The following is a 57,671-nucleotide window of genomic DNA, read 5'->3' as shown; positions in this document are numbered from 1 at the left end:
CACCTGCGTGATCTGCTCGTCGATCTCTTCCAGGTGCGCACGCGTCAGGTCGTCGAGCTTGGCTGGGCTACCGACGGTATTCTTGATCCGTTCGCCAAGCCGCTTGAGATGCAGGCGGGCCAGGCTGCGCGCATCGGGTGGCGCCGGCGATTCAAAGTAGTAGAGCATTCCGCCGTAGAAGTCGCCGAACGAGCTCTTGGGCCCCAGGACCATCGTCCCCAGCTTGCGAATGTGGGCGCGTTGCAAGTCGCGACGCAAGGCCGCGATGTTGACGGCCTGCTCGGCAGCGGGAGCTTCGGCAGGCAAATCGCTCCACACGGCCTGATCGATGGCGTCGAATACCTCGGGCAAGCGCAGGATTTCCTGGTCGGGTGCCGCGTGATTTTCGACTTCCTGTACCGTCGTCAGCACGTAACCGTCGAGCATCCGGGTGACGATGCGGCTCTGGATTCTGGACAGCACATAGCGCAGCTCGACGCTCGGCTCGGCGCCGCCGTATTCGCCCCAATGCGACCAGAACTCTGGAGCCAGACGGCGTAGCAAGTCGGGCGAGAACGCCTTGGCATCGACGTTCAGCACGTGCTCCTGCAGAAACTTGATCGCCTCGCGTTGTTTCGCCACGGGAATCGGCTCGAACGGCGTGCGGCCGTTCGGATCGCCCCGATGGTCGCGGTTGGTGTATTCGCCACCGATGTAGGACGACGCAAGATAGCCGGCGCTGGAGAGCTCGCTCAGCAGCATGTACACCGCCTGGCGGGCGCGTTGCCAACCTTCGCCCTCGGCCACGACGCGCTCGGCCAATCCCTTGAGCCGCTCTTCGACCAACTGCACGCGCTGCTGGGCATAGTCGAGCGGATCGCCCAGGTCGAACAGGTTGATCCGCGGATCGGGGCTGGCGAAATCGTCGTCGGTGGCAAAGGTCAGGTCTTCCTCGGCCACCCGCGAGGCGATCTTCTTCAGCTCGGCCGCTTCGTCGCCGCTGATCGGCTTGTAGGCGTACTCGATCGCCCAGTAGTCGTACGGACCGATCGTCGGCGAGAAGTAATGGCCTTGCTTCTGGCCGCCAACGGCGAAATTGGCCGGTAGATAGTCCATCACCGAACCGCCCAGGCCCTTGGCCGAAGTGAGCTCGGTGTTGTGGGCGTCGGCCAGCTTGACGATCGAGCTGGCCTTGAAGTTGTGGCGCAAGCCGAGCGTGTGCCCGACCTCGTGCATGGTCACTTCCTTGATCGCCTGGCCGATATATTCCAGCGGTACTTTGCCGCCCGGCTCGATCTGGCCTTCGGCCATCAACACGGCGGCCAACAGGCTCAACTGGCGGTGCATGCCCTGGCCCAGCCGGCAGCGCTCGTCGGCGCTGCAGCAGCCCGCCACGCTACGCGGCGCCGGCAGCCCGAGCTGATTGCGGGCCAGCAGCGCGTCCATCGCCGACTTGTCCTGGGCCAACTTGGCCAATTGGGGTTCGGCGAGGATGACCCACGGCAGATCGCCCGCGTGTTGCCGGTACCAGGCCCGCGGGTTCGCGCCGCGCAGGGCCGCCAGGCCCGCCGGCAGCCCGACGGTGGTCAGGTATTCGCTGCGCCAGTAGCGCACCATCGATTCGTCGAAGATGATGTCGGCATCGAGAATCTGCCCGGTGTGGGGATTGGTCCGCGACGGCCCCATGGCGAACCCGGCGCCGGTGGCGATCCAGCGGAAGGCGTTGTAGCGAATGTCTTCAGGCTGGAAATCGTCGTTCGACTGCTGATCGCGGACCTGGATGGCGTCGACAAAGCCGATCTTCTCGAAGGCCTTGTTCCACTCGAGGATGCCCGACTGGACGTAGGGGCGATACTCGCGCGGCACCGTCCGCTCGATCCAGAAGATGATTGGCGTCTTGGGCGGCGACTTGTCGGCGCTGGGATCGCTCTTTTCGAGCTGCCAGCGCGTGACGTACCGCACAAAGGGCGTGTCATTGACGTCCTTCGAGAAGTCCTTGATCACGCTCAGGAAGTGGCCCACCCGATCGTCGGCGACGCGCGGCTGGTAGCCCTTGTCTTCCGGCACCATCGACATGCCGTAGTGCATCACGACCTGCACGCCGCGCGCATCAGGCACGTCGTCGAAGCCGAAGAAAAAGCCGAAGAAGCCAAAAAAGCCCAGGCTGAACACCGAGCTGACTTCGATCTCGACGTTGTCCGGAAACACCTTGACGTTGTACCAGGTGCTCCGCGAACGGTCCGGTTGAAAGCCCATATCGGCCAGGTCGGTCATCAACAAGTCGGCCAGGTCGATGAGGACGGGACCGCCGGGCGAACGCTGCGACTTGATCGGCAATGCCGAGATGACGCTGTCGTTGTAGCTCACCTTGACGGCGTCGGCCTGCGGGCTGCCGCCGGCGGCGCGGTATTGCACGTTGCGCCGTACGACGAGAATCCGCTCGGCGGCACGGCGGAACGCCAGCACCCACTGGTTGCCGAAATTGAGCGTATCGCCGCCGAGCACCAGCGATCCGGCACCGCGGGCCACTGAAATCGGGAACAGGATGTCCTTGTCGAGCTGGTCGGGCCGCAACTCGAGCAGCAGCGACTGCTCGTCGGCGTTGTAATACAGCGTGAACAGGCCTTCGAGCTTCTTATGATCCTTGGTGACGGTGTCCCACTTGGGGAACTTGTCGGGGGTCTCTGCCGGCTTGGCCTCTTCGGCCGGCTTGTCTTTCTCCTCGGTCTTCTTGGCTTCTTCGTCGGCCCGGGTCGCGGCGACTGGCCCTCCGAGCAGAACCGTCGCCACAACGAGCCAGGCGAGCGCGTGCCATGAGTGCGGTCGGATGCGCATAAACTGCTCCCTCGAGAAAACGGAGTGACGAGAGCCCACCGGGTTCCGCGCCGGCGGCCACTCAACTTGGCATAACCGCTTCACCTTGTTCAGCTTGCCATGCCTAAGGTTACGTTGTACCAGCCGGCAATGCGGAATGCGCGTTTTTCCGGGCAAAAGGCCGGTACCTTGGGAAAGAAACAGGGCAGCCGGCCGCTCCGGGGTGGGTTCGGAACAGCCGGCTGCCCAAGGCCAGCGGCGTCGTGGACGAACTTGGACAGCTACGTGCGGTTCAGGCCCGGACCCCGCACGATTCGAGCAAAAAATCCGAGTCGCAAAGGTCGAGCAGCGAGTCGACGACGATATCGGGGCGATAGGCGAAGCGAGCCAGGTCCTCGAGTCGGGTGCCGCCCGAGAGCACGAGCACTGTGCGATAGCCCATCTGCACGCCGCCCAGGATGTCGGTTTCCATCGTGTCGCCGACGATGGTCGTTTCGGCGGTGGCGAGCCCCAGCTCCTTGCGCGCGGCGCGCATCATCACCGGGTTGGGCTTGCCCACGCCAAACGCCTTCAGGCCCGTGGCCGTTTCGAGCATCGCGACGATGGCACCACAGCCGGGGCGCAGCCCGTGTTGCGTGGGGCAATTCGGATCGAGGTTCGTGGCGATCAGCTTGGCGCCGTCTTGGATCATCCGCACCGCGGCCTCGACCATCTCGAAATTGAACGTGCGCCCTTCGCCCACGACGACGTAGTCGGGATCGTGGTCGACGATGGCGTAGCCGTTGCTGTGCAGCGCGTTCAGCAGGCCGCCTTCACCGATGACGAAGGCCGTGCCGCCGGGCTTCTGCTGGGCCAGGAATCGGGCAGTCGCCATGGCGCAGGTGAAGATGTGCTGCTCGGCCACGTGGATTCCCATGCGGCCCAGCTTGATCACCACATCGCGCCGAGTGCGCTGGCTGTTGTTCGTCAGAAACGTAAAGGGGATATCGAGCTCGAGGAGCTTGGCGACGAAGCGATCGGCGCCGGGGATGATCTGATTACCCCGGTAGACTACGCCATCCATGTCAATCAAAAAGCCGTGATTCATGATCTCTTTCTGCTCTGCGAAAAACGTTGGCATCAACCAGCCCCGACGCGCGTGCGTCCTGCGGCGCGCCGGCACTCACCTTCGCAAATGTCGCGCCAGCCGAAGCACCGTTGTCGCGGGCAAATCTCCCACGCGGGCGCAAGGTGCGTCCATCAAGTTAGTTGCGGCTCCGCGTTTTTTGTGCGGCCGTCCGGCTGCTAGCGGCATTCCGAGTTCGCGGTCGAACCATCTACGATGGTTGAGTCTCCGCTGGTGCCGCGCCGTTAGGCACGGCCCGGGCCACACGTAGCGCAAACATTTGTTTGCCCGGCGGGAGTGTAGCCGGCTGAGATTAGTCGCCCATTGGCAGTCGATCAGTTCTTGCGCAGAGCTTCGACAAAGGCCACGAGGTGACGCAGGTTGTCGCAATAAGCGGCATACTCGATCTGGTTGCGTAACTGCGGCGTGAGTTCGCGTCCCCCGATAACGACGGCCGCGCCGTGCAGGCGCGCGCATTGAAAGAGGCGCCGGTACCGGGCCACAAAGTCTTGATCGGAGACCACGCCGGAAACGCTGATCCAGACCAGTTTTGGACGGACTTTTTCGATGGCCGCGGCGATCGTCTCCAGCGGCAACTCGACGCCGTACGATTCCGCCTGCCAGCCGGCTTCGCGCAGCGCGATCTCGACGACGGCTGTCGGCAGCCGATAAGTATCGCCCTCGAGCGTTCCGCCGATCGCGCGCGGCGCGTCCTCGGCCACGCGCGGCAGCATCCCGCGCAGTTCGTACAACACCCGCTGGCAGATTTCGCACGCGCGCCGCTCTTCGTAGACGTGCAGCTGTCCGTGTTCCCAGCCGTCGCCGATGGCTCGAAAAGCCGGGGCAATGACCGAGTCGCAAATCTCGTAGGCCAGGCTCTCGCCCAGGTAAAGGTCGAAGACGATCCGTCGGGCCTGGTCTTCGTCTCCGGCGAGCAGGGCCGCCTGAAATTGCTCGACGGCTCGTGAAATGACGAGCTTCCCCTGCCCGGTCTGCGAGGGGAGGCCGAGCAGCTCGGGTCGCACGAGCGGCTCCTTCGCCGTGCGCAGGAACTGCACGACATCGGCCATCGGGATGCGGCGATGGCCCCCCGCGGTGCGAGTGGTCGGCAGCAACCCCTTGTCGCACCAGCGTTTGAGCGAAGACTCGCTGACACCGATCGCCTGGGCAACCTGTTTGGGAGTGAGCAGAGATTTCATGTCGAAAGTGCCGGCAGGTGAACGTTTTGATTGATTTTAGGTCGCGGACGGCAAACGTCCAATCGGGCCGGAAGTTTTGGTATTCCGGAGAATTATTGTCAGATTCTGCAACCACCCGCGACTTTCATGCGAATGTTTTGAACGAATCCGGTTGACGCGGCCCGAGCGGGACGCAACAATCGGGTCTGAACGATTTGAACGAATTTTTGTGTCGAGCGAGGTGAAATATGGCCGTCGCAGTTCTCGGCAAATCGGGGACGAACCACGCAACTCCACGCAGGCGGCCGGTCGAGAATCCCGCCCCGTCCGTACGCAATCCGCGGCGAACCAGGCGGCCCAAGGCTCCGGTCCAAACGGCGCCGCTGGCCGTGTCGCTCGAACAAGAATCGCAAATCCGCCTGCGGCTGCGCCGCGTGCTGGCCCTGCCGATCGACTACATCGCGAACTCCGAGTTCGAACGGCTCGTCCATGATCCACTGGCCAGCGATCGACAGCTCGCGAATCCGTGCGGCGATCTCACGCCTGACCGAGACGAGCCAGTCTGCGCCGCAGACGAGGTCGCCGACACGGAAGTGTCGCCGGCAGGTGTTCCCGCCTACTTGGTTCCGCTCTACGGCTCGAAGTTGCTCGCGCCGGCCGAGGAGCGCGAGCTGTTCCGCCGGTTGAACTTCTGGAAGTACCTCGCGGCGCAGCTCCGTGGGCGCCTCGATCCGGAACAGGCCGACGAAGGGCTGTTGGCGCGCGTCGAGCGCTTGCTGGCTGCGGCCACCACGGTGCGCAATCACCTGGTGCGATCGAATCTGCGCCTGGTGGTTTCGATTGCCAAGCGGTTCGTCGACCTCGACAACGTGCTGCCCGACCTGGTGAGCGACGGGAACCTGTCGCTGATTATGGCGATCGAGAAATTCGACTATGCCCGGGGGTATCGCTTCAGCACGTACGCGACGTGGGCTATCCGCTACAACTTTGCCCGCGGGGTCGCGGTTCGCCGGCGCCGGCGCAGCAAGCAACTCTTGGCCGAGGAAGGCGTGCTCGAACAGGCTGAGGATTCTCGCACGGATGCGCGGGTAGCGCTCGAACGCCAGTCCCGGCTGGAAGCCGTCATGGGGGGATTGCTCGAACGGCTCGATCCGCGCGAACGCGAGATTCTCGCGGCCCGATTCGGCATGCATCCGACCGAGGGGCCGAACACCTTGCAGGAGATCGCCCGCCGGCTGGGCGTCTGCAAGGAACGGGTGCGGCAACTGGAGATGCGGGCCCTCAACAAGCTGCGCGCGTACGCCGCAGAAGGGCGATTGGCCCAATTCGCGGAGTGAATCATGGTGACCGCGGCGAGCCTGCTCTGGTTTCGTCACGACCTGCGGCTCGCCGATAACCCGGCGCTGAACGCGGCGCTGGCTCGAGGCAGGGGTCTGGTGCCGGTGTTCATCTGGCAGCCCGAGGAAGAAGGCGCCTGGCCACCGGGCGCGGCGAGTCGGTGGTGGCTGCATCAGTCGCTCGCGGCGCTCGATCGCGAGCTCCGCGCGCGCGGTTCCCGGTTGATCATTCGCCGCGGTCCGAGCGGCGACGCTCTCGAGCGCCTGTTACGCGAGACGGGCGCCAAACATGTGTTTTGGAACCGGCGCTACGAGCCGGCTGTCGTGGCGCGTGATGCTTCGATCAAGGCGTCGCTCAGCGGCGCTGGGATCGCGGTCTCCAGCTTCAATGCCTCACTTCTCCGCGAGCCTTGGGAAAACACGAAGGCGTCCGGCGAACCGTACCGAGTGTTCACGCCGTTTTGGCGGGCGCTCTTGAAGCGGGGCGAGTTTGGCGAGCCGGAGCCAGCGCCCACCAGGCTGCCCAGCGTCGATCGGGCACTGGCGAGCATCGCTCTCGAAGACCTGCAGTTGGAGCCGCGCATCGACTGGGCCGCCGGCATGCGAAGTACCTGGTCGCCGGGCGAGGCCGGCGCGCAACGCAGGCTTGAGGACTTTCTCTCGCAAGCGACCCAGTATGCGGACATGCGCGACCGACCGGATCGTGACGGCGTATCGCAGCTTTCGCCGCATCTGCACTTTGGCGAGATTGGTCCAAGGCAGATTTGGCATCGCGTCGAGGCGGTCGCCGGCAACAAGCCGGGCGCGCGCGACGCGGTGGTCGAGGGCTATTTGCGCCAACTCGTCTGGCGCGATTTCGCCCACCATCTCCTGTATTACTTTCCCCAAACCGCCGAAGAGCCGCTGCGCCTGGAGTTTGCCGAATTTCCCTGGTTGGCCGATGCCCCCGAGCTGCGGGCCTGGCAGCGCGGCCGCACGGGTTACCCCCTGGTCGACGCGGGGATGCGGCAGCTTTGGCACACCGGTTGGATGCACAATCGGGTCCGGATGGTCGTCGCCTCGTTCCTGGTCAAGCACCTGCTGATTACCTGGCGACAAGGTGCACGCTGGTTCTGGGACACGCTCGTCGACGCCGACCTGGCGAACAACACGCTCGGCTGGCAATGGACGGCCGGTTGTGGGGCCGATGCCGCGCCCTACTTCCGGATCTTCAACCCGACCGCACAAGGTGAAAAATTCGATCCACAGGGTGGCTACGTGCGCCGCTGGGTGCCCGAGCTTGCGCGGCTTCCGGCCGAGTGGATTCACCGTCCCCACGAGGCTCCGGACGAGGTGTTACAGTCCGCCGGCATCGAGTTGGGGCGCGATTATCCGCGGCCGCTGGTGGATCATGCGGTGGCCCGAGGACGAGCACTGGACGCGTTGGGCTCGTTGAAGGCGCCACAGCGCTGAGGTGCTGCTTGCGACCGCCACGCTGGTCTACTTTCCCGGGTGGCAGCGCGGAGGGAAATCGCCGGCCGCGATCATTCTTCGCACGCGGCTGCGATCGCGGTCGCGTTGCTTGATGTCGCGCACCTGGCACAGGCGGCAGGGCAAGTACACCATACCCCCGCAGCGCGGGCAGCGGCGCGGGGGGCCTGTCGGGCGCAAGGGTTCGTCCTCGCGCGGCAATCTGGGGGCATAATCGGGGCGTTTGCCACTGGCGATCGCCCCGACCGTGGCCCTGCTGACACCAAGTTGCTTCGCGATTTTTCGTTGCGACAACCGGCCCTCGGCAAGCAGGCGCCGGATTTCTAATACCAATTCGGGCGACAACATAAGACGGTACTCCCTCAACACCTCAAACTTGAGCCATCGACCGGCCAAGCGGCCCCTTGTGGCCCCAACTCCGTCGCCCACGGAGATGAACGCGCGCGATCTGCCCGAAGTCGCGACGCGAGCCACAAGAAAGGGCAATAACGGAAGTCAAACGCTCATCCAAGTCGTGAAATCAGCCACGGGCGGCGAGGATATCGAAATAGTGTACATATGTCAATCATTTGTTTGCCCCGAATTTGTTTTTGAAGCCGATAAAGACCAGTGTTTTTGTCGTGTTTTCAAGCCATATACGCACTTTTGTTGCGCGCAACGTCGGTGGCGGCGCGCACCTCGCCACCGACGGTTGAGTTGAGCGACTAGGGGCTATGGCGCGAATGAATCTCTCAAGTGCAGCAGGCAAAACGAACGTCAGTTCGCTCGCTGCGCGCGCCGATTGCCTTCAATGCTGGAGTATGTGGCCGGACGCTTGCTTCGGCCCTCGATACCGGCGCCACGTAAGGAAACGCTGCCATGCCGGTTCATCTGATCCACCTCGTGTTGAGCCTGGCTGTGCTCACGGTGTTGGCCTTGTGCAGTGATATCCTCGTCAAAGACGGGTATCAGCGCGACCACTAGGCCCGCGTCTTGTTCGCTGCCGCGGCAGTGAACGGCCTGCAGAAGCACCGCCCGCGCCAGGCCCGGGCAGGGCGCGCGATGGCCCTCGAGGTGGCTGCGCTCAGTCACACCCGGTGCTGACGAGCAGCTCTTGGCGGCTCTATTCGGCCGCGGAAACTGCGGCCGGTTTGTTGGCTGCCTCGATGCGGTAGAGCCGCTGATCGGTCCGCAGGTAAATCTCGCGGCCGACGATTGCCGGCGACGCCAGCAGCTTGCCTTGAAGCTGGTTCTTGCCCAGCAGCTCGAAGCGATCGCCCGGGGCGAGCACGTGCGTTTCGCCCTCCTCGCTGCAGAAAAAGAGCTTGCCGTCGGCATAGACGGGCGAGGCACTGAAGTTGCCGCCGAGGCGGTGTTTCCAGACCTCGGTGCCGCTCCGAGCGTCGAGGCAGGTCGCGACCCCCTGATCGCTCACCATGTAAATGCGCTCGCCGACCAGCACCGGCGAAGGATTCGCCGGCACCTGCCTGGTCGTCTTCCAGGCCACGTGGGTTTCGGTCACGTCGCCGGCGCCGTCGGGCCGCACGGCCCACAGTTCGGGCTTCATGTACCCGGTGCAGAAGAACACCAGGTCCAGGCCATACAACGGCCGCGGCACGTTGGAAAACCCCTTGTAGCCGACCTGCCAGAGAATCTTGCCCGTGGCCGGATCGAGCGACAGCAAGTGATCCGCGCCGGGGGTCAAAAGCTGCGTGCGCCCGGCCGATTCGATGATCAGCGGCGTGCAATAGGCCTTGCGGAGATCGGGATTTTCGTCGAAGGGGCCCGGCCGATCGAGCTTCCACGCGATCCGCCCGGTGTGCTTGTCGAGCGCCACGATGAACTGCACGTCGATCCCGTCGCAAGGGATGATGAGTAGGTCGTGCCAGACGATTGGCGAGCTGCCGGGCCCTTCCTTGTGATCGAGCTTGAGCTCTTCGTTGCGCCACAACACGTTGCCTGTGGTCGTGTCGACGCAGGCCGTGCCGAGCGTGCCGAAGTGCACATAGAGCCGATCGTCCGCGAGGACCGGCGTGGGCGAGGCATAGCTGTTCTTGGCATTGATCGGCGGCAGCTCGGCCGGGCGGAACAGTTCGACGCGGCGGAGAATCTTGCCGGAACTTCGTGCGATGCAGATGGCTTCGAGCAGGTGGCCTTGCTCGGCCGACGCGCTCAGCCAGATCTGGTCTCCGCTGATGACGGGCGAAGACCAGCCGAGGCTCACCAACAAGGTCTTCCAGGTGACGTTTTCGTTGTCGGTCCAGTGGACCGGCAGGTCGTGCGCCTCGGCGTGGCCCTGGCCGCCGGGACCGCGAAACTGCGGCCACTCTTCGCTGGCGCGTGCAGTGGGTCCGATCACCAGCGCCAGTAGGCACGCGGCGGCCACCGCGGGGTTGTTCGGCCCAATCGACCACCGAAGCACGCATCGCAGCAATTCGTTCATCCTTCGCACCCGTTCAGAGTGGTGACGCTATTGGCAGAGAGGAGAGGCCCGATCGGCAGACTCGCCCCGTCGCGGCAAGCATCGGCAGGCACCGGCCGCAGGCCCGCGGCGCGGCGTTCCGAGCGACAGTCTGGCAGCTAGCGGCAGGGGGCGACAGCATGGCAGCAATCGAGGCGGGGATTTCGCGGGCAGGGCCAGTATAGCTGCCTGCGTCGCGGCATGCAGTCAGCGCGCAGGTGCGCAATCCTCACAACCGTACCGCGTTGGCTGGTCGTCACGATGTGCCTGCCTGCAGGGCGAATTTATGACGCAAGTTCGTGGCAGCGTGGCGAATCGTTCAATCCGCACCACGCAGTTTCCGATTGATCGTAGGGGCCTCGCCCCCTGACGATTCCATCATCATCCACTTAACCCGACGGCCGAACATGACCAATCGCATCGCCCTTCGATTAGAGAATCTTCCGATCGAGATGATCGAAGAAGCGCTGCGTGCGGCCCAGGGCCCAGTGTCGTTTGAGATGCTGGTGGCGGTACAGCAGTTCGTCGATCGCATCGGCGGCATTGAGAACGCGTACCTCGCGGTCCAGATGCTGCAAGAGCTCGAAGCCGAGGATGACTCGGTCGAGGTTGTGTTCGAAGCCGAAGACGACGACCTGCTCGACGAAGCCGCCTGACCCTCCGCACGATTCAGCTGAACCACGTGTTCCACGCCGCCTTCGGGCGGCGTTTTTCGTTGGTGGACACGGGCCGGCCGCGCCTGCCGGTGGTTACAGGTTGAGCTTGCCGCCCGGGTCGAGCACGACCGGCTCGGCCTGCGTCCGCGAGCGCACCTGCGCGGCCCAGGCCGCGGCGTCTTGCGCGATCGGCGGCCAGGTGTTGTAGTGCGCCGGGGCGACGCGCCGCGGGGCGAGCAGTTCGATCGCCTCGATGCTATCGCTCGGTCCCATCGTGAACGTGTCGCCGATGGGCAGCACCGCCAGATCGAGACCGCCGCGACCGATCCGCTGCATATCGGAAAAGACCGACGTGTCGCAAGCGAAGTAGATCCGGCGGCCGTCGAGCTGCAGCACAAAGCCGCCCGGGTTGCCGCCGCTGGCGCCGTCGGGCAGGGTCGAGCTGTGAAAGGCAATCGTCGATTGCACGGTGCCGAAAGCAAGCTTCGCTGTGCCGCCGGTATTCATCGGATGCGTGTTTTCGACGCCCTGCTGGCCGAACCACTGGCAGATTTCCCAGTTCGACACCAGCGTGGCGCCGCAGCGCTTGGCGATGGCCGCCGCGTCGGCCACGTGGTCGAAGTGACCGTGCGAGACGAGGACGAAATCGACGTCGATCGACTCGGCGCGGCAAGGGGCCGTCGGCGATTCGTTCAGGAACGGATCGAGGATCAGACGGTGCGAGCCCGATTGGATCAACCACGTGCCGTGGCCGAGCCAGGTCAATTCGACTGCCATGTTTCAACAAGCTCCTCGGGCACGCCAGCTCCCGGATGTCGGCGCGCCGCGCTAGCGATGCGGCGGCTCAACGCGTTTGCCGCAAGAAGGCGTTCATGTGTTTCTTGTAGGCCTCGACGCCGGGTTGACCGTAGGGGTTGATCCCGATCAGCCGGCCTTCGACGACGGTCGCCAGCATCATCATCTGGAAGAATTGGCCAAGCGTCGAGACGTGCAATCGCGGCAGGTGAAGGTCGGCCGTCGGGCGGCCGTCTTCCCGGTAGGCCTGGTTGGTGCCGGCAATGGCAGCGGCCATCACGTCGGCCAGCGTCTTGTCTGCCAGCGAGTTGAGCTGGTCCTGGTCGAATTCCGAGCGGCCCACGGCCAACCGATCGCGCCGTGGCGCATCGACGATCAAGTTCGTAATCAGCTTGTCGCGGGCACCTTCCTGATGCTGCTGCCCGCGCGAATGCAGATCGCGCGTGTTGACCACGGTCAGGGGCGTGGTGCCTTGGCCGTCCTTGCCGAGACTTTCGGCCAGCAGTTGGTCGTACCACAGGCCGGCCGCCTCGAGCGACTTGCCCCAGGTTGCCAGCACGCGGATATCGGCGCCGCGCTCGGTCTCCAGCAGGTGCGAAACGCCCACGTAGTCGAGCACGGGGTTTTCGCCCGGCGGCGCCGTGCGAAAGCGCTCGTTCATCGCGGCGGCGCCTTCCAGCAGCTTGATGATGTCGAGCCCTACCAGTGCGGCCGGTAACAGGCCCACCGCCGTGAAAATCGAAAACCGCCCGCCGACACCGTCGGGAATCGAAAACACCTCGGGGCATCCGAGCGCCGCGGCCAGATCGAACAACCGGCCCGACGGTCCGGTGACAGGCACCAGCCGCGCGGCGAGCCGTTGCGCGTCGTTGCTGCAACTGTTGCGCAGCGCCGCGAGGAACTGCCGCAAGGCCACGGCCGTTTCGAGCGTGCCGCCGCTCTTGCTGCAGACCACGATGCCCCAGCTCTCTTCGACGCTCGACGCCGCGCGTCCGTGGCCCAGCAGGTCGAGGAGCCCTTGCGATGCGTCGTTGTCGACGTTGTTTCCCTCGAAGCTCAGCCGGGGGCAGCCGCCGCGCTCGGCGCGGCTCAATTCGTTGTGATAGGGGTGGCAGCACCCGTCGAACAAAGCGCGGGCTCCCATGTACGAGCCGCCAATGCCGAGGAGCACGATGCGATCGACCGCTCCTGACAGCCGCTTGGCCGTCGCCAGGATGCGGCCCAATTCGCTGCCCGACTTGTCGCGGGCATATTCGGCCAGCAAGCGCTCGGGCAGATACGTGAAGCCGGCATCGAGCGGCTGTTTCGCCGCCGGTACGGCTGCGCCCGACTGCCACAGCTCGGCATCTGCCAAGACTTCGTCGCGGGCTGCCAGCAGCCGCGGCGCCAGAGCCGTCAGTTGATTGGGCTCGAGGCCCGTTTGGGAAAAGAAGGTTCCGCGCGGATCGTAGACGATTGCCTCGGGGATCGACATCGGTGCTCCATTCAATCGGCCTATCCTCTCCCGGACGCAAAAGATACCGGGCCGGGCAGGGGGCGTCATCCCCCTGGCGCGGCATGGCTTGTCTTCAACCGCGATTGTGTTAGGAAAGGGGGGCAAACCTGGCCCACGCTGCGGAGCTGCGACGCATGGATATGCTCGACCTGATGCGGGAATTGCACGTCAAGAACGACGCGAAAATTGTGCTGCTGGTGGCCGACGGGCTGGGCGGCCTGCCGATGGAACCCAGCGGCAAGACCGAGCTCGAAACGGCCCAAACCCCGCAGCTCGATGCCCTGGCCGCACGATCGGTCCAAGGGTCGAGCATCCCGGTGCGGCCCGGCATCACCCCCGGCAGCGGGCCAGGTCACCTGGGGCTGTTCGGCTATGATCCGCTTCAGTACTTGATCGGGCGCGGCGCGCTCGAAGCGACGGGCATCGGTTTCGAGCTGGAATCGGGCGACGTCGCCGCGCGTGGCAATTTCTGCACGCTCGATCCGGCCGGTAACATCACCGATCGTCGCGCGGGGCGCATCGCCACCGCCGATAGCGCGCCCTTGGCCCGTGCGTTGAACCAGGTGAAGATCGACGGCGTGCAGGTCTTCGTCGAGCCCGTGCAAGAGCACCGCTTTGTGGTGGTGTTTCGCGGCGCAGGCCTGGCGGGCCACGTGCACGATACCGACCCGCAAAAGACGGGCGTTCCGCCGCTCACGGCCGTGGCGGCCGACGAGGCCAGCCGCCGCACGGCCGACGTCTCCAACGAGTTCATTACCCAGGCGCGGCAAATCCTGGCAGGCGAGGCCAAGGCGAACGGCTTGACGCTGCGCGGGTTCTCGGCGCGGCCGCAGTTGCCGAGCTACGAGACGGTCTATGGCCTGCGCGCCGCGGCGATTGCGGTGTACCCGATGTACAAGGGCCTTGCCCGGCTGGTCGGCATGAACATCGTCGGTCAGGCCAAGACCTTGGCCGAACAGATCGACGTGCTCGAGGCCGAGTGGGCGAACTACGATTTCTTCTTCATTCACTTCAAGTACACCGACAGCACCGGCGAGGACGGCAACTTTGCCGCCAAGGTGCAGCGGATCGAAGAGTTCGACGCGCAGATCCCCCGCGTGTTGGCACTCGATCCGGCGGTCCTGGTGGTTACCGGCGATCACAGCACGCCGAGCTATCTGAAGACCCACAGTTGGCACCCGGTGCCGACGCTCTTGCACTCGAAATGTTGCCGGCCCGACGGCCTGCAGAAGTTTGGCGAGCGCGACGCCCTGCGTGGCGGGCTCGGCCAGTTCGAGGCCCGGTACCTGATGTCGCTGGCCATGGCCAACGCGGGCCGGCTGGGCAAGTACGGGGCCTAAGCACGCTCGCGTTCGTCGCGCGCGTTTACTTCACCAGTCGCGGGTTGAGCCAGGCCGCGTGGTCGAGTTCGTCGGCCTGCTGGCCGTAGTCGACGATCAGGCTCAGGAGCTTGCCCCCGGCGACGTCGATTTCGATCGGGAGCGGTGCCTGGCTGCCGGTCACCAGCGGGCTGCGAAACCGCTCTTGCTCGTCGACGTACACGCGAAACACGACGCTGCCGCGGCCCTGGGCCGAATCGTCGATCGCCGCCTGGCAGGCAAAGCGGCGATATTGCCCGTCGAGCGGGAAGGTGATCCGCGCCGCGCTGTGCAGGCCGACGCCGCGCAGGTAAATCCGGTCGCGCACGCGCAACAGTCCGCCGCTCACGCCGCGATCGATCGCCGGCTCCCAGGCGACGTCGAGGTAGGGCACGTGGCGATAGCCGGCTGGCTGTAGATCGGTGAGCCAGACGCCACGATGCCGGATCGCGTGCAGCCAGACGAGCGAATCGGCCGGCGCGGTGACTTCCAGCCCCGACGCCAGTTCGGCCGTCAGCGCGCCGCCTTCGAGCTTGAGCGACCGGGCCTGGAGCCTGGCGCCGTCGGCCGTGCCGAACCACCAGCGGCGGGCGTCGTCGGCAGGGCGTTCCCACGCGGCCGCGGCCAGCGCGACGGCGGCCACCTTGTCGCGGTCGATCGTGATCGGGCCCAACTCGGCCACCAGCTCGACTTTCGTGCGTTCGATCTTGCTCAGCGTACCGGTCAACTCGTCGCCGTTGTCGAGGATCACCACATCGCTGGTCGCGGTGCCCGCGGTCAGGCGATCGATCAACCGATCGGTTGCAACCCGATCCGCGCCCACGACGAAGATCAGGCCCGCCACGGTCGCGAGCCGAATTGGCAACGGGCCGAAGCCGAACGCATCGACGCGCAGCACTTCGCCTTCGATGACCTTGACATTCGCCGGCAGCACGCCGCCGCCGGTGAACACGACCAGGGGCTCGGCGCGCGGGTCGGCCGGCGCGCCCCATTCGAGCAGTTCGCCCGGCGCAGTGGACCGCGGTTGGTCGGGGCTCCAGCGGACTTCGCCCGGCGCGGTGATCTCGACCGGCACGGCGCTAAACGGCGCGCCCTCGACCGGAATCGCTTCGCGCGGTTCGGACGCCCAGGCGCAAGCCCCGGACGCGAGCCCCGCCAAGACGACCGCAAACGTTCCCAGCGCCCGACTCACGAAATGCCTCGTTCCTAACGCTGAAAGATCGGCAGATAGTTATTCGGCATTTGCAGGATCACGCAGGCCATCGCGGTGCCGTATTCCTGGCAGATGGAATCCATCCACGAGCCGTCCGGGCGCTGCAGCGCGAGCAACTCGTCGCGAATCGCCGGGTACCATTTCTGCCAGACGTCGCCGCCGGCGTGCCACATCGCCTGCACGGCGTAGTAGTGGCCATAGAAGTAATGGCTTTCGCGATGGAACGTGCCGCCTTGCGGCAGGTAGTTGAGCAGGTAGGCGATGCCCTTGTCGATCTCGGGGCCTTCGTAAATGCCGGCGCTGTACAGCGCGACGACGCCCGCCGCCGAACGCGGAAAGGCGCTTTGCCCGCCTTGCAGCATGTACATGAAGCCGCCATCGGCGTTCTGGCTGCGCTTCACGTACTCGATGCACTGATCGATGGTCTCGCGGGGCACGAAGATGCCTGCGTTGCGCGCGGCACGCAGCGCCATCACCTGGCAGATGGTGACGGAAATGTCGGCGTCGGCGCGCTGCGGCTGATAGCGCCAGCCGCCTTCCTTGTTTTGCGTCTGGACGATCAGTTGGACGGCCTTGGCCAGGCGCGGGCGCAGCTCGGACCGGCGCGTCATGCCGTAGGTTTCGGCCAAAAACAACGTCGCGAAGCCGTGGCCATACATCGGGCCGTGGCCGCTCGCGTCGGGCAGGCTGATGAAGCCGCTGTCCTGGCTGCTTTGCAGCAAAAAGCCGATGCATTGTTCAACGTGCTGGCCATATTTGCCGCGGCCCGGCGTGCTGCCGCTCGACATGAAGGCCATGCCGGCCAGCCCGCAGACGGCGACGTTGCGGCTGTAGCCGCCGGCGCCGAACGAACCATCTTCCAACTGGCGCGAAGCGAGAAAATCGAGTCCCCGGTCGATGGCTTCCTGGGCCGCCGGCGAGAGCAGCTCGCGGGCCCCGGTTTCGGGGTTTTCGTCGTCGGCTACCAGCCCCTGGGGAACAGCGCCGCACAGCAAGACGACGAGGGCGATGCTGGCTGAGCGCGACATGCGATCCTCCGTGCGGTGGCGATGGGTGCGTGGCGTGGCAGTCGTGCGGCTGGGGGAGCTCGCGGTCAGGGCCGATCTTCCGGCGTTTCGACGAGTCGACGGAAATACTGTTCGATCTGCGTTTGATATTGCGGCAAGAATCGCTCGGCGGCGGATTGGCGCATCTGCTCCCGCAACCGCTCGGGCAACTGTCCCCAAAGTCCTTCGATCAGGCCCTGCATTTCCTCCATGTTGGGGGCGAGTGCATCGTTCGGGCCGAGACGTTCGGTGCTTTCCTGCGCTTGTCCCTCGCCGGGTTCACCGGGCGCGCCTTCGCCACTGCCGCTTTGCGGTTCGCCCGGCTTCACCTGGCTGCGCTGCGAACCTTGGTTTTGCGAGTTGCGCGACTTGCTCTGGGATTGCTGCGCGTTGCGCCGCGCCTCGCGGATCAAGGCATCGAGATCGCTGACGATCTGGTTTTGCAGGGCCTGGGTCGACTCGTCGGTCTGAGCCTGGCCGATGCGCTGCTGGACCTGTTGCATGCGTTGGCCGAGTTGCAGCAACGGATTGCCTTCGGCCGAGCTCGATTCGCCGCCCTCGAGACCTTCGAGCAACTGCTGGTCGAGCGGTGATTCGCCGGGCTTGGCGGGGGTGGGCGGTTGTTGCTCGGTGGCCGCCGGTGGGTTGGCGCGAGGGGGTTGGGCCTGTGGCTTCTTGACGGCGTCGTCCAACGCGTCGTCGAGGCCTTCCAATAGTTGGTCGTCGAGCGCATCGCCGGCAGCAGGAATGGCAGGAGCCTGGCCCGCCAGCAGACAGCAGATCACCAGCAGCGCGTTCATGGTTGGGCTCCGGCATCGGGCGGTTGTTCGGATTGCGATTCGGCATCCAGATCGGGCACGCCGGCCGCTTCTTCCTCGGGTGCAGCGGCAGCAGTGGCCAGGTTGCGCGTCAGATCGGCCAGCACCCCCTGCTCCAGGGCCAGGGAGGCGAACTCGGCCTGCTGCGATTCGGTCGCGGGGCCCTGTTGGGCATCCAATTCGGCGTGCAACGCCTTGGTCCGGGCGTTGATCTCCTGCTGCATCAACTTGAGCAGCTTCAACTGCGCCAGCGGTGCGATGCCGTCTCCCGGCGGAGCGCCTTGCTGGTTCTCGCCGCCTTGACCTTCGCCGCCGCCTTCGTCGGGCTCGTCCTGGCCATCTTCCAAGGCGGCGAGCAGTTGTTCCAGGCGGCGCAGCGCTTCGCGCAAGCTGCCCTGGGTCTCGCTGCCGGTGTCGAGCTGCTCGAGCCGCTGCGCGGCTTGCTGCATGCGCGCCAGGCCCGCTTCGAGCGCGTAGCGGAACACCTCCGCCTCGCGAACCTGGGCGGTGATGGCCCGGGTTTCCTGCTCGATGGCTGATTCGGCACGGCTCAATTGGCGCACGCTGATGTGCTGGGCCCGCGTGAGGTGGCCTTGCTTGACGCGCAGCTCATCGAGGCGCGCGTTTTCTTCGATGACGGCGGCCTGGCGTTCGCGCAGTGCGGTGATCTCGTCGCTTAGCTTGGCAAGCTGCTCGAGGGCCAGGTCGGTTTCGGCCTGGCGGCGGCGCTGCTCGAGTTCGCGTTGGGCGTCGTCCAGATCGCGCTGCGCGCGGTCGGCGGCATCGGCCGAGGCGCCGGCGTCGCCTTGCTGACCCTCTTCGCCGGCCTCGCCCAGTCGACCTGCCGCCTGGCTGGCCGATTGGCCCGCCTGGTCGGCCTGCAGTCGCTGCAGCGTGCGGGCAAAGCGATCGACTTCTTCCTGGAGTTGCTGTTCCTCGCGCGCCAGCCGCGCCAATTCACGGCGCTGCTCGTCGCTGGCCGGCTGCTGGGCAAGCTCGCGGAGCTTCTTGCGCAGGCCTTCTTGCTTGGCCCGGAGCTGGCTGAGCTGGTTTTCGGCCTCGCGCAAGCGTTTGACCAGGCGGTCGAGCTCCTGCTCGCGGCGGCTGGCGAGCGTGTCGAGCATGTCGTCGAGCTGCTTTTCGACGGCCGCTTGTGCTGCGGTGGCCTGCCCGATCTGGTTCTGGCCCGTCGCCGCCGCGGCGGCGCGCATCTGGTTGCTGGTGCCTTGCTGCTGCGCTTGCGACACGGCGTCGCTGAGTGCCTGCGCGGCCAGCGGGTCGTCGCCGGAGCGTTGGGCCGACATCCCTGCCATGCGCTCGAGCAGTTTTTCCAGGCGGCGTGCGAGCTCTTGTTGCGTTTGAGCCAGCTTTTCCAGGTCGGCGCGTTCTTGCGGCTTCAACTCCTCCCGGCTGCGGGTCACTGTGCGCCGGCCCAGTTCGGCGGTGGCCTGGCCGAGCTCGCGCTGTTGCTTTCGCAGCTCGACCAGGTCACGGCCGAAGCGGCGGTAGTTGTCCCATTGGCCGAGATCGGCAAGTTGTTGCTCGAGCGAATGGATGACCTCGTCCTGGCGTTGGCCGGCCGTGGCGATCGACTCGGCCACGGCGCGATCGGCAGCCGTGGCGCGATCGGCGGCCGTGGCGGGCGCGTCGGCGGCTTCGCCCGGCGGACGTTCTTCCAGAGCGCTCTGTGCCTGCTTCAGCGCACTGGTCAATTCGCGCTCGATCACCGGCAGCGGTTCCTTGTTCAGCCGCTGCAACTCCGCGATCAGCTCGCTCATCCGGCGCTCGATGTCGGGATTGTCGAGCTGATTGTTGCGCAGCTCTTCGAGCAGCGCCTCGACGTGCGAGATCACGCCCTCGGTCGGGCTGGACAGTGTGCGCCCAACCTGGCGCTGGGCCAATTCGGCGCCGTGCAATTGATCGACGTCGGGTTTGTTCAGCTTGCCCGCCTGCTGGATCTGCACCTCCAGGGCCGCGGTCGGGGCTCGGGCCCCGCGCTGCATCTCGAGCGCCCGCGCCAACTCGCTGAGAATCAATCCCTGACGCTGCGTGATGCGATCTTGCAGCTCCTCGGCCGTGATCACGGTCAGCCGCCGGGGCAGGCTTTGCGCGATCTCGGGACGATAATCGCTGGCCGAGGCGTGGAACGTGATTTGGACGCCGGGCTTCAGGCCCAGCGAGGCCAGTTGCCAGCGATGCTCGATGCGCCGCGATTCGCCCGCGTTGGCCGTGTCGACGCGATCGGGCCGCGGCGCGCGGGCCACCTGCTGCGGTCCCTGGTAGAGCGGGACGACCGTTTCCCCCTGGTCGGATTGATCCGAGCGCAGCAGGTGCAGCAACACGTCGCGCAACGCGAGATCGTCCTTGGCCGTAATCTCCAACGGCACCTCGGCCTCGGCCATGACGAAGATGTTCGCCGTCGGCTCCTCGATCGTCACGCTGGGGACCGCGTCTTCAATCACTTGCAGCTCGTACTGCGTTTCTTCTCCGGCGGCGACTCCCTGCTCGTCCTCGAGCACCAGCCAGTAGGTGCCCGACCGCTCGACGACGAACGGCTCCGCGGCATCGGCGGCAGGCACGCTCAGGCTGAGCCCGTCGGGCGCGATCTCGGCCGCGAGCTGTTCGCCGGTCGATAGGTGCAGCGTCGCCGAGCGGATCGGTCGATTCGTCATGGCCGACCAACGCACGTGCGTGCCGGCGATGGCCTGGATGCGGTGATCGACGGTCTCGGGTTCCCAGCCGGTGTATTCGGGAAAGCGCAGCTCGGCGTTGAGCTTCGTGATTTGAGGCGGCTCGATGACGCGCAGCGCGACCCAGGGCATCGAGCGATCGTCGCCACCGGTGGCGCGATAGGCAAAAGGCCTCCGCACGTCTTCCTGGCGATAAACCATCGCGGTACCGGCCGGAGTCATCTCGAGCGTTTCGGTCGCCTCGTTGCCGGAGTCCTGGGTGTAGCGGATCTGCAATTGCACCCGCGCCGGCAAGGTCGTGCCGTCCGCCGGCACGACGGCGACCTCGAACGTCTGCCCCAGGGCCACGTGCGTCACGGTCTCGCGCCATTGCAGCCGATGCTGCCGCGGCCATTCGACGTCGGACCACGGAGTCGCCAGCCGTGCCAGCCCAATCCGCGCCAGCGACGGCTGCCAGAGGGCCAGCACCAGCGCCACGGCGCAGGTGCCGGCCGCCAGGTACAGGGCCCGGCGCACGGGCCGGGGATCGAACACCTCGTCGAAGTCGACCGTTTCGGTCTCGGCTTGCGCGTTGGAGATGATCGCCCGGCGCAATTGCTCGGAGCCGGCCGCGGGATCGTCGGCCTGTTCGCCGAGGAAATCGACGGCCGACGACAGATGATCGCGCAAGGCGGGATAGCGTCGCTCGATTCTCTGGGCCAGCTCGAGGTTCGAGAATCGTCGCAGCAAGGCCGGTACCAGATACCGCACACCCGCCCAAACGATGCCCGCGGCGGCACCCAGCGCGGCGAGCACGCGCAGGCCGCGGTCGTCGGGTCGCAGCCAGTAGTCGCCCAACACCAGGACCAGCACCAACGCGACAACAGCGGTGACCGTCCGGGCCAGTCCGAAGGCCAGCACCAGCCGCGCCGCGCGGCGGCGAACGTAGGCAAGCCGGGCTAGCAAAGGATGAGTCATGAGAATCGGCCCGAGCTTGCTCGACGGCGCCATGGCGGCTCCGCCGAAGGGCAACCCGAATTATAGCATTCCCTTGCGTTTGCGCAGCAGCCACTCGCTGCCCACCAGCGCGAGAAACAGAGCCACGAGCGGCCAGCGATTCCAGAGCACGATTCGCGGCAGCGTTTCGACGGGAACCTGCCGTCCGGGCGGCAGATCGTCGAGCAAGCTGCCCATGGTGGCCACGCTGTAGTAGTGCCCCCCCGTCGCCTCGCTGGCCGCGCGGAGGATGCCGGCCTGCATTTGGGTCTGGGCAAACTCGCCGGGCGGCGCGACCACGGCAAAATCGGCGCTGGGCGTGTTGCCGGCGGCCGAGGGCGTTGCGACCCATGCGTGATAGTCGCCTTCGGCCAGCGCGGCCAACGCTCCTTCGAACACGCCGCGGGCGGTGGCACTGCGATGCAGTTGCACCGAGCGGCGATCGCTGCCTTGGCGTTCGACCATCACCGTGACGCCGTTGTCGGCCGTCGGGGCCTGACGCTCGTCGACGAACTGCACGCGCAGCCGCGCCGTTTCGCCTCGCTGATATTCGCGGCGGTCGGTCGTCAGCTCGGCCGCGCGATCTTGGCCCAGCAGCTTCGTACGGCTCAGGAAGCGAATGGCTTGCACCCAGTAGCGGGCAAAGTAGACGTCACCGACGCGGAACCGCCACCGCCAGGTCTCATCCGTGGCATGGAACAACACTTTGCCGGCGCCGACGTATTGCAGGGCGATGATCGGCAGCGGCTGGCCGTCGGCACCGACGCGCGACGGGTGCGCCGCCAGCACGCGGGCCGCGGGCTTCAGTCCGGTGCTTTCCAGGCACCAGTACAACGGCGGCAGCGTCCGCCAGATCTCGGCCGTCTCGGCCGTCGAGTCGCCCAGGTTCATAAACGGCGTCGCCGCGCCGAGCTCGGTCGGCAGCGGGCGAAAGGCCTCGGTCTGCGCCTGCCCGGCCGCGGTCACCGAGCTGTCGAATTGCAACGGGAAGAGCTGCGCCAGCGGCGTGTCGCGATAGGCCAACGGCAGGTACATCGGCCCCGCGGCGATAATCAGGCCGCCGCCTTTGCCGCTGTCGGTGACGAATTCGACGAGCTGGTTGATGGTCGAGCTGCTGAGGAACACGGGATTGACGTCGCCCAAAACGATCACGTCGTAGGCGAACAGCTCCTCGCGCCGCACGGGGAACACCCGCAGCGCCGTGGCGTCGAGGTCGGCATATTCCGGATCGGCCTCTTGCAGGAAGGTGTCGAGCTTGATGGTGCTGTCGCGGCCGAGCATGTTCTTCAGATAGCGGAACTCGTAGCTCGGATAGGCCTGCACCAGCAGCACGCGGATTTGTTCTTTGCGCACGCTGACGTGCCGCTTCTGGCGATTGTTTTCGGTGCGCAGCTCGCCTTCCAAGGGCTCGACCTCGATGACGAAGTCGTCTTCGCCGACGGTTGTCGGGCGGTACGGCAGCTGCAATCGCTGCGACACGTTGTCCGAGTCAAGCTGCACTTCGAGTTGTGCCAGCACGGCAGGGCTGTGCTCGTCGCGCAGCGTGATTCGCACGCGCTGTCCCTGGTAGCCGCTGGCGGTCAGCTTGAGATCGAAATTGATGATGTCGTCGACGAATACGACCTCGTCGACCAGCAAGTCGGTCAAAGCCAGGTCGCGCACCGGCCGCTCGTCGCCCAGCGCCACGGCGAACACCGGCACGCCTTTGCGCCGGGCATAGGTGGCCGCCTCGTCGAGCGGCGGTCCGTCGGTCACGATGCCGTCGGTGAGCAGCACGACCGCCGTTGGCGGCGTGCCGCGCAGATCGTTGAGCGCCGTCCGCACGCCTTCGCCCAGCCGTGACGATTCGCCGGCGGCGCTGGCCGTCTGCAACTGCTCGCGCAACTCGTCGAGCGTGCCGGCGTGCTGCCGCGCCGCCGCGGCGACGAAATAGAACTTCAGCCGGTATCGCTGATCCAGCTCGCGGAGCACCCGCGCGTCGTCACCCAGCAACAAGCTCTTGGCGAGGTTCAGCCGGGTGGGCTCGGTCAACTCGACCCCCGCCAATCGCTCGGCGACGGTCGACCGCAGTTTCTCATCGCTGTAGCGGTCGGCGATGCTCATGCTGGCCGAATCGTCGAGCAGCACCAGCAGTGCCGGCAGGCCGGTGCGCGTCAGCGACAGGAAATACTCGGCCAGCATGAAGAGCACGATCGCCAAGGCCGCCAGCCGGAGCGCAGCCAGCAGCCCGCGGTAAGCACGGCTGGCGCCGCCCGACTCGCGCGAGTAGAGCAGCACGACGAACGCGGCCAGCGCAGCCAAGAGCAACACGGTGAGCCAGGGCGCCAGCGGCCAACTGTGTTCGAGACTCCAGACGGTGCCTTCGCCCGCCGGGGCGCCGGACACGCCGAACCAACGCTGCAGCCAGTTGGGTGCGTCGTGCATCATGACGAGCGCCATCCCATCGAGAACGACAGCAACTGTTCGAGGACCAACAGCGCCAGCACGCTGCCCAGGAGCCACCGGTGCAGGCCGCTCCGCTGAACGAGCTGAGCAGTCGCCTCGGCGTCGGTTGTTTGCCAATGCGTGCGGTGCAGGTAAGGAATGCCCGGCCAGACGTCGGCACGCAGCTCGCCCGCAACCAACGGCGTCAAATCGCTTTCCTCGATCGGTACATTCACGGCAAAGCGATGCGCTGTCCCTTGGGGCAAGCTGGCCGTATAGGCCCCGCTGGTCAACGTCTCGGCATAGCTCCACTCGCCGCGATCGCCGCGGGTTTCGAGCCGCACTTGCGACAACTCACCGTCGGGGCCCGCCAGGCTCACCAGGGCGTCGCCACCCAATCCGGCGACGGTCGAACCGATCGTCTCACCGACCTGCACGTTCAGTTCCGTGGCGCGCCCGGCGAGCGAAGCCACGAGCAGCTCTTGCACGATGGGCACATAGCTCGGCCACAGCGGCATTGAGTTCCACGTCGTGTCGGCCGACGTCGTCACGAGCAGGCAACGGCCCCGATAGCGCGGCGTTTCGACGATCACCGGATCGCCACTGCTGAAGGCCAGCGCCACCTGCGTCCCCGGATCCTCCACGGGCTTGGCCCGGATGTACTTGGTCACGGGGGTGGTCAACAGACCGGCCCGTTCTTCGCCGCGAAACGCGCTGACGATCGGGTGGCGATAGCCGAGGGCGTCGAACGTGTATTGGTTTTCGCTCACGACGGCTTCCAACCGGGCCGGCAAGATCCGCGGCGCGGACTGATCGTCGCCCAGCAACTGGCGGTTGTAGTTGTCCAGTTGGACTTGCTCGCCCAGGAACAGCACCACGCCGCCGCCGCCTTGCAGGAAGTTCTGCAGGGCCCGGGCCTCGCTCGAGGTGAATTGGGCCACGTTGCACAGGAACAAGGCGTCGTAACTGCCCAGTTCTCTTTCGAGCAGCGCTGTTTCGGTCACGACCTCGGCATGGACCGTCGCCCGGGTCTGCCGCGGGTCTTCAGGAGACAACGCCACTTGCAGGTAATCGGCGGCGCCGCCGAAGCGCTCGCCCGAGGGCCGGCCGTTGATGCACAGCACCTCGATCGACTCGCGCACGGCCAGCACCAGGTAGCGCCGATTGTCGAGCGCGAGCAGGTCGTCGGCCAGCCGCGCCTCGAACACGTGATCTCCCGGCGATTCGCAGGCATACGTAAACGTGGCGCTGGCATTGCCGCCGGCGGGCAGATCGAGCGTTTGCTCGCCGATGCTGCGCCCGTCGACCAGCAGTTCGACGCGCTGGCCCGCGCGGTCCTGGCGGCCGAAGTTGTGAACGTCGACGTCGAAGGCCAGCGTGCGGCCCACCGTGGCCAGCGGCTCGGTGGCGGCCAACCGGGTGATGGCCGCGTTTTCGGCCTCGGGCTGGCCCAGGTCGAGCACGACCAGGGCCGCTCGCTCGGCCAGACGGCGGCTCTGCGCGCGGAACTCGGCGCTGCGCGTCTGGCCGGCCTCGGGCAACCAGGTGCTGCGCCCCAAGTCGGTCAGAAAATACACTTCGTGGCGCCGCAGCCGGGGATATTCGCGCTCGACCTGCTCGAGCAGCTTCTCGATCGCGCCGACCGTCGCGGGCAAATCGCCGCGCCCGTGCGGCATGTGCAGATTGGCGATCTCGTCGAGGAAGCTGGCCGAATCGAAGGCCGGCGTGCCGACCACGACGCGCGGCGGCTCGGCCAGGAGCACCAGCGTGAACGCGTCGCCCTGCGGGCTCTCTTCGACGATCCGCGTGGCGAGTTCCTTGGCCCGGGCAAAACGGTTGCGGTCGGTCGGCCGGAAATCCATCGACAGCGATCCGTCGATGACCAGCACCTTATGGGCGTTCGGCTCGTTGCCGATGGCGGCCCCCAGCCGTTCGAGATAGGGTTCGGCCACGGCCACGACCAGCAAAGTAATCAGCAGCGTGCGGATGGCCAGGAGCAGCCATTGTTCGAGTTGCAACCGGCGCGAGTTTTTCTTCAGCGCGGCGAGCAGGAACTCCATCGCGGCCCAGGTCGTCTCGCGGCGCTGGCGGCGATTCCAAAGGTGGATCAACAGCGGCAAGCCGGCCGCCGCGAGCCAGCCGAGCATGGCCCAGTTCAAGAATCCAAACGCCAGCAGCGCGGCCGCGGAGCTCATGTCAATTTCGACATCCGTGCAGCAAGGAACCCGGACAGCGCGACGTCCAGCGTTTGATCGGTGCGCAATTGCAAGTAATCGATCCGGCGCTCGCGACAGGCGCGGCGGACGCCGCGCAAGAACCCCTCGAACTCCTGCAAGTACGCCCGGCGGATCGAGCGCGAATCGGTGAGCACCTCGGGCCACTGTTCGAGGCCCTTGAACAGCGTCGTGCTCTGAAAGGGAAACTCGAGCTCGGCCGCATCGAGCACGTGGAAGATCACCACCTCGTGCCGCCGATGGCGCAGGTGTTTCAAGCCGGCCACGATCGAGTTGATGTCGTCGAACAGGTCGCTCAGCACGACGACGACGCTGCGCTTGCGAATCCGTTCCGCCAGATCATGGAAGATCGGGCCCATCCGGCTCTTGCGGTCAGCGCTCGATTGTTCCATGGCGTGCAGCAGTTGTTTGAGATGCGAGGGATTGCCACCGGCGCGGATGAACTGGCGAACCTCGCGGTCGAACGTCACCAGCCCGACGCTGTCTTGCTGCTGCAACACCAGGTAGGCCAGCGATGCGGCCACGCACTGGGCATACTCGAGCTTCGACATCGCCGCGTCGGGGCCGCGGTAGCGCATGCTCTCGCTCGTGTCGAGCAGCAGGTAGCAGACGAGATTGGTCTCTTCCTCGTATTGCTTGAGGTAATACTTGTCGGTCTTGCCGAAGACCTTCCAGTCGACGTACCGCAGGTCGTCGCCAGGGACGTATTCCCGGTGCTCGGCAAACTCAATCGAGAAACCGTGAAACGGGCTGCGATGCACCCCCGAGACATAGCCTTCGACGATGCTGCGGGCCCGCAACTCGAGTCCCTGGAGCTTAGCCAGCGTCTGCGGATCTAAAAACTTCGGGGAGTTTGCCACGCGCGCCCTTCTCGAACTCTTCGCGGGGGATGTAAGCGATCAGTTTCTGGACGATGTCGTCCGACTTGATGCCCTCGGCCTCGGCATTGAAGTTGGTCATGATGCGATGGCGCAGCACCGGCGGCGCCACGGCCTGCACGTCCTCGCACGTCACCAGTTGCCGGCCGTGCAGCACGGCTCGGGCCTTGGCGCCCAGCACCAGATACTGGCTGGCCCGCGGACCGGCGCCCCAACTGACGTAATCGGAGATAAACGCCGGGACAGCCGCCTTCTCGCGCCGCGTCAGCCGCGTGAACTGCAGGGCGTAGCGGAGCACGTGATCGGCCACGGGCACGTTCATGATGATCCGCTGCAGGTTCATGATTTGTTCGGCGGTCAGCGTCGGCTGCAGCTGGGGCGTGTGGCTGCTCGTCGTCCGCTTGACGATCTGAAATTCCTCGTCTTCGCTCGGATAATCGACGAACACGTTGAACATGAAGCGGTCGAGCTGCGCCTCGGGGAGCGGGTAGGTACCTTCCTGCTCGATCGGATTCTGCGTGGCCAGCACGAAGAACGGCTCGTTCAGGCGGTGACGCTGGCCGCCGACGGTCACCTGGTGCTCTTGCATCGCTTCGAGCAGCGCGGCCTGCGTCTTGGGCGGCGTGCGGTTGATCTCGTCGGCCAACAGCACATTGGCGAAGATCGGGCCGGGCAAGAACCGGAACGCCCGTGTGCCGGTCGACTTGTCCTCCTGAATTACCTCGGTGCCGGTGATGTCGGCCGGCATCAGGTCGGGCGTGAACTGGATCCGGCTGAAGGACAGGCTCAGCGAATCGGCCAAGGTGCGGATCATCAGCGTCTTGGCCAGGCCCGGCACGCCGACCAGCAGGCAGTGCCCGCGGGCGAACATGGTGATCAGTAGTTCTTCGATGACTTGCTGCTGGCCGACGATCACCTTGGCCAGCTCGCCGGTGATTTGCTGATAGGCTTCGTGCAATTGTTGCACGCTGTGCAGTTCGTCGGCCGTCGAGGCAGGAGCGGTCATGGTTGTCCTTTACGAGGAACGAAAGTTCGCTGGCCGCCGGCGCGTCGCTCGAACGCAGCGGGCGTTGCGCGGGGCCGCGTCGCGGCAAACTGACTGAAGACCACCAGCTTATCGGGACCGGCAATCAGCAGGTGCTCCGGAGTGACCAACAGGTTGCCGCCGATCACCGCCGTGCCGTCCCATTCGCGCCGCGCGGCCAGCGAAATACTGCGCAACTGCTGACCCGAGGCCGAGTCGAACACCAGGATTTCTTCCCGGGTAGGCCAGATCACCTGGTCGCCGACCAGCAGCCCCCGGCCATAGCCGCGCAAGGAATGATCTTCCGGGACGCGGCGGATGATCTTGAACTCCTGCTGCGCCAGGCTGATCCACCACAGCCGGTCGCCGCTGGCGATCAGATTGCCGCCGGCCACGCCGAGCAGATGCACGACGTCTTCGGGCAAGGACGATTCCCAGAGCAATTGGCCGCTGTCGGCGTCCAGCGCCAGAATCGCCGGGCTATCGGCCGGCGCGACCAGCAACAGGCCCTGGTAGTAAAGGCACGGCGTCAGGTCGCGGTAGAAATGCGCCGCCGTGTCGTTCAGGTTGCCGCCGCGAGCCCGCGGATACAAGGTCAGCCAGCGGATGCGTCCGGTGCCGGCATCGAGCGCGGCCACGGCGCCGAGGTTGGTGTTGTAGTACACCGTATCGCCATGCAGTGTCAGCAGGTTGTGCGAGGCCTCGCTCACCTGGTTGTGGGCGGGGGTGTCGGCGCCGCAGACCATCTGACGCCACACGGGCCTGCCGGTCACGGCCTCGTAACAGGCCACGTGTGTTTGTGGCTGCACGCCGGCGCGACGCATGGCTACGTACACGAAGTTTCCGGACGCCACGGGCGTGCCCTCGAACGCCCAGCCCAGTTCGTCGGGCGGACGCTCCCAGAGCAGCCGACCTTGTGCCTCGAGATCGCGGCAGACGAGCGTCCCAGGCGATTCGATTCCGAGCGGCTCGTTGGCGACGCTGGTCAACGCCGACCCCATCCGCGCATAGAGTCGCCCGTCGGAAATGGTCATCGTGAACCGCGGGGTGCCGAGCATGCGGCGCGGGCGGACGCTACGGTCGGCCGACTGGCTGTCGGGCGCGTGCAACACATGGCTGGTCATGCCCCAGGGCGCTCGGCCGGTGCGGAGATCGAAGATTTGGATCTCTTGCTCGTCGTTTACCAGGATCAGGTCGCGATAGACGAGCGGATAGTAGCTCAACAGGGCCTTGTTGTCTTCCGCCACGCGCCGCGGCCGAAAGCCGTAATTCTGCGCGAGGTTGGCGTCGGCGATTTGCGCGGCACGTAAGGGAGCCTCCCAGAGCCGTGCCGCTACGTCGAACTCGCCCGCCAGCACGGCGTTGCGTTCGGCATTGCCGGCGAACGTGCTCCAGGTGCTGATGCGCGGCGCCGCCGGCCAGGCGGCGGCCTCTTCGAGCAATTGCGTCAGTCCTTCCGCCAGGCTCACGTCGCGTCCGGCCAGTCGTCCCCGGGCCTGGGGATGCAATTGCCTGAATTGATCGAGTTCCCGGACGGCCCGTTCGCGATCGCCCGCGGCGATCGAAGCCAGGACGAGCCGAGAACGCACCAGCGCGAGGTCGAACTGCGTGTCGGGCACCGCCAGGCGCGTGAACGCGTCGGGGTGGCCGGGCAGTTCGCCGTTGGGTACGAGCTGTTGCCAGCAGGCCCGCGCCGTGCCGAAATCGCCGTCGGCCAGGGCGAGTTCGCCGAGGGTCATCAGGCCGTCGTCGCCCCAACTACTGCAAAAATATTGCTCGGCCACGTCGCGCAGCCGGCGCGCGTCGCGCTGCTTGCTGCCCGATTCGTACAGAGACTGCGCCTGTGCATCGACCCGGCTGCGGTACAAACTCAATGCAGCCGGCGGCAATCCGGCGATCAGTCGCTGGCAGTACTCGCGCACGGTCACATAGCGCTGCGGCGTAAGCCGTGTCAGCTTGTCGCCGTAGTTCTCCATCACCTGGCGCAGCGTCTCGATGCCTTCGTCCCATTGGCTGGCAGCGAATAGGGCCCGGGCCTGTTCGAGATGGGTGCGGGCCGCGGCATCGGCTTCCTCGACGACCACAGCGTCGGAAAGCTGCGTGTTGGGCGTGCCGATCATGAATTGGGCGCACGCCGGGGCAGCCAGGACGCACGCCAGCCAGCAGGCGGCACCGGTCGAACGAACTAGCAGACCGGTGCGAGCCAAGCACAAACCCTCGATTGTCGGCACGGCAGCGTGCTTCAAGCGCAACCCTGCCATGGGGTTGCGCACGGTCTCCACTAGTATAGGGGCCGCTGCTCGCCCGGGGAAGCAATTCAGATCGACGGCAGGCACGGAAGGCTTTGCCGCGCACCCACGCAACACATCGCGAGCGTTTCGGTTACGCCTGCCTTGGGGTGGCGCCATGCATGCGGACACCGTCTGCCGCCGCTAGCCGGGGTACACGTGGTACAGCATCAGGTAGATGACCACGCCGGTGACCGAAACATAGAGCCAAATCGGCATGGTCCAGCGCGCCCAGCGTCGATGGGCGTCGCGGCGGTCTTTCAGGCCCAGGTAGATCGTTCGCAGGGCGAGCACCGGGACGGCGGCGGCGAGCAACACATGGCTGATGAGCAGCGCGTAGTAGGCCTCGCGCACCGGCGAGGGGCCTTTGAACGGCACGCCGTGCAGGCCGGTGTGGTTCTTGAGCATCTGGTGATAGGTCAGGTACGACGCCAGAAACACGACCGAAACGGCGAAGGCCGTCAGCATCATGTTGCGATGGGCTCGTTCGCGACCGGCCTTGATCAGCAGCAGCCCCACGACGAGCAATACGCCCGACGTCGCGTTCAAGGCCGCATTCAGCGCCGGAAGCCGGCGCCAATCGAACGGTGCATGCCGATCTGTGCCAGCGGACGTGTCCACGTCGCCCGCCAGGGGTAGCGCGTCGTCTTCGCCGGCGAGCAGCTTTTTGACGTGACTCTTGAGGGCCACAACCTTGGCGTCGGTCAGGGCATGGTAGTAGCCCTGGATCTTGCCTCGCGGGTCCACCAGGATCAGCTTCTCGCTGTGCGCCGCCTTGTCGGCCGGCACGCGAAAGATCTCGTACGCCACGCGCACGATTTCCGCCTCGGCCCCGGTGAGAAACCGCCAACGGTCCGGCGGTGCGCGGAAGTTTTGCCGATATTTGGCCAATTGCTCGGGCGTATCGGTCGCCGGATCGACCGTGATGCTGACGAAGGTCACGTCGACGTCTTCCAGATCGCGCAGCAGCCGCTCGATCGCCTGGTTCAACTTCAGGCAGGGGCCCGGGCAGGTCGAGTAGAAGAAGCTGGCAATCCAGACTTTGCCGGCCAGCGACTGGCTGTCGAACGGTTGGCCGCTCGAATCGGTGAGCGTAAACGGCGTCACCACCAGGTCCTGGAGCTCGGTCTGGGGGAAAGCGGGCCGCCCGTCGCCTTCGTCTTGGGCCAGGGACGTCGCCGCGAAACAAGCCACGATGACCGCCAGTGCGCAGCCCGCGCGAAACCGATTCATACGAGATCTCCCGAGGTGCGCCGCCCGGCAACCAACCAGGCCAACACGAACAGTCCCGCGGCCAGCCCGAGCGAAACGATCCAACAAGTTGCCAGCGCGGGCACATCGGCGCCGATCCGATCGGTGGCGCCATCGTAAAGCAAACGCCGCAAGCCGCCGACGCCGTAGGTCAACGGATTGAGCCGGACGATCCAGGCCAACGGACCCGAGGCCGCGGGAAAGAAGGCGCCCGATAGCAGCCACAGCGGCATCAAGAACAAGTTCATCACGGCGTGAAAGCCCTGAGTCGATTCCATCTGCCAGGCGATCGCGAAGCCCAACGCGGTCAGCGCCAGCGCCAACACCGCCAGCAAGAGCACGGCGCCCAGCACCGCGAAAAGCGACGGCGAAAAACCAGCCAGCGGTGCCAGGCAGAGCATCGCCAGGCCCTCGCCCGTGGCCAGCAAGGCGCCGCCAGCCAGCTTGCCGAAGACCATCGTCCAGCGCGGAATCGGGGCTACGAGAACTCCCTGCAAGAATCCTTCGCGACGGTCCTCGATGATCGAGATGGTCGTAAAGATGGCCGTGAACAACAGCACCAGCACGACCACGCCGGGAAAGAAATACTCGGCATACGCAACGTTCGCCGCCACCCCCGGCAGGCGAAACGATGGCCCGAGCCCCGCGCCGAACAACGCCCAGAACAGGGCTGGTTGTGCGACAGCGCCGAACACGCGGCTGCGCTGTCGGACGAAACGCAGCAGCTCGCGCCCGGCCAGTGTGGCAATCGCCGGCCAGACGGGCGTCTTCGCCCGGCGCCCGGTCGTCGCAGGCAGGCTGGCAACCGGCGTGCTCATCATGCCGCCTCCTCGCGGTCGGCCTCGAAACGCCGGCCGGTGCGGGCGATGAAGACGTCTTCCAACGTGGGCCGCGCGAGCGTGAGCGAACGCAGTTGGCCGCGGTACTCGGCCAGAATCTGTGTCATGGCCGACTGCGCGTCCGACACCTGAATACGCAGCCGGTGATCGACCGTTTGCACGTGCCAGCCGAACCGCTCGCGCAGGGCCGTGGCCAATCGCTCGGGCTGGTCGGCCTCGATCGACAGGTAGTCGCCACCCAATTCGGCCCGCAACCGGCCCGGCGCGTCGAGCGCCACCAGTCGGCCGCTGTCGAGAATCGCCACGCGGTCGGCGCGTTCGGCCTCTTCGAGCAGGTGCGTCGTGGCGACGACGGTCACGCCCTCGTCGCGGCGCAGGCCGGACAGGTATTGCCACAGCTCGCCGCGTGCCGCCGGATCGAGTCCGGTCGAGGGCTCGTCGAGCAACAGGACCGTGGGCCGATGTAGCAGCCCCTTGGCCAGCTCCACCCGCCGGCGCAGCCCGCCCGAGAGCTTGCCAGTCAGTTCGTGGCGGCGATCGGCCAGGGCCAGCCGCGCAAGCAGCTCGTCGCAGCGATCGGCCAGCGTGTAGCCGCGCAGGCCGTAGAGGCGGCCTTGGTGGCGCAGGTTTTCGTCGACCGTCAGATGCCGGTCGAGACTCGGCGATTGAAACACCACGCCGATCTGGCGGCGCACCTCGAGCGCGGCGCTGCGCACGTCGAACCCCTGAATCCGGATCGTGCCGGATTGCGGCGCAATCAACGTCGCGGCAAGGCGGAACAGCGTCGACTTGCCGCCGCCGTTGGGGCCGACAAGCGTGAACAGCTCGCCGGCGGCAATTCGCAGGCTGACACGATCGAGCGCCAGCCGCTCGCCGTAGCGATGCGAGACGCCGTCGATTTCGACCGCGGGTGCCGGGGCATTCACTCCGCGTTCCACGCCAGGGGCGCGGCCATCAACATGCCCATCAACATCGGCAGGTAGAGCACCGAGAAGCGCAACAGGCTGCGCGCCGATGCTTCGTCGAGCCGGCGCATGAAGCGCACCGACAAGAGGAGGTACACGAGACCCAGCACCACGCTGCCGGCCAGGTAGCCCAGGCCCGCCAGCCGCATCGCCGCCGGTAGCAGGCTCACCGGAAACAACACGCACGCCGCGACGACCGCTTGCAGGCCGGCGGCGCGTCCGCTGGGGTCGACCACGGTGAGCATTTGCATGCCGGCCGCCTCGTATTGGCGCCGATAGAGCCAGGCGATGGCCATGAAGTGCGGGAACTGCCAAAGATAGACGATCACAAATAACGTCCATGCACCGACGTTCAGCGGAGCGCCGACGCTCGTCCAGCCCATGATGATCGGCAACGCTCCTGCGATCGCGCCGACCATCGTGTTCAGCGAGGTGCGGCTCTTGAGCGGCGTGTAGATCCAGGCATACGTGAACCAGGTGGCCAGGCCAAACAAGGCCGTCAGCGGTCCGACCGTGAGCGTCAGATAGCCCACGCCGCCCAGTGCCGTGATCACGGCGAAGCGGATCACATCGCGCTCGGCCAACCGACCGGCCGGCAAAGGACGCTCAGCCGTGCGCTGCATGCGGGCATCGCTGGCCCGTTCGATCCATTGGTTGAGCGCGCTGGCGCTGGCAGCGACGAGCGCCGTACCCAGCAGGACGTTGAACAATACGGCGGCCGGCGGCATACCGCCTTGCGCCACGGCCGCACCCACGGCGACCGTGATCAGCACCAACAGCGCGATGCGCGGCTTGGTCAGCTCGATATAGTCAGCCACACGCGCCCAGGATGTGCTTGCGTGCGGCGATTCGATGTCGAGGACAGGCGCCGCGGCTTCGGTGGCCACGGCCGAGGAGGTCAGCGTCGAAGTGTTCATACGGGCAGGACCTGAGATGGATGCGGTAGTGCGGGCGGGGCTAGGAGCCGATCGCGTTAGGGCGGCCGGCCAGAATGACCGTCGGGCGGGTATGGGGGGCGTTCGTAGAAGTTGCTCGGGCGTTGGCCGCCGACGCCACGGCGACCGACTCGCCCGCGGGCAGCCAACGCACGCTCCGCAGCGCCGCGACCAAGGCCGTGGCCAGGATTAGCGAGCCGACGGCCACGTGTGCCGTGGTCACGAGCGATTGGAGCATGCTTTCCGAAATGATCGTGTATCCGGCCGCGCTCGACCACCCCTGGAGCCAAGCGGGAAAACCATAATTCGTCACCCAGGTGGCGCATCCGAGGGCGACTTGCACGCCCACCAGCGACGCAAGCAGCCCTGCCGGTCGGCTCACGGCGACGCGGTCGGGGTGAGCCCAATGACAGCGCACCAGGAACATGATCGGCAGTGCGACAAGCGCCCCGGCTAGGACCAGATGGAACCACAGCACGACGCGGAAAGCCGGCCATTCGAACCCGATGGGCAGATGTCGGAGGTGCGCACCCAGGACCAGTTGCAAGTAGGCCAATAGGGTGATGGTCCACGCCAGCGTCCGCGTGCCGACCGCCGCGCGGCCGGCGGGCAGGGGGGCAGCCTTGCGCCAGCGGCGCGAGGTGATCACCGCCAGGGCCACGGCCAACGCAAAAAACGCCGGGCCCACGCAACCGTGGATCTTGGCCAGTTCGCGGGCATCCTGGATCACGCGCAGTCCGCCCAGCAGACCCTGGCCGATCACGCCGACGAGGGCCAGCACGCCGAGCCCGCGCACCCAGCGCCGCGATTCGCCTCGCCAAATGGCGACGAGCAGCCCGATCGTGACCAGGCCTGCCAGTGCACCGAGCAAACGGTGGCCGTGCTCGACCAACAAATCAAAGGGCCCGAACAACCACGTCTGCCAAGGATAGGCAAACAGGTTATAGCCGTACGTCGACGGCCAGTCGGGCACGGCCATGCCCGCGTTGTGCGTGGTGACCAGGCCGCCCAGCCAAATGAGCGGAAACGTCACCGTCACCAGCGCGACGGCCAGGCGATGCGGCCAAGGTGAATCGAGCTGAGCCGGGCGGTCGTTCATCGTGCGGCCAGCTCCGCAGCGCCGACGCGCAGCGATTGGATGTAATCGACCAGGTTCCAGATCTGCGCTGGCGAGAGGAACTTGTCGCTCGCCGCGCCCGGGTCGCCGCTAGGCGGCGCGTAGCCCGGCATCGGCGTGCCCTTCACACCGACGGCGATGCGGCGGTAGATATCCTCGGGTCGGCTGCCGCCGTGCATCACGCCTTGGCGCAAATTGCGCGGCTGAATCGCGGCGAGCGGCAGGTTGAAGCGGGCCAGCACCGCGGCGGTCGTCAGCCCTTGCTTGGGGCTGTTCCAGATGTCGAAGTGCGATTCAGTCCCGGTCCCGGTTGCTCCGGTCCCGTTGGCATCTTGGCCGTGGCACTTCGCGCAGGCAAAGTTGGCGTCGAGGAACAGCGCCCGGCCGGCAGCGATCGAGGCAGCGCGATCTTTCGGCCGATCAGCCCCGATGGCCAGCTGTCGGGCCGGCTCCTCGGCCTGACGCCACGAATCGGCCAGCGGCTCGAGCAGTTCGGCCACGGTGCCATCGCTCGGCAACGACTCGTCGAGGTCGAACAGCTGCGAGGCGGCAAGCGCGGCGTATTCGCCGCGCAGACTCAGATAACGGACATACTCGACCAGCGCGTCGAGATCGGCGCTGGGGAGCAGCCCAAACGAGGGCATCGCCGTGCCTGGTATCCCCAGCTCGATCGTGCGGCGCAAGTCAGCCCGAGTCGGCCGATCGCCGACCTGCGTCGAGGTGAACTTGAACACGCCGCGGGCAAAGTCACGTGGATATGGCGTGAGGAAATAGGCCGTTGGCCCGGCACCTTCGCCGGTGATGCCATGACAGGACGAGCAGTGCTCGCGATACAGTCCCCGATGCTCGCCGCGCTGATTGCTGGAAACGGGTCCGGCGGCCGATTGCAGGCGGGCCAGGTCGAGATCGGTGCCCGGGGGCAGCTTCGGTTCGTCGGGCGTGCCAAAGGCCGCGTCGAGATGTTGCGCCAACTCGGCCATCCGCGCCAGCGAATAGCGTTCGGCATCGCTGCGGTCGCGGCCTTCGAGGTACGGCTTGAACGCAGCCGGCTCCGAGCGGATGCAGCCGCCTGCGCCCCAGAGCACGGCGACAAGCGCAACGGTGCGGCAGCAGGTGTGCAAGACCGACATCGGGATCACTCGGAGCGAGGCCCCCCGGCCCTAATCGCCGTTCGCGGTGAAAGGGGGCCGCAAGAAAAACCTTACGAGCGTGGGCGAAAGGCTGCGCAGGCCCAACCCGCGGTAAGTCGAGACCGCCTGCGACTCCTTGAAGTTTCTGGCTTCAAGACGCCCAGCGTCAAGCCTGGGCAAATTGTCGCATTCCTTACGGCGCAAGGACTTGCGGCGATTTTTCTGCTCGCTTCAAAGCGAAATGCCAGCGCAACGCTTTACAGTCCATCGCTTAGGGCGCGGCAGTCGCGACCGTCGTTTCCTGAGGTAGCGACAAGACGAAGTCAACCAGGTTCCAGATCTGCGTCGGCGTGAGCAGTTTGCTGTCCGGCGGCAGGCTCGACAGATCGGTGCCGGGCGACGGCCCCAGCGCGGGCATCGGCGTGCCCTTGATACCCGCGTAGATCCGGCGATACAGATCGATCGGCGAGCCGCCGCCGTGGTAGACGGCCTGCTGCAAGTTGCGCGGACGGATTTCCTGAAGCGGCAGATTGAATCGTTCGGCGATGTGCTGTGGTGAAAGGTCCTTCTTGGCGTCGTTCCAGATGTCGTAGTTCTTCTGTGGCGTGTCGCCGCGACCTTGCGGCCCGTGGCACTTGGTGCAGCCGACCGACTCGCTGCGAAACAACTCGCGGCCTGCGGCAATCGAGGCGCTGGTGTCGCTGGGCTGCGGCTCGGTCGGCACGATCCAATTGGCCTCGTCGCGCGCGGCCTGCCAACCGTCTGCCATCGGCACCAGGACCTCGTCGACCAGCAGGTCGTGATCGAGCGTTTCGTCCTGGGTGAATACGTAGTCCTGGATCAGGATTTCGCATTCGCCGCGCAGCGCCAAAAACTTGACGTACTCGACGAGCGCCTCGAGGTCTGCGGTCGGCAGAGTGCCGAACGAGGGCATTCCCGTGCCCGGGATGCCCGCCGAGAGCACGGCCAGCAGATCCTGATCGGTCGGCTTCTGGCCGGCCAAGGTCGAGGTGTACTTGAACACACCCCGGCGGAAATCGCGCGGGTAGGGGTTCAGCAGGCGTGCACTTTCGCCGAACCCGTCGCCGGTAATGCCGTGACAATGCGAACAGTGTCGCCGGAACAGTCCACCAAAGCGGCCGTCCGGTTCGCGGCGGTCCGGGCCCGCGGCGCGGCGGACTTTGGCCATGTCGAGGGCCGTTTCCTCGAACGCGAACGGCTCGTCCGGCGTGCCGAACAGCGCCGTCAGGCAATCCACCACGTGCTGCAGCTTGGCGGGAGTATAGGTCTCGGTGTCGCTGCGATCCTGGCCCTCGCGGTTCAGGCGAAACTGTGCGGGCGGCTCCGCCGTGCAACCCACCGCGACGAGCAGCAGTCCGGCCAAGATCAGGCGATTTACAACTCGCGACGACGCGAACATGGAAACAGCACGCTCAGCCACGGGTTCACTCTTCGGCAGCGCTGGATTCTTCCGCCGCCGCTGCGGCTGGGCTCGCCTCGCGCGGCGCCGGCGCTTCGCCGCGTAGTTTACGCACCTCGTCCGGGTTGGGGAGCGGGTCCCCCGTCGTCGCAGCTTGTTGGCAGCCCGCCAGCGACGACGCGATGGTCAGCGCGGCGAGCAGCGAATGCAGTGCACGGCGCATCGCGTTATTTCTTCGGCTCGATCAACTTGAGCGGAAGCTTCTCGGTGCCCAGGTCGGTGACGGGCTTCGACAGCGTCAGCTTGAGCTTGCCCTTGGGCCACTTCGGCGTGTCGAGAAAGCCCCGGTTCTCGTGCCAGAACTGGAACTCCAATTCGGTGCCCGTGGGCAGTTTTTCGATCTTGAACGAACCATCGGCACCGGTCACGGCGAAGTAGGGATTGTCGCGCGGGAGGATGTAGCCCTTCATCCAGGGATGAATGTTGCACGCGACGGGTACGGGAATGTTCTGCGACCGGTTGAACTTGTGTTGGATTTCCTGGTTCGGGGACAGCAGCGGATTGATGCTCGCTGCCGCGTCGCCTAGCGGTTGGATGTTGACGTTGTGCGGCTTCGGGTCAGAGTTCTTGATCACGATGGGCTGCTTGATCATCACTCCCACGACGCGCGGCACGAAGCGGCAGAAGTCGTTGTCCATCTCCGGCGGCTGCGCGGGACTCGCGGTCAGCTCCGGATTGATCTTCACGTCCTTGGTTCGCACATAGACCAGCACGTTCGCGATCCCGCCCTCGGGACCGACCATCAGCGCTTCGTCGACCAGCTTGTTGTTGTCGCGCAAGCACATTTCCATGTCGACGCTGACGTTGATCGGCTTGGGCTCGGGAGCCGGGCCATCGAGCACGATGCGGCCGGTCAAATCACCCCATTGGGCGGCCGCCGGCGCGACGAGCCCCAACCAGACGGCGGTCAACACGGCTGCTGCCGTCGAAATACGGTGAACCATCGCGGAAATGCCTCCTGGAAATCGTGAGTCCCGTGCGTGCCGGGAGGGCCATCGAGGGGCCGCCGCCGGCGGCCAGGGGCCGGGCTGCTCCCCGCAAATCCACACGCTGTGCGGGGGGGCCGGTAGGTGGGTTTGCAAAGCAGTATAGCCGTCGCGCAGCCCGTCGAACATCCGCCCGCCGAATTCGCCGAGCGACACGCTGCAGGGCGAGTTATCTTGTTTGCCGGCAACCTTTTGTTTTGATCGATGCGGCGGTTTCCCGTGAGCCAGGCCGACGAGCGTTTTTGGGCCCGTTGCGAGCAGTTGTTGATCCGCGATCCGGCTCGCCGTGGCCTGGCCAGTTTTCGCCACCAGGGGGAGCCGCTTTGCCGCGGACATCTGCGACGCGCCGTGGAGAGTCTCGCCGTCGGCAGGCGATTGGCCATTGTGACCGGATTCTGCGTGGTCGAGCACGACCCACCGGTGGCCGAGACCGACGGTCCGCCCGGCGCGCTCTACCTGGCCGCGGTCGCCCGCGATCTGGGCTACGACGTCGCCCTGGTGAGCGATGCCTATGGCATGCCGCTGCTGGCGGCCGGCGCCGCCTGGCTGGGGCTGCCGGACGAAACGCTGCGTGAATTCCCCTTCGAGGCGGGCGGACCGGAGGCGCACGCCCGCGCGTCGAACGCGGCCGACAGCTTCGCGGTCACCGACGCCTGGGTCGAGAGCTTCTACGCGGTGCCCGAGCCGTGGACGCATCTGGTCGCCATCGAGCGCCCCGGTCCGAGTCATACGCTCGACTCGATACGCCGCCAGCCGCGCGAAGGCGCCGTGCCCGAAGAACAGTTCGCGGCCGAAGAGCCGGTCGAGCATCGCGACCTCTGCCACAACATTCGCGGCCGTTCGATTCACGGCTACACGGCCAAGACCCACCGCTTGTTTGAGTGCGCGGCCGGACACTCACCGGCCACCAGAACCATCGCGGCGATCGACGGTGGCAACGAACTCGGCTCGGGCACGATTCCTTGGGAGACACTGCGCGCAGCCATCGACCGTGGCCCCTCGGGGCAGGTGGTCTGTCGCGTGCCGACCGATGCGACGCTTGTTTGCGGCGTGAGCGATTGGGGGGGCTACGCACTGGCCGTCGGGCTCGCGGCCGAACTGGGGCGCGCCGCGACCCTCGCCGAGCGCGATCTCGACGCGCAGCGCGCGCTGATCGAAACGATCGTCCGCCGCACCGGTGCCGTGGACGGCGTGACGTGCGAAGCGCAGGCCACGGTCGACGGGCTACCGCTGGAGACTTATCTCCAAGCGCTGGCCGGGTTGCGTGCGGCCGTGGGACTGGCGCCCTAGGGGGCCGCGCTGCGACCGCGAGGCCCTCGTTTTTGCGGGGGTGCTTTCCTAGAATCACGGTCTGCCACGGCGGCGTTGCGATCGCTGCAACAGTCTGCCGACCCTTTCTCGCCTCGGCCAGGACAGCCATGAACGTCTTGATTATCGGTAACGGCGGACGCGAGCATGCGCTGGCCTGGAAAATCGGCCAGAGCCCCCGGGCCGAACGGGTCTTCGTGGCGCCGGGGAACGCGGGCACCGCGCAGGACGCCGAAAACGTCGATCTGCCGTCCAACGACTTTCCGCGGCTGATCAAGTTCGCCAAGGAAAACAAGGTCGGGCTCACGGTCGTGGGGCCCGAGCAGCCCCTGGTCGAAGGCATTGTCGACGCTTTTGTGGCGGCCGGGCTGAAAGTGTTTGGCCCCTCGAAGCTGGCGGCCGAACTCGAAGGCAGCAAGGTCTTCTGCAAGAACCTGCTGCGGCACGCCGACGTGCCGACGGGCGAATACCGCGTGTTTCGCGACGCCGAAAGCGCCGCCACGTTCTTGCGCGATCGCGAGGACGTGCCGGTCGTCGTCAAGGCCGACGGGCTGGCGGCGGGCAAGGGCGTGATTGTCTGCAGCGGCCGCAACGAAGCACTCGAAGCCGTGCGGCGCATCGGCCGCGAGAAGGAATTCGGCGCCGCCGGAAATCAATTGCTCATCGAGGAGCGGCTCGATGGCGAGGAAGCGAGCGTGCTGGCCATCACCGACGGCCGAACGATCCTGACGCTCGCCCCGGCGCAAGATCACAAGCGCGCCCAGGACGGCGACACGGGCCCCAACACGGGCGGGATGGGCGCCTATAGTCCCACGCCGCTGGTCGATGCGCAGCGCTTGCAGTTGATCGAGGAGCAGGTGCTGGTGCCGACCGTGCACGCGATGAAGCGCGCCCGGCGGCCGTTCCGCGGCGTGCTGTATGCCGGCCTGATGGTCACGCACCAGGGACCCAAGGTGCTCGAATACAACGTGCGGTTTGGCGATCCGGAGTGTCAGCCGCTGATGATGCGCTTGAAGAGCGATCTGCTGACGCTGTGCGAAGCGACGGTCGACGGGCGGCTCGACGAGGTTGGCCCGCTGGAATGGGACCCCCGGCCCGCGGTGTGCGTCGTGATGGCGGCCGAAGGATACCCCGGCCGCTACGAGCGCGGGCGAGTGATTCGCGGATTGGAAGAAGCCGCGCTCGTGCCCGACGTCAAAGTCTTTCACAGCGGTACGGCCATGCAGGCCGGGCAGGTCGTGACCGACGGTGGCCGCGTGCTGGGCGTGACGGCGCTGGGCAATACGGTGGCCGCCGCGAAATTGCAGGCCTACACGGCCGTCAAGCAGATTCGCTGGGACGGCGCCTGGTGCCGCAAGGACATCTCCGACAAGGCGTTGAAGATGGACTTGAAGGGCTGATTCGCCCGCTGGCCGTTACAGCTCGTCTTTCACGAGCGGCCACAACAGCCGCGAGACGCCGAAGAACGCCTTGCGCTGCAAACTGGCCTTCGCGGCCGATGCAGGCTGCTGCGTGCTGCCCGGGGCATAACGTGCCGCGCTCTGGCGATTGCCGGCATGCAGCGCGGCCAGCTGTAGGGCCACGCGTGGGTCATCGATCAGCACGGCGACTTGCGTGTCGCGCAGTTCGCTGCGCGGATCGAGATTGAACGAGCCGATGACTGCCTGGCGGCTGTCGATGACGAACGACTTGGAATGCAGGCAGCGGGGGCCGTGGTATTCCCACAGCTCGATGCCCAATCCCAGCATGGCCTCGCGTTGCGACGTATAGGCGGCCTGTGCAATCACGCTGTTCGTCGAGCCGAGCGAGTTCGTGGCGATCCGCACCTGCACGCCACGCGTCCGGGCCGCGGCTAACGCCGCGCTGAACCGTTCGGACAAGACGAGGTAAGGGGTCTCAATTTCGATCGATTGCGCGGCGTTGCGAATCAGGGCCTCGAGATCGTGCGTGATGCCCGCGCCGTTGGCCTTTTCACCGGGAGGATCGTAAAGAAAGCGAATCGCCGTCACGGGCAACACTTCGCGCGACCAGTCGGGGCCGACAGGCACTTGCAGGCCGTAGCGCGTGACGAGCGCCGCCTTGGCGTCGGCCAATTGGCGCTCGGCGGCGGCGCGCTGCTTCGTGGCTGTGTGGTTATTACGCACGCCGCCATAGACGCGCTCGTTGGGATCGGAGCGCGACGGCTGCGGCGGGGTGAACGGCACCACGGCGTCGTGGCGCCAGATGGCGTCGAAGTATTCGCCGGCCGCGGCGGCGCCACGGCCGGTCACATAGACGTCGCGATCGCGGAAGTTGAACTCCTCGTAACCGAAATACCGCGCCTCGAGATTGCGGCCGCCTGTGATCAACTCGCGCGCGTCGATCAGCCAGACTTTGTCGTGCAGCCGCGTAGTGATCCAGTCAGGGCGATCGAGCCGCGCGGGGTGGTAATTGCGCACTTCGACGCCGCTGCGCACCAATTCGGCCTGGACCCCGGCGGGGATTTCATTATGCATCGCATCAACGAGCACACGCACGCGCACGCCGCGCTGTGCCGCGTCGCGCAACAGGGCCAGCAGGCCCACGGCCAGGTCGTCGTCGCCGATGCAGAAGTAGGCCAGGTCAATCCGGGTCTGGGCGCGCGCCACCACGTCGATCCGGGCCTGCAGCGCGGCCCGATCGTCTTCGAGAATGCGAAGGCCGTCGGCGTGCAGTGCCTGCGGAGGCAGCGCCAGCAGCACCAGCGCGAAAACGGCCCGCGCGCAGCACTGCCATCCCGGCGCGCGCGATGAGCAGGCCGCAAGGTTGCCCTGGCTTGCGTGAGTTTGCAGTTTCATGGGTCCTGTCGGGACGTTTTGCGGGCGTCCCCGCTGTACTATCGACAGGCTCCCGGCGATCGCTCCAAGCTGCGTCGGCTCCACGCCGAGCCCAAAAATTTGCCGCCGGCGCAAGCAAGGCTTAACGTAGGTACCGTTGGGCAGCAGCAAGTCCCCATCCCGCGACGGAGCACCCACGATGCCGGCACTCAGGCGATGGTCAAGGTATGGCGCGCTTTTGGCGCTGGTGCTGCTCGCCGAAGCGAGCCGCGCCGCGGCCGACGAAGCGCCGATCAAGGTGCTCGTCGGCGACCCGACACTCGCACGGCCGCTGATCGAATGTGCCGGTGCGACGATCGACGATCAGTTTCACCTCTGGCTGACGGCTGACGAATTCGCGCGCGCCACGGGGTTCACGCTCAAGCCCGAGGGCCTCTGCCGTGCGGAGCTTTGCGTGCCGTTGCCCCGGCGCGAGCCGCTCTCGCGCGCGGCCGGCGAGCAGACGCAGGTCGATCTGACGGCCGCCGCCGAGTTGCTCGATCTGGCCGTCGCGACGGACGTCGAATCGGGCGTCTGGTGCCTGGGCGAAGCGCAAGTCGGCCGTGGGCAAGGCCTCGCCTCGGGCGTGGCCCCCGATTTTGCCGTGCCCGACCGCCAGGGCAACATCGTTCGCCTGTCGCAATTCCGCGGCAAGAAGGTGCTGGTCATCACCTGGGCCTCGTGGTGAGGGTGCCGCCTCGACTTGCCCGGGTGGCAAGCAGTCTACGACGAGTTGAAGTCTCAGAACTTCGAGATCATCGCCGCTGCGCAGGACACCGGCGGCGAGCAGGCCTGCGGTAAGTTCTACGATAGCGCCAAGGCGACATTCACCACGCTGATCGACGTCGACCATGTGGTGAGCACGGCGTTTCAGATGGTCAATGTGCCGACCGGCGTGTGGATCGACGAGCAGGGGCACATCGTTCGCCCGCCCGAGGTCGCCTATTCGAAGCAGATGAAGGTCTTGGGGCAGGTGATCGGCGACGATCGCTATGTCGCGGGTCTGCGCGATTGGGTCAAGCACGGTGCGAACAGCCGCTTCGTGGCGCCGGCCAAATTGCTCGAGCGCAAACTGGCGGCGCGACCGCTGCGCTTGCGGCAGGCCGACTGCGAGTTCCGCTTGGGGACGTGGTTCCAGGCCCAGGGCGACAACCCGCGCGCTCGGGCACATTGGAAAGTGGCGCAGGAACTGAATCCCGACAATTGGAACTACCATCGGCAGGACTGGTCGTTCCACGGCAGCGAAGCGCTAACCAAGTGGCTGGCCAAGTTCCGCGCGCTTGGCGATCGGCCCTACTACGAACCGGCGGAATTCCCCGCGACCGATGCGGACACGAATCCGCCGGTCGAACAGCCATAGACGCGGCGCCGTTCGCGGCGGATGTGGGGCGCCGAACCGGGGAATGCGGCAGCTTGCCGCCCGCGCCCCCGGCGCGCTTACATGGAGCCCCGCGCAGGTTTGCGGGGCAGGGCAGGTGCGCGGGGCAGGGTGGCGGCTTGCCGTATTTACGCCAGGCCTTCTTCGATCAGCTTCAGGTCTGCTTCGTCGATGCCGGTGTGCTTGAGATTGAGCTGATCGCGGCCTTGGATGCCGATGCCGATTTTCATGGCGTGCATGAGGAACGGGTTTTCCCAGACCGAATAGCGCTGCAAGCGCGGCTCGGTGCCTAGCCACTTGAGCACGGCCACGCCCGTAGCGTCGGCGGCAATCCGGTCGCGGCTGGCAACGATCAGCTTCGGATCGGCCGTGTCGCCTTGCGAAGGACCGCCGAACACGAAGCTGCGGGTCCCATCGAGGATGTTCAGAGCCGGCTTCAGTCCCAGGTTCAATTCGGCAATCCGATTCACCAACGGGGTGACTTCCTCGACGTCGAGCTTGCGGCCGTCGGCGCCGCGGCGACGCCGGCTGCCCGAGCGCTTCTGGTTGAACAGGTCGTTGTCGCCCGAGAACGAGTTGTGGAATTCGCGCCGCGTGTCGTGGCTGCTCATGCCCACGAAGGCCTTCAGCGCCATCGTGAACCAGGCCTGGAAATGCGTCTTGATCACCGGCACGTTGATCACGTGATCGACGGCGAACAACAGCTTGGCCTGCTGGAACCCGTTGGGCCAGTGCTCGGCCTTCTCGGGCTTGAGATGGACCCAATGTTCGGTGTCTTTCGGCAGACCGAGCAACTCGAACTCGGCCGCCGCGTCTTCCAGGCCCACGGCCACGACCGGCGCTTTCACGTCGGAGATGGCCTGGTTGATGGCCTCGATATGGCCGACTTTCTTCATCACGTCGACCGTCTTGGGCGTCGTCGGCTTGAAGATCGGCGAGAAACAACGGTCCGACACCAGGATTCGCTTCGGCCCGCGCTCGGCGACCAGCTTGATCACCGCATAGACGACCTCCGGGCTGGTGGTCGTGGGATTCGGGGCGGCGCCCGTGCAGTTTGGCTTGATCAGCACGGTCTGCTCGGGCTGGATGAAATCGAGCCCGCCGGAGAGCTCGACCGCCTTGCGCACGGCGTCTTCCATGTTGTCGCCGCGGGCCAAACCCACGTCGGCCTTGGGCGCCTCTTCAGCCGCGTGCAGCTGGTCCTGCCAGGTGGGGCGGGCCATCGTCAGGGCCGCGGCGCCCGCGCCAGCAACGCCGGCGGTGCGCAAGAACTGGCGGCGATGGCAGGGTTTGGGCGACACGGACTTCGACGCGTGAGCACGGTGAAGGTGGTGCGACATGGAAAAAACCTCGCCTGCAGGGTCTAACGGAATGCGTTGATTCGATGTTTGCTTGCGGCGCGGGAAGTGGCCCCAGACCGGGCGCCGCCCGGAGTTCGCCCCATCATCGGTTCTGTTCGAGCCATTCGTCCAGCTTTTTCTGCAACGCGGCCGACTTTTCGTTGTGCGACTTGGCCGCCGCGGGGGTCAATGCGCCGACGCCGTGGACCAGCCGCATCGACTCCTGGCGCACGGCGTCGACTTCCTTCGCCAAGCCCTTGGGCACGACGTCCGTGTGGCCGATGTTGCGTTGGCGCACCTGGACCAGCGATGCCCAGAGCCGGTCGTTGTGCTCGACGACCGCCATCCAGGCGGGCTGCTCCTTGGCCATGTCGTTGTGACAATCGAGACACACGTCGGCCAGCTTGAAGTCGGCCGGCGGATTGGCCACGTCGTGATTGCCGTGGCAATCAACGCACATGGGGTATTCGGTGTTGATCCGCTCGGACCAATTCCAGTGGTGGGGGCCTGCGTCGAGCAACTCGGCCTGTTCGGTGTGGCACTCGATGCACTTGGCCAGGTGCGCGCTCAGCTTGGTGCCGATAAAGCCGTCTTCTTCGCTATGGGCGTGGACGTCGTCGTCGGTGCGGCCACCGTGGCAATCGGCGCACGACATCGCGTTCAGATCGTGGACGCTGTGAGCGAAGTCCTTGACGGCTGCGGTCAATTCGCGGCCGGCCGTGAGGTGGCAGCGCACACAGTTGGTGTTCTCCTGGGGGAGCGGCACGTCCTTCGGCCAGTTCTTCGGGGCCACCAGGGGCGGCACATCGCCCGCGGCGACCGCCTCGGCCTTCGGTTGGGGCGATTCACCGGCCGACGGCTCGTCGCCTTCCCCGGCCACGAGCGTCATTTCGGCCAACGATCCGCAGAGCAACAGGATCACGGCGCAGACCACCAGCGCCGGAGCAGAGATCGGCCAACGACGTCGACGCAAAGGGAACACGCTCACAGGGGACACCTCGGAGGTGGATCGATCGGGCCAATGGGCAAGCGTCCGGCCGGCGGCCTGGTCGCTGACCCCCGATGATACACTCTCGCCAACGTGCATTGTCGATTCGGCCCGTAAACGGGACTCAGCAGTCATCTCTGGGAATTGTCCCCCGCGCCTTCGTTGACGCCTCGCCAAGGGCCTATTAGTCTGCTTCCACGACTTAGCTTCCCTGGGAGATTGAGCGATGCGCAGTTGCCGCGGCTGGTTGGCGGGGGCCCTCGTGCTGTCACTGGCAGTGACCGCGACCCGGGCCGAAGAATCGCTGGGCGAGGACGGCTATGCCGACTCGGACGGCGTGAAGATTCACTACGTGACCAAGGGCGAGGGCCCGCTGGTCGTGCTGATTCACGGCTTCCCCGACTACTGGTACACCTGGCGCGAGCAGATCCCGGCGCTGGCCGAGCACTTTCAGGTCGTGGCCGTCGATCAGCGCGGCTTCAACCTGAGCGACAAGCCTGAAGGCGTCGAGAACTACACCGTCGAGAAACTCGTCGGCGATATCGCTGCGGTGATCAAGCACCTGGGCAAAGACAAGGCCGTGATCGTCGGTCACGACTGGGGCGGCATGGTCGCTTGGACCTTTGCCATGACCAAGCCCGAGATGCTCGATCGCCTGGTGATCTTGAACCTGCCGCACCCCAAGGGCCTGATGCGCGAGCTGGCCAACAACCCCGATCAGCAGAAAGCCAGCCAGTACGCGCGCGACTTCCAGAAGGAAGACGCTGCGAAGAAGATCCCAATGCCGGGCATGCTGGCCTTCTGGGTCAAGGACCCCGCCGCGCGCAAGAAGTATGTCGAGGCCTTCAACCGATCAAGCGTCGAGGGGATGTTGAACTACTACAAGGCCAACTACCCGCGCGAGCCGTACGAAGACAACCGCGATTTTCCGCAGGTCAAGGGCCCCGTGCTGGTGATTCATGGCCTGAAAGACGTGGCGCTGTTGCCTGGCGCGCTGAATGACACTTGGAAATGGATCGACGGGCCCCTGACGCTGGTCACCATTCCCGAGGCCGGGCATTTCGTGCAACAAGACGCGGCCGAGCAGGTGACCAAGACGATGGTCCGCTGGCTGACGGCGGAGTAACGCCGGCAGTCGCGGGACAATTCCACGAAAGGGAGAGTTGGCGATGATTCGTTCTCGTTGGTGCCCACGGGGTGCGCTGGCTGCGTTGTTTTTGCTCGCCCCGCTGACCTGGGCGCGTGCCGCCGACAACGAACCACGACCCTACACGCAGCGCGAAGACGTCGTCTTTGGCGAAACCGACGGCGTGGCGCTGGTGATGGACATCTTCACGCCGACCGGCCCGGCCAATGGGATCGGCATCGTCGACATTGCCAGCGGTGCCTGGCACAGCGACCGCGGCAAGATCAGCGACCACAAGACGGCGCAGATGTACGACATCATGTGCGGCCGTGGCTTCACGGTGTTTGCCGTGCGGCCGGGTTCGCAGACCAAATTCTCGGTGCCCGAGATGGTCGCCCACATCAAGACTGCGATTCGCTGGATCAAGCAGCGTCACGAGGAGTTCAAGATCGATCCCGAGCGGCTGGGGCTTTGTGGAGCTTCGGCCGGTGGACACCTGACCTGCCTCACCGCGACCACCGCCGAGGACGGCGACGCCAATGCCCAGGACGAGAAACACTACAGCACGCGCGTGGCCGCAGCGGTTGCGTTCTTTCCGCCGACCGATTTCGGCCGCTGGGCCGGCAAGGAACAGCAGATCGATCCCGAGAGCCGGATCGGCAAAATGCTGATGAAGCTGCTCTTTGCCGAAGGCGGCGCGGGCAAGTCGGCTGAAGAGATCGCTGAGCAGGTCGTCAAGATCTCCCCCGCCCGGCAAGTGACCAGCGCCACACCACCGATTCTGCTGATCCACGGCGACGCCGACTTCGTGGTTCCGTTAGTGCAATCGAAGATCATGCTCGAGGCGCTGCAAGCCGCTGGCGTCGAGAGCCAATTGATCATCAAGAAGGGGGGCGGGCACCCCTGGCCCACGATCCACGAGGAAGTACGCGTGGCCACCGATTGGCTGGAAAAACATCTCGTGCCGCAGCCCGAGCCGGCCGCCACGAACTAGCCGTTCGGGATCGGAGCCGGCCGAAAATCGGCCCGCTCGTTGCCTGCGCCCTAACGCAAGGAATCCCGTGAAAAACGCGATCATTACCGGTGCGGCGAGCGGCCTGGGACGCGCGCTGGCCGTGCGCCTGGCGCGCGAGGGCTGGCGGATCGCCGTTTGCGACGTCAACGACGCGGCCAGCCAGGAAACTGCCCGATTGGTCGAACAGGCAGGCGGTCAGGCCCGCGTCGAGCATCTCGACGTGACGCAGATCGTGCAGTGGCAAGAGCTCAGCCGGCGGCTGCGGGCCGACTGGCAGCAGCTCGATTTACTGGTGAACAACGCGGGCGTGGCCGGCGCGGGCGACGTGGGCGACTATTCGCTCGACGACTGGCACTGGATCATGAACGTGAATCTCTGGAACGGGATTTACGGCTGCCACACGTTTGTCGACTGGCTCAAGGCGAACCCGGCCGGGGCGCACATCATCAACACGGCCTCGCTGGCGGCCATCGGCTCGGCCCCCTCGATGGGCGCCTACAACGTGACCAAGGCCGGCATGCTGGCCCTGAGCGAAACGCTCTACGTGGAGTTGATGCCGTACAACGTGGGCGTGACCGTGTTGTGTCCGGCCTTCTTCGCGACGAACCTGCTCAACGACGGCCGCTTTCGGCACGACAACATGAAGCAGCTTGCCCAACGCGAGTTCAAACGTGCGAAGTTCACGGCTGACGACGTCGCCGAGGCCGCGGTGCGGGCCATGCATCGCAAGCAGTTCTACGTTGTGATGCCGGCGCAGGGGCGTTTCTACTGGTACTTTAAACGGCTCATGCCGGCGACCTTCCTGCGGAAGATCGGCCAACAGTTCTCCGAGCGCGTGGCCAAGAGCTAGCCGCGCAGGCCGTCGCGGGATCGCTCTCATGCTCAACCTGCAAAGCACCTCGAGCGATCGCTGGCTCGACCAGGTTCGGGGCAATGTGCCCGAGCTGTTGATCGACCATGCCCACTGCGAAAAGAAAGCCGCCAGCACGGCCATGAGCCTGATTTTTGCCTATGTCGAGCACGTCGAGCTGGTGCGCGTGTTGTCGGACATCGTCAGCGAGGAGCTGGAGCACTTCAAACTCGTGCTCGACGTGCTGGAACGCCGGGGCATCGAGTTTCGCCGGCTGCGGCCCAGCAGTTACGGGGCGCGGCTGGCCGAACTGGTGCGCGGCGCCGAACCGGGCCGCGCCGTCGATCGATTGTTGATCGCCGGCCTGATCGAGGCCCGCAGTTGCGAGCGGTTCGCTCGGCTGCGCGATGGCCTCGACGACCCGGAGCTATCCGAGTTCTTCGGGTCGCTGTTCGAATCCGAGGCCAGGCATCACAGCACCTATGTGCGGCTGGCCAAGCTGTTCGCGCCGGACGACGAGGTGCATGCCCGCCTCGACGAGCTGGCCACGGCCGAGGCCGAAATCATCGCGCAGGGCGATTCGATTGCGCGCGTGCATAGTTGAGTGAGGGCCTTGCGTCGCGCGGTGCAGTCGGCGCTTAGAACGTCCCCGCCAGCACACCGCCGTCGACGACCAGCGTCGTCCCCGTGATGTAGCTGCCGGCCTCGGACGCCAGCAGCAGCGCCGGTCCGACGAGCTCGCGCGGTTCGCCCCAGCGGCCCAAGGCCGTGCGATCGGCGAACACCTTTTTTTGCTCGGGCGTCAGCAGGCTGCCGGGCAGATCGGTCAGAAACGGCCCCGGCGCGAGGCAGTTGACCGTGATATTCCACGGGCCCAAGTCGAGTGCGCTGGCCTTGGCCAACCCGATCAGCGCCGACTTCGTGGCCGAGTAAGCGTTGCGTCCGGCCTTGCTGGCCAGGCCCATGATCGACGAGATGTGGATGATCCGTCCCCAGCGGCGATCCTTCATCGCCGGCGCCACGGCCCGTGACAGGGCCATGCAGCTCGACAGGTTGAGCTCCAACAGGTTGTCCCACACGCCGTCGTTGATCGTGTCGATCGACTCGGGCAGGTTCGTACCTGCGTTGTTGATCAGAATGTCGACGTGCCCGAACCTGGTCGCCGCGTCGTAAGCCAGCTTGTTGGCGGCGTCGCGGTGCGCCAGATCGGCGACGAAAGACGCTGCCCGGATCGAGAGTCCCGCGGTAATTTCGGCAAGCGCCGCTTTGAGCTCGCCTTCGTGTCGGCTGGCGATGACGACGTCGGCTCCGGCCTCGGCCAGGCCGCGCGCCATGGCCTTACCCAAGCCTTTGCTGCCCCCGGTCACCAGGGCCACGCGGCCAGAAAGATCGAACATAGGATGCATGGCTTCGCCCTCCGCGGCGGGAAACGATTCAAGGTGCCTATTGCTTAAACCGCAGCACGCGTCCGGGCAAGCCGGCGGTGTCTCGGGGAGCTTCCGCGGGCGCATCGACCGCGCCCAGGACCGAGGTGCCGTTGACGAACACGTGATCGACACCGGTCGCGAGGGCGTGCGGCGCTGCGTAGGTGGCCGTGTCGGCGATCGAGTCGGCATCGAACACGATCAGATCGGCGTACGCGCCGGTTCGAACGACGCCGCGGTCGACGAGGCCAAAGCGCTCGGCCGGCCAGCCGGCGGCGTGCCGCACCGCCGCTTCGAGCGTCAACACTCCGCGGCGAACCATGAGACCGAGGATCCGCGCAGCCGAACCGCAGGCCCGAGGATGGATCTGCCCCTCGGGAAACCAGATGCCGTCGCTGCCGAACATGAACCGCGGATGCGCGATCAGCGGTTCGATCAGGGCATCGTCCTCGGCCGTGCGGAACACGAGGGTCACGGCGAGGTTTTCCTCGACGAGCAAGTCCAAGAGCGCCTCGGGGCCACCGCCCACGGCGGCCACATACTCGGCGAGCGTCTGGCCGACGAAGCGCTCGTTGTCGCGCGTGACCACGTGCGCGATGCGGATCTGGTCGTGCGCGATCCGGTTGTACAGCGTCACCCAGCGGCGCCGCAGGTCGGCATCGCGCAGCCGCGCCGCCACGCCCAGGGGGCCGTCGTCCCAGGCCTCATACGGCAGCTGCGCCGCCAGCAGCGACGAGCCAGGAAGATAGGGATAGACGTCGAACGAGAAATCGACCTCGTACGCGGCGACCCGATCGATGTAGTCGAGCACCGCGTCGCGCTGCGCGAGATTCATCCCCTTCAGGTGCGAGACGTGCAACGGGACCGCCGCGCGGCGCGCAATCTCGACCGCCTCGGCCAGCCCGCCCAGCACGCCGCGTTGATAGCGGACGTGCGTCACGTACGGCGCCTGGCTCGGCGCGCCGACCGCGGCCGCATCGATCAGCTCCTCGGTCGAAGCGTGGCATTGGGCAATGTAGTCGAGCCCGGTCGAGAGACTCACGACGCCGGACGCGAGCGCCGTTTCGTACTCGGCCCGCAGGAGCAGCCGCTGCGTGGCGTCAAGCGGTGCCCGGCCCCAGCCGGCGGCCAGCACGCGGAAATTGGCGTAAGGGCCCTGCATGGCGACGTTGTAGACCGTGCGCCGGTCCAGCTCGGCCAGGTACTCGGCCACCGTCTCCCAACCGCGATAGTCCGACAATTGCAGCGCGTTGAGCGGCCGCAAATAGGTGAACCAATCGGCGGCCGTGTGGCGCCGGAGCGGGGCATAGCCGAGCCCGTCGCTGGCCAGGATCAGCGTGGTCACGCCCTGGCGCAGCTTGTAGTCGAACCGCGGCGCCCGCAGGACCCAGCCATCGTCGTGATGATGGACGTCAATCAGGCCGGGCGCGACGATGCGGCCCCGGCAATCGATCACCCGTCGGGCTGGCGTGCCATCGAGCACGCCGACGGCGGCGATGCGCTCGCCGACAACGGCGACGTCGGCGCGCCGGCGCGGATGGCCGGTGCCATCGACGAGCATACCGCCGGCTAGTAGCAGGTCGAACACGGGCGCGTTTCGCGAGGAGTTAGAGCGCCGCCACGACCAGGTCGCCGACCTCGGTCGTGCTATAGCCCATCTTGCCGGCGGCCTGGCTCTTCATTTTCTTGCTGGTCACTTCGGCCACGGCCTTGGCGACGCGGTCGGCCGCACCCTGGTGACCGGTATGTTCGAGCAACATGCCCATGGCGTTGATGGCCGCGATCGGGTTGATCACGTTTTTGCCGGTGTATTTCGGCGCACTGCCGCCCATCGGCTCGAACATGCTCGTACCGCCCGGGTCGGGGTTGATGTTCCCGCCCGCCGCCACGCCCAGCCCGCCCTGCAGCACGGCCGCCAGGTCGGTGATGATGTCGCCGAACATGTTGGTCGTGACGATCACGTCGTAATACTCGGGGTTCTTCACCATCCACATGCAGCACGCATCGACGTGGTTGTAATCGGTCTTCACGTCGGGATATTCCCGGGCCACTTCCTGGAACGTCCGCCACCAGAGGTCGTGTCCGTAGGTGAGCACGTTGGTCTTGGCCACGAGCGTGAGCATCTTGCCCTTGGGATTGTTGCGCCGCCGGGTCAGCTCAAAGGCCCAGCGAATGCAGCGCTCGCACCCCTTGCGGGTATAGACGGCCACTTGCGTGGCGACCTCGTCGGCCGTGTGTTTCTTGAGAAAGCCGCCGATGCCCGCGTACATGTCTTCGGTGTTTTCGCGGACGACGATGAAATCGATGTCCGCGGGTCCCTTGCCGGCCAGCGGTGTCTCGACCCCCGGCAGCAGCTTGACCGGCCGGAGATTGATGTATTGATCGAGTTGGAAACGCAGCTCCAGCAGCAGGCCCTTTTCGAGGATCCCCGGCGCGACGTCGGGATGCCCGATCGCGCCCAGGTAGATCGCGTCGTAGGCGCGCAGCTCTTCGACCGCGCCGGCCGGCAGGATTTCTTGCGTGCGCAGGTAGCGCTCGCCGCCGAAATCGAAATGCTTCAAGTCGTAGGCGAAGCCTTCGAGCTTGGCGACGGCCGCCAGGACCTTGAGCCCTTCGGCGGCAACTTCCGGACCGGTCCCGTCGCCGCCAATCACGGCGATCTTGGTCGACTGCTGAGCGTTCAAAGTGCGGTTCCTTCGATGTGCCGGTGGCCCCCGGGAGGGCACGCTGGCGGCGCCGGCTGCAGGATGACCCCGCGCACGCGACAGCGCAGTGCCGGCGGCGGGGTGGGAAAACCGACAATTTTATCGGCCGCGCCTGAGGCTCACAAGGAACCAAGATGCCGCTGGTTTGACGGCCTCTGGCACCCTACCTAGGATGAACCGCGCGGGATGAAAAGCAGTGTCGCGAGCGGGCTCGAGATCGAGTTTTTCGGGGGGAAACGCAATGTCGAAGACGGGCGTGCACCGGTGCCTGGCCAGCGCAGCGTGGTGCCTCAGCGTGGTCGTGCTCGTGACCTGCTCGAACCCTTGCACGGCTCGGGGTCAGGCGGGCGATCCGGCCACTCCTCCACCGCCGCCGAAGGACCTGCAACTGACGACCGCTGACAAGGTCGAGTTGAAGGCCACCTATTTTGCCGGCACCGCCGGCCGCGACACGGTGCCGATCATCATCCTGCACGCCTACAAAGGCCGGCGCCACGACGTCGAGCCGCTCGCGCTCTTGCTGCAACAGGCGGGGCACGCCGTGCTGGCGCCCGACTTGCGAGGCCACGGCGAAAGCGTCAACGTCGTCGGCGCGAGCCGCAAGCTCGAGGCCGACACGCTGCCCGCAGCGCAGTTTCCGCAGATGGTCAGGGAGGATCTCGAGGCCTGCAAGAAATACCTCATGGAGCAGCACAACGCCGGCGCGCTCAACATCGAGAAGCTGTGCGTCATCGGCAGCGAAATGGGGGCCACGGTCGCCTTGCTCTGGGCGCGCCTCGATTGGAGCTGGCCGCCGCTGGCCACCGGCAAGCAGGGGCAAGACGTGCGGGCACTCGTGCTGATCTCGCCGATCTGGGCCTTCAAATCGCTGAAAGCGCAAGAAGCCCTGGCCGATCCACGCGTGCGCAAAGAGCTGTCGGTGTTCATCCTCGTCGGCAAGGAGAAACGCGAGAGTGCCCGCGACGCGCAGCGCTTGAACGATCTGTTTTCGACCCATCACCCCGAGCCACCGCAAGACAAACGGGCTCAGCTCAAAGACCTGTTCTTCCAGGGGTTCGACACGAGCCTGCAGGGCACGCAATTGCTGGACGAGATGCCCAAGGCTGGCGAACAAATCGTCAAATTCATCGAACTGCGACTGGTCAAACAGGAAATTCCCTGGAAGGCCCGCAAGACTCCGCTGGGACCGTAGCGTCCGGCCCGTGATGGGCGAGCGCGGCCCGGTGGCTCGTCAAGGCACGATCAGCTCCGTGCCGACGGGCAACAGGTCGGCGTCGCGCAGCGTAGCCTGGTTCGCTGCGAAAATTTCGCCAAAGCGCTGCGCGTCGCCGTAGTAGTGGCGGGCAATCGAGCGCAGCGTGTCGCCCTGTCGAACGCGGTGTTTGCGCGTGCCGGGCGTCGTGGCCGTGGCCGTGGGCAGGGGGGCGAAGTCCAGCGTTGCCGAGGCGACGTCGCGACGCAGCGATCCTTCGGGCACCGCGATCATGGTCGTTGCCGCCGGCGCACCAGCGTCGGCCAGGCCGGCGGGCACCACCGAACGATCCGGCTGACGGCCCGCGGGGGGAATTCGCAGCTCGAGCCCGATCGGCAGCAGGTCGGGATTCGGCAATTGGTCGCGGTTGATCGCGATGATGTCGGCCACGCGCGAGGGGTCGCCGAGGTAGTGCTGTGCAAGACCTTCGAGCGTGTCGCCATCGCGGACCTCGTGCCGCCTCGTACCGGGGGCGTCTCCCGGCGCGGCGGTCGAATCGGCAGGGGCCTGTAACCGGGCGGTGCGCATCGCCGACGGCGGAATCGCATGCGAGGGCGCCGGCGGTTGCTGATTCGGGTACGCCGCCTCGAGCGCCGGAGGAGCTTCGTCCGTCGGGCGCGGGACCGGTCCTGCCAATGGATCGCCGGGCACCGCAGCCGCGACGGCCGCGGACGGCACTTGCGCGACCGGACCTTGCGCGCCGGGGGTCGGCGTCGTAGGTGGATAGACGGCCGCGGGCTCCAGCGCCGTGTCGCGCCAGATAATCGGCTCTTCGACGATCGTGACGGCGCCGGGCCGTTTGGCGAAGAACGATGACAAGGCCGCCGCCCAGCCCCCCAGCGCCAGGATGCACAGGGCGACCCATTTGCGGTGCTGGACGAAGAAGGTGGCCATGGGGCGAAAGCGGGCGGTGCGCTTGCGCGCAATCACCGCCGCGGAGGTACGTGGGCAAAGGGTGGAAGTTCACGAGCGGCCGCCGCATCCCGCGCTGGCGCGCGAATGCGGTCGGGGTGGAACTTCCCTGTACCTCCCAACGAATGGCCGACTGCCAGGGGGCCAGTCATGCGCCGGTTCTTCCGGCGACATAAGGAGCCTTGCGCGCCGCCTGCCGGCGAGTGCGCGTGACCCTCTCGTCTATTATCGCACGAGCGGCTCGTTGGTTCGCGCTTCGAGCGCAAAGGTTTTTGGTCGACCTTGCGGGCTGGGAAAACCTTGTCGGCGCGCGGCGCCTGCTGGCAACGCCTGCGGCGAACGCGCGGGCGCAAACTTGCGATCGTTCGACGCGCGCTGGCTCAGGTCGCGCCGGCGGCACGCTGCTGCGCCGAGGGGCGCGGCGGCAAGGCGCTGGTCTGGCCCGATGTGGCTGCGCCCTGCCAAGCGCGGGCCAACCACAGCAACATCGGCGAAGCAACGAAGATCGAGCTGAACGTACCGACGATCAGGCCGATGAGCATCACGAAGGCGAACCCGTGGATGCCGGGCCCACCCCAGATGTACAGGATGATCAACACGGTCAGGGTCGTCATCCCGGTCAGGATCGTACGGCTGAGCGTCTGATTGATGCTCTGGTTGAGCATCTGGACGGTCAAATTCGGGCTTTTGCCGCGGACTTCGCGAATGCGGTCGAAGACGACGATCGTGTCGTTGATCGAATACCCAATCAGCGTCAGAAACGCCGAGAGCACGGTCAGGCTGATCTTGAAGGGATCGACGAGCAAGAAGCCCAGGTAGGGCGCCAGGAAATAGGTCAGCCCGACGATGCCGAGCGTGATCGAAACGTCGTGGATGACGGCGATCACCGCGGCCAGGCCGAAGACGACCTTATCGAAGCGCACCCAGATGTAGAGGATCAACAACAACTGGCTGACGATCAGGGCCACGATCGCTTGTTGACGCAGTCCCGCCGCGACGGCGCCGCCGATGTTGGTCGAAGACGGGAAATACGGTTCGGCGGAAACCGCCGCTTGCAGTTCCGGAAGCTTGGCTTCCAGCGCCGCGGCGGGCAGCGCCACGAAGAGTTCCCAGAGATCGTACTTGGCGGCACTCTCTTCGACGAAGTCGGGGCTTTCGCTATGGATCGCCACACGCACGTTCTCGCCGAACACCGCGTGAACCTTGGCGAGCAATGAGGTGTAGCTCACCGGCCGCATGAGTTTCACGCGGACTTGCGAGCCGCCGGCGAAATCACGCTTGAGCTGTTCGAGCCGGCCGGAAACCGGCGGCAGGGGAGGCGGCAACGCCGCGCCAGGCTCGGCGGCTGCCGTGCTCGGCGCGGCCGGGGCCTTATCAGTCGAAGCCGGGGCGTCGGCCGTCGCCGGCGACTCGGTCGGGGTTGTCGGCGCGGGCGATTCTGCGGCAGGCGGTTGCGTCGTCACAGGTGCGTCGGCCGCAGGTGCCTCAGCCGCAGGAGCCTCAGCCGCAGGGTCTTGGGCCAGCGCGGTCAAGACGAGCGGCAGCACCTCGTGGCCGGCGGCGGCGACCAGCGACAGCTCGGCTCGCGCCGAACGCCGCGCGCTGCCGCCGGGGCTCGG

The 57,671-nt window shown here is 66.2% G+C and carries 46 protein-coding genes (1 of these 46 running past the window's edge); 13 read left to right on the top strand and 33 right to left on the bottom strand.

Annotated features, from left to right (window positions below; all coding sequences use genetic code 11):
* The 3 genes from K1X74_19110 to K1X74_19100 form a co-directional block, all read right to left on the bottom strand.
* Nucleotides 1–2,814, bottom strand: the 5' portion of a protein-coding gene (locus K1X74_19110; GenBank protein ID MBX7168454.1) for a zinc-dependent metalloprotease. Its footprint begins 33 nt before the window's first position; only the first 2,814 of its 2,847 coding nucleotides appear in the window; its start codon is at nucleotides 2,812–2,814; its stop codon lies beyond the left edge, outside the window.
* A gap of 271 nt (nucleotides 2,815–3,085) precedes the next feature.
* Entirely contained in the window at nucleotides 3,086–3,880 is a 795-nt protein-coding gene (locus tag K1X74_19105) for an HAD-IIA family hydrolase (GenBank protein MBX7168453.1), read from the bottom strand.
* A 353-nt stretch (nucleotides 3,881–4,233) separates the two neighbouring features.
* Entirely contained in the window at nucleotides 4,234–5,097 is an 864-nt protein-coding gene (locus K1X74_19100) for a B12-binding domain-containing protein (GenBank protein ID MBX7168452.1), read from the bottom strand.
* 368 nt (nucleotides 5,098–5,465) lie between these two features.
* Between K1X74_19100 and K1X74_19095 the strand changes: the two genes are divergently transcribed.
* Nucleotides 5,466–6,413, top strand: a complete 948-nt coding sequence (locus K1X74_19095) for a sigma-70 family RNA polymerase sigma factor (protein MBX7168451.1) — start codon at nucleotides 5,466–5,468, stop codon at nucleotides 6,411–6,413.
* Between the two features lie 3 nt (nucleotides 6,414–6,416).
* Complete coding sequence (locus K1X74_19090) at nucleotides 6,417–7,865, top strand: DNA photolyase family protein (protein MBX7168450.1); 1,449 nt, start codon at nucleotides 6,417–6,419, stop codon at nucleotides 7,863–7,865.
* A 27-nt stretch (nucleotides 7,866–7,892) separates the two neighbouring features.
* Here K1X74_19090 and K1X74_19085 read toward each other — a convergent pair whose 3' ends face one another.
* Together K1X74_19085 and K1X74_19080 are read right to left on the bottom strand one after the other, a co-directional pair.
* The gene (locus tag K1X74_19085) at nucleotides 7,893–8,231 is read right to left on the bottom strand and encodes a helix-turn-helix domain-containing protein (protein ID MBX7168449.1); all 339 of its coding nucleotides are present in this window, start codon (nucleotides 8,229–8,231) and stop codon (nucleotides 7,893–7,895) included.
* 754 nt (nucleotides 8,232–8,985) lie between these two features.
* Nucleotides 8,986–10,284: a PQQ-binding-like beta-propeller repeat protein gene (locus tag K1X74_19080; protein ID MBX7168448.1), complete on the bottom strand. Its 1,299-nt coding sequence runs from the start codon at nucleotides 10,282–10,284 to the stop codon at nucleotides 8,986–8,988.
* A gap of 446 nt (nucleotides 10,285–10,730) precedes the next feature.
* Between K1X74_19080 and K1X74_19075 the strand changes: the two genes are divergently transcribed.
* Nucleotides 10,731–10,979 (top strand): hypothetical protein, encoded by a 249-nt coding sequence (locus K1X74_19075; protein ID MBX7168447.1) that lies wholly within the window; start codon nucleotides 10,731–10,733, stop codon nucleotides 10,977–10,979.
* Nucleotides 10,980–11,072: 93 nt separating this feature from the next.
* Here K1X74_19075 and K1X74_19070 read toward each other — a convergent pair whose 3' ends face one another.
* Entirely contained in the window at nucleotides 11,073–11,756 is a 684-nt protein-coding gene (locus K1X74_19070) for a metal-dependent hydrolase (GenBank protein ID MBX7168446.1), read from the bottom strand.
* A 67-nt stretch (nucleotides 11,757–11,823) separates the two neighbouring features.
* A complete protein-coding gene (locus K1X74_19065; GenBank protein ID MBX7168445.1) occupies nucleotides 11,824–13,248 on the bottom strand; it encodes a glucose-6-phosphate isomerase in 1,425 nt (474 codons plus the stop codon).
* A gap of 155 nt (nucleotides 13,249–13,403) precedes the next feature.
* On the opposite strand from K1X74_19065, the gene K1X74_19060 reads away from it, so the two are divergent.
* A complete protein-coding gene (locus K1X74_19060; protein MBX7168444.1) occupies nucleotides 13,404–14,609 on the top strand; it encodes a 2,3-bisphosphoglycerate-independent phosphoglycerate mutase in 1,206 nt (401 codons plus the stop codon).
* Nucleotides 14,610–14,634: 25 nt separating this feature from the next.
* Here K1X74_19060 and K1X74_19055 read toward each other — a convergent pair whose 3' ends face one another.
* From K1X74_19055 to K1X74_18970, 18 genes are all read right to left on the bottom strand, one after another.
* Nucleotides 14,635–15,819, bottom strand: a complete 1,185-nt coding sequence (locus K1X74_19055) for an NPCBM/NEW2 domain-containing protein (GenBank protein ID MBX7168443.1) — start codon at nucleotides 15,817–15,819, stop codon at nucleotides 14,635–14,637.
* Nucleotides 15,820–15,833: 14 nt separating this feature from the next.
* The gene (locus K1X74_19050; protein MBX7168442.1) at nucleotides 15,834–16,868 is read right to left on the bottom strand and encodes a terpene cyclase/mutase family protein; all 1,035 of its coding nucleotides are present in this window, start codon (nucleotides 16,866–16,868) and stop codon (nucleotides 15,834–15,836) included.
* Nucleotides 16,869–16,933: 65 nt separating this feature from the next.
* Nucleotides 16,934–17,686 (bottom strand): hypothetical protein, encoded by a 753-nt coding sequence (locus K1X74_19045; protein MBX7168441.1) that lies wholly within the window; start codon nucleotides 17,684–17,686, stop codon nucleotides 16,934–16,936.
* Complete coding sequence (locus K1X74_19040) at nucleotides 17,683–21,351, bottom strand: hypothetical protein (protein MBX7168440.1); 3,669 nt, start codon at nucleotides 21,349–21,351, stop codon at nucleotides 17,683–17,685. Before K1X74_19040 ends, K1X74_19045 begins: the two co-directional genes overlap by 4 nt.
* A gap of 60 nt (nucleotides 21,352–21,411) precedes the next feature.
* The gene (locus tag K1X74_19035; protein ID MBX7168439.1) at nucleotides 21,412–23,796 is read right to left on the bottom strand and encodes a VWA domain-containing protein; all 2,385 of its coding nucleotides are present in this window, start codon (nucleotides 23,794–23,796) and stop codon (nucleotides 21,412–21,414) included.
* Nucleotides 23,793–25,988 carry a BatA domain-containing protein gene (locus K1X74_19030; protein ID MBX7168438.1) on the bottom strand — a complete coding sequence of 732 codons (2,196 nt, stop codon included), beginning with the start codon at nucleotides 25,986–25,988 and terminating at the stop codon, nucleotides 23,793–23,795. Before K1X74_19030 ends, K1X74_19035 begins: the two co-directional genes overlap by 4 nt.
* A complete protein-coding gene (locus K1X74_19025; protein MBX7168437.1) occupies nucleotides 25,985–26,887 on the bottom strand; it encodes a DUF58 domain-containing protein in 903 nt (300 codons plus the stop codon). Before K1X74_19025 ends, K1X74_19030 begins: the two co-directional genes overlap by 4 nt.
* On the bottom strand, nucleotides 26,844–27,911 hold the full coding sequence (locus tag K1X74_19020) for a MoxR family ATPase (GenBank protein MBX7168436.1): 1,068 nt from the start codon (nucleotides 27,909–27,911) through the stop codon (nucleotides 26,844–26,846). Before K1X74_19020 ends, K1X74_19025 begins: the two co-directional genes overlap by 44 nt.
* Nucleotides 27,908–30,136, bottom strand: coding sequence for a PQQ-like beta-propeller repeat protein (locus K1X74_19015; GenBank protein ID MBX7168435.1), 2,229 nt, complete (start codon nucleotides 30,134–30,136; stop codon nucleotides 27,908–27,910). The genes K1X74_19020 and K1X74_19015 overlap by 4 nt, the downstream gene beginning before the upstream one ends.
* Nucleotides 30,137–30,361: 225 nt before the next feature.
* A complete protein-coding gene (locus K1X74_19010) occupies nucleotides 30,362–31,450 on the bottom strand; it encodes a DUF420 domain-containing protein (protein MBX7168434.1) in 1,089 nt (362 codons plus the stop codon).
* On the bottom strand, nucleotides 31,447–32,286 hold the full coding sequence (locus tag K1X74_19005; GenBank protein MBX7168433.1) for an ABC transporter permease: 840 nt from the start codon (nucleotides 32,284–32,286) through the stop codon (nucleotides 31,447–31,449). The genes K1X74_19010 and K1X74_19005 overlap by 4 nt, the downstream gene beginning before the upstream one ends.
* Complete coding sequence (locus K1X74_19000; GenBank protein ID MBX7168432.1) at nucleotides 32,286–33,245, bottom strand: ABC transporter ATP-binding protein; 960 nt, start codon at nucleotides 33,243–33,245, stop codon at nucleotides 32,286–32,288. The genes K1X74_19005 and K1X74_19000 overlap by 1 nt, the downstream gene beginning before the upstream one ends.
* Nucleotides 33,230–34,189, bottom strand: coding sequence for a heme o synthase (gene cyoE / locus K1X74_18995; protein MBX7168431.1), 960 nt, complete (start codon nucleotides 34,187–34,189; stop codon nucleotides 33,230–33,232). The genes K1X74_19000 and cyoE overlap by 16 nt, the downstream gene beginning before the upstream one ends.
* 40 nt (nucleotides 34,190–34,229) lie before the next feature.
* The gene (locus tag K1X74_18990; GenBank protein MBX7168430.1) at nucleotides 34,230–35,306 is read right to left on the bottom strand and encodes a COX15/CtaA family protein; all 1,077 of its coding nucleotides are present in this window, start codon (nucleotides 35,304–35,306) and stop codon (nucleotides 34,230–34,232) included.
* A complete protein-coding gene (locus K1X74_18985; protein MBX7168429.1) occupies nucleotides 35,303–36,454 on the bottom strand; it encodes a c-type cytochrome in 1,152 nt (383 codons plus the stop codon). The genes K1X74_18990 and K1X74_18985 overlap by 4 nt, the downstream gene beginning before the upstream one ends.
* A 271-nt stretch (nucleotides 36,455–36,725) precedes the next feature.
* The gene (locus tag K1X74_18980; protein MBX7168428.1) at nucleotides 36,726–37,874 is read right to left on the bottom strand and encodes a cytochrome c; all 1,149 of its coding nucleotides are present in this window, start codon (nucleotides 37,872–37,874) and stop codon (nucleotides 36,726–36,728) included.
* A gap of 25 nt (nucleotides 37,875–37,899) precedes the next feature.
* Entirely contained in the window at nucleotides 37,900–38,097 is a 198-nt protein-coding gene (locus K1X74_18975; protein ID MBX7168427.1) for a hypothetical protein, read from the bottom strand.
* Between the two features lie 4 nt (nucleotides 38,098–38,101).
* Complete coding sequence (locus K1X74_18970; GenBank protein MBX7168426.1) at nucleotides 38,102–38,878, bottom strand: hypothetical protein; 777 nt, start codon at nucleotides 38,876–38,878, stop codon at nucleotides 38,102–38,104.
* A 246-nt stretch (nucleotides 38,879–39,124) separates the two neighbouring features.
* Here K1X74_18970 and K1X74_18965 point away from each other — a divergent pair, with 246 nt between their 5' ends.
* Entirely contained in the window at nucleotides 39,125–40,210 is a 1,086-nt protein-coding gene (locus K1X74_18965) for a DUF4392 domain-containing protein (GenBank protein MBX7168425.1), read from the top strand.
* 128 nt (nucleotides 40,211–40,338) lie between these two features.
* Nucleotides 40,339–41,628: a phosphoribosylamine--glycine ligase gene (gene purD / locus K1X74_18960; protein MBX7168424.1), complete on the top strand. Its 1,290-nt coding sequence runs from the start codon at nucleotides 40,339–40,341 to the stop codon at nucleotides 41,626–41,628.
* Nucleotides 41,629–41,643: 15 nt separating this feature from the next.
* On the opposite strand, the gene K1X74_18955 is transcribed toward purD, so the two are convergent.
* Nucleotides 41,644–43,044 (bottom strand): phosphatidylserine/phosphatidylglycerophosphate/cardiolipin synthase family protein, encoded by a 1,401-nt coding sequence (locus K1X74_18955; GenBank protein MBX7168423.1) that lies wholly within the window; start codon nucleotides 43,042–43,044, stop codon nucleotides 41,644–41,646.
* 178 nt (nucleotides 43,045–43,222) lie between these two features.
* On the opposite strand from K1X74_18955, the gene K1X74_18950 reads away from it, so the two are divergent.
* Both K1X74_18950 and K1X74_18945 read left to right on the top strand, forming a co-directional pair.
* Nucleotides 43,223–43,750, top strand: a complete 528-nt coding sequence (locus K1X74_18950) for a hypothetical protein (GenBank protein MBX7168422.1) — start codon at nucleotides 43,223–43,225, stop codon at nucleotides 43,748–43,750.
* A gap of 15 nt (nucleotides 43,751–43,765) precedes the next feature.
* Entirely contained in the window at nucleotides 43,766–44,422 is a 657-nt protein-coding gene (locus K1X74_18945; protein MBX7168421.1) for a redoxin domain-containing protein, read from the top strand.
* Nucleotides 44,423–44,568: 146 nt separating this feature from the next.
* On the opposite strand, the gene K1X74_18940 is transcribed toward K1X74_18945, so the two are convergent.
* Nucleotides 44,569–45,741 carry a DUF362 domain-containing protein gene (locus K1X74_18940; GenBank protein ID MBX7168420.1) on the bottom strand — a complete coding sequence of 391 codons (1,173 nt, stop codon included), beginning with the start codon at nucleotides 45,739–45,741 and terminating at the stop codon, nucleotides 44,569–44,571.
* Between the two features lie 142 nt (nucleotides 45,742–45,883).
* Entirely contained in the window at nucleotides 45,884–46,768 is an 885-nt protein-coding gene (locus K1X74_18935; protein MBX7168419.1) for a cytochrome c3 family protein, read from the bottom strand.
* Between the two features lie 226 nt (nucleotides 46,769–46,994).
* On the opposite strand from K1X74_18935, the gene K1X74_18930 reads away from it, so the two are divergent.
* From K1X74_18930 to K1X74_18915, 4 genes are all read left to right on the top strand, one after another.
* Nucleotides 46,995–47,894, top strand: coding sequence for an alpha/beta hydrolase (locus tag K1X74_18930; GenBank protein ID MBX7168418.1), 900 nt, complete (start codon nucleotides 46,995–46,997; stop codon nucleotides 47,892–47,894).
* A gap of 43 nt (nucleotides 47,895–47,937) precedes the next feature.
* Nucleotides 47,938–48,888, top strand: coding sequence for an alpha/beta hydrolase (locus K1X74_18925; protein ID MBX7168417.1), 951 nt, complete (start codon nucleotides 47,938–47,940; stop codon nucleotides 48,886–48,888).
* 67 nt (nucleotides 48,889–48,955) lie between these two features.
* Nucleotides 48,956–49,759, top strand: coding sequence for an SDR family NAD(P)-dependent oxidoreductase (locus K1X74_18920; protein MBX7168416.1), 804 nt, complete (start codon nucleotides 48,956–48,958; stop codon nucleotides 49,757–49,759).
* A 28-nt stretch (nucleotides 49,760–49,787) separates the two neighbouring features.
* Nucleotides 49,788–50,363, top strand: coding sequence for a tRNA-(ms[2]io[6]A)-hydroxylase (locus K1X74_18915; protein MBX7168415.1), 576 nt, complete (start codon nucleotides 49,788–49,790; stop codon nucleotides 50,361–50,363).
* Between the two features lie 34 nt (nucleotides 50,364–50,397).
* Here K1X74_18915 and K1X74_18910 read toward each other — a convergent pair whose 3' ends face one another.
* The 3 genes from K1X74_18910 to K1X74_18900 are packed head-to-tail and all read right to left on the bottom strand — an operon-like array spanning nucleotide 50,398 to nucleotide 53,867.
* The gene (locus K1X74_18910; protein ID MBX7168414.1) at nucleotides 50,398–51,165 is read right to left on the bottom strand and encodes an SDR family oxidoreductase; all 768 of its coding nucleotides are present in this window, start codon (nucleotides 51,163–51,165) and stop codon (nucleotides 50,398–50,400) included.
* 37 nt (nucleotides 51,166–51,202) lie between these two features.
* Entirely contained in the window at nucleotides 51,203–52,771 is a 1,569-nt protein-coding gene (locus tag K1X74_18905; protein ID MBX7168413.1) for an amidohydrolase family protein, read from the bottom strand.
* 19 nt (nucleotides 52,772–52,790) lie between these two features.
* Entirely contained in the window at nucleotides 52,791–53,867 is a 1,077-nt protein-coding gene (locus K1X74_18900) for a 3-isopropylmalate dehydrogenase (protein ID MBX7168412.1), read from the bottom strand.
* A gap of 262 nt (nucleotides 53,868–54,129) precedes the next feature.
* Here K1X74_18900 and K1X74_18895 point away from each other — a divergent pair, with 262 nt between their 5' ends.
* Nucleotides 54,130–55,080: an alpha/beta hydrolase gene (locus tag K1X74_18895; protein MBX7168411.1), complete on the top strand. Its 951-nt coding sequence runs from the start codon at nucleotides 54,130–54,132 to the stop codon at nucleotides 55,078–55,080.
* A gap of 39 nt (nucleotides 55,081–55,119) precedes the next feature.
* On the opposite strand, the gene K1X74_18890 is transcribed toward K1X74_18895, so the two are convergent.
* Both K1X74_18890 and secF read right to left on the bottom strand, forming a co-directional pair.
* The gene (locus K1X74_18890) at nucleotides 55,120–56,034 is read right to left on the bottom strand and encodes a LysM peptidoglycan-binding domain-containing protein (protein MBX7168410.1); all 915 of its coding nucleotides are present in this window, start codon (nucleotides 56,032–56,034) and stop codon (nucleotides 55,120–55,122) included.
* Between the two features lie 398 nt (nucleotides 56,035–56,432).
* Nucleotides 56,433–57,671: protein translocase subunit SecF (gene secF / locus K1X74_18885; protein ID MBX7168409.1), on the bottom strand; the 1,239-nt coding region annotated here is incomplete at its 5' end.

The organism is Pirellulales bacterium, from assembly GCA_019694435.1.
GTDB lineage: Bacteria > Planctomycetota > Planctomycetia > Pirellulales > JAEUIK01 > JAIBBZ01.
The sequence above is the reverse complement of the archived record's forward strand: the minus strand, read 5'-3'. Positions and strand labels throughout refer to the sequence as shown.

Excerpts from the sequence above, each read along its gene's own strand:
- K1X74_19105 (MBX7168453.1), bottom strand. The coding sequence starts at position 3,880 with ATGAATCACGGCTTTTTGATTGACATGGATGGCGTAGTCTACCGGGGT.
- K1X74_19100 (MBX7168452.1), bottom strand. The coding sequence starts at position 5,097 with ATGAAATCTCTGCTCACTCCCAAACAGGTTGCCCAGGCGATCGGTGTC.
- K1X74_19090 (MBX7168450.1), top strand. The coding sequence starts at position 6,417 with ATGGTGACCGCGGCGAGCCTGCTCTGGTTTCGTCACGACCTGCGGCTC.
- K1X74_19085 (MBX7168449.1), bottom strand. The coding sequence starts at position 8,231 with ATGTTGTCGCCCGAATTGGTATTAGAAATCCGGCGCCTGCTTGCCGAG.
- K1X74_19075 (MBX7168447.1), top strand. The coding sequence starts at position 10,731 with ATGACCAATCGCATCGCCCTTCGATTAGAGAATCTTCCGATCGAGATG.
- K1X74_19070 (MBX7168446.1), bottom strand. The coding sequence starts at position 11,756 with ATGGCAGTCGAATTGACCTGGCTCGGCCACGGCACGTGGTTGATCCAA.
- K1X74_19065 (MBX7168445.1), bottom strand. The coding sequence starts at position 13,248 with ATGTCGATCCCCGAGGCAATCGTCTACGATCCGCGCGGAACCTTCTTT.
- K1X74_19060 (MBX7168444.1), top strand. The coding sequence starts at position 13,404 with ATGGATATGCTCGACCTGATGCGGGAATTGCACGTCAAGAACGACGCG.
- K1X74_19050 (MBX7168442.1), bottom strand. The coding sequence starts at position 16,868 with ATGTCGCGCTCAGCCAGCATCGCCCTCGTCGTCTTGCTGTGCGGCGCT.
- K1X74_19045 (MBX7168441.1), bottom strand. The coding sequence starts at position 17,686 with ATGAACGCGCTGCTGGTGATCTGCTGTCTGCTGGCGGGCCAGGCTCCT.
- K1X74_19040 (MBX7168440.1), bottom strand. The coding sequence starts at position 21,351 with ATGACTCATCCTTTGCTAGCCCGGCTTGCCTACGTTCGCCGCCGCGCG.
- K1X74_19035 (MBX7168439.1), bottom strand. The coding sequence starts at position 23,796 with ATGATGCACGACGCACCCAACTGGCTGCAGCGTTGGTTCGGCGTGTCC.
- K1X74_19030 (MBX7168438.1), bottom strand. The coding sequence starts at position 25,988 with ATGAGCTCCGCGGCCGCGCTGCTGGCGTTTGGATTCTTGAACTGGGCC.
- K1X74_19020 (MBX7168436.1), bottom strand. The coding sequence starts at position 27,911 with ATGACCGCTCCTGCCTCGACGGCCGACGAACTGCACAGCGTGCAACAA.
- K1X74_19010 (MBX7168434.1), bottom strand. The coding sequence starts at position 31,450 with ATGAATCGGTTTCGCGCGGGCTGCGCACTGGCGGTCATCGTGGCTTGT.
- K1X74_19005 (MBX7168433.1), bottom strand. The coding sequence starts at position 32,286 with ATGAGCACGCCGGTTGCCAGCCTGCCTGCGACGACCGGGCGCCGGGCG.
- cyoE (MBX7168431.1), bottom strand. The coding sequence starts at position 34,189 with ATGAACACTTCGACGCTGACCTCCTCGGCCGTGGCCACCGAAGCCGCG.
- K1X74_18990 (MBX7168430.1), bottom strand. The coding sequence starts at position 35,306 with ATGAACGACCGCCCGGCTCAGCTCGATTCACCTTGGCCGCATCGCCTG.
- K1X74_18985 (MBX7168429.1), bottom strand. The coding sequence starts at position 36,454 with ATGTCGGTCTTGCACACCTGCTGCCGCACCGTTGCGCTTGTCGCCGTG.
- K1X74_18980 (MBX7168428.1), bottom strand. The coding sequence starts at position 37,874 with ATGTTCGCGTCGTCGCGAGTTGTAAATCGCCTGATCTTGGCCGGACTG.
- K1X74_18975 (MBX7168427.1), bottom strand. The coding sequence starts at position 38,097 with ATGCGCCGTGCACTGCATTCGCTGCTCGCCGCGCTGACCATCGCGTCG.
- K1X74_18970 (MBX7168426.1), bottom strand. The coding sequence starts at position 38,878 with ATGGTTCACCGTATTTCGACGGCAGCAGCCGTGTTGACCGCCGTCTGG.
- K1X74_18965 (MBX7168425.1), top strand. The coding sequence starts at position 39,125 with ATGCGGCGGTTTCCCGTGAGCCAGGCCGACGAGCGTTTTTGGGCCCGT.
- purD (MBX7168424.1), top strand. The coding sequence starts at position 40,339 with ATGAACGTCTTGATTATCGGTAACGGCGGACGCGAGCATGCGCTGGCC.
- K1X74_18955 (MBX7168423.1), bottom strand. The coding sequence starts at position 43,044 with ATGAAACTGCAAACTCACGCAAGCCAGGGCAACCTTGCGGCCTGCTCA.
- K1X74_18950 (MBX7168422.1), top strand. The coding sequence starts at position 43,223 with ATGCCGGCACTCAGGCGATGGTCAAGGTATGGCGCGCTTTTGGCGCTG.
- K1X74_18930 (MBX7168418.1), top strand. The coding sequence starts at position 46,995 with ATGCGCAGTTGCCGCGGCTGGTTGGCGGGGGCCCTCGTGCTGTCACTG.
- K1X74_18925 (MBX7168417.1), top strand. The coding sequence starts at position 47,938 with ATGATTCGTTCTCGTTGGTGCCCACGGGGTGCGCTGGCTGCGTTGTTT.
- K1X74_18915 (MBX7168415.1), top strand. The coding sequence starts at position 49,788 with ATGCTCAACCTGCAAAGCACCTCGAGCGATCGCTGGCTCGACCAGGTT.
- K1X74_18910 (MBX7168414.1), bottom strand. The coding sequence starts at position 51,165 with ATGCATCCTATGTTCGATCTTTCTGGCCGCGTGGCCCTGGTGACCGGG.
- K1X74_18895 (MBX7168411.1), top strand. The coding sequence starts at position 54,130 with ATGTCGAAGACGGGCGTGCACCGGTGCCTGGCCAGCGCAGCGTGGTGC.
- K1X74_18890 (MBX7168410.1), bottom strand. The coding sequence starts at position 56,034 with ATGGCCACCTTCTTCGTCCAGCACCGCAAATGGGTCGCCCTGTGCATC.